49 protein-coding genes and 2 pseudogenes are annotated in these 52,813 nt (G+C 72.6%); 30 read left to right on the top strand and 21 right to left on the bottom strand.

Annotation, left to right across the window (positions count from 1 at the left end; translation table 11 throughout):
- The first annotated feature begins 222 nt into the window (after nucleotides 1–222).
- The gene (locus tag B9S58_RS36095; protein ID WP_258045244.1) at nucleotides 223–1,326 is read left to right on the top strand and encodes a methyltransferase domain-containing protein; all 1,104 of its coding nucleotides are present in this window, start codon (nucleotides 223–225) and stop codon (nucleotides 1,324–1,326) included.
- 192 nt (nucleotides 1,327–1,518) lie between these two features.
- Here the strand turns inward: B9S58_RS36095 and B9S58_RS36090 are convergent, their stop codons facing one another.
- The 6 genes and pseudogenes from B9S58_RS36090 to B9S58_RS36060 all read right to left on the bottom strand — a co-directional run bounded on the left by B9S58_RS36090 (nucleotide 1,519) and on the right by B9S58_RS36060 (nucleotide 6,183).
- Nucleotides 1,519–2,253, bottom strand: a complete 735-nt coding sequence (locus tag B9S58_RS36090) for a maleylpyruvate isomerase family mycothiol-dependent enzyme (protein WP_103536079.1) — start codon at nucleotides 2,251–2,253, stop codon at nucleotides 1,519–1,521.
- The gene (locus B9S58_RS36085; protein ID WP_103536078.1) at nucleotides 2,250–2,816 is read right to left on the bottom strand and encodes a carboxymuconolactone decarboxylase family protein; all 567 of its coding nucleotides are present in this window, start codon (nucleotides 2,814–2,816) and stop codon (nucleotides 2,250–2,252) included. Before B9S58_RS36085 ends, B9S58_RS36090 begins: the two co-directional genes overlap by 4 nt.
- 585 nt (nucleotides 2,817–3,401) lie before the next feature.
- Nucleotides 3,402–3,566, bottom strand: a pseudogene (locus tag B9S58_RS36080) (alanine--tRNA ligase-related protein); the annotation flags it as partial.
- A 10-nt stretch (nucleotides 3,567–3,576) separates the two neighbouring features.
- Entirely contained in the window at nucleotides 3,577–4,485 is a 909-nt protein-coding gene (locus tag B9S58_RS36075) for a GlxA family transcriptional regulator (RefSeq protein WP_103536076.1), read from the bottom strand.
- Between the two features lie 10 nt (nucleotides 4,486–4,495).
- Nucleotides 4,496–5,095, bottom strand: a complete 600-nt coding sequence (locus tag B9S58_RS36070) for an isochorismatase family protein (protein WP_103536075.1) — start codon at nucleotides 5,093–5,095, stop codon at nucleotides 4,496–4,498.
- A gap of 437 nt (nucleotides 5,096–5,532) precedes the next feature.
- The gene (locus B9S58_RS36060; protein ID WP_374935741.1) at nucleotides 5,533–6,183 is read right to left on the bottom strand and encodes a helix-turn-helix domain-containing protein; all 651 of its coding nucleotides are present in this window, start codon (nucleotides 6,181–6,183) and stop codon (nucleotides 5,533–5,535) included.
- Between the two features lie 122 nt (nucleotides 6,184–6,305).
- Here B9S58_RS36060 and B9S58_RS36055 point away from each other — a divergent pair, with 122 nt between their 5' ends.
- Nucleotides 6,306–7,091 (top strand): cyclopropane-fatty-acyl-phospholipid synthase family protein, encoded by a 786-nt coding sequence (locus B9S58_RS36055; protein WP_103536073.1) that lies wholly within the window; start codon nucleotides 6,306–6,308, stop codon nucleotides 7,089–7,091.
- A 19-nt stretch (nucleotides 7,092–7,110) separates the two neighbouring features.
- Here B9S58_RS36055 and B9S58_RS36050 read toward each other — a convergent pair whose 3' ends face one another.
- From B9S58_RS36050 to B9S58_RS36040, 3 genes are all read right to left on the bottom strand, one after another.
- On the bottom strand, nucleotides 7,111–7,701 hold the full coding sequence (locus tag B9S58_RS36050) for a DM13 domain-containing protein (RefSeq protein WP_258045243.1): 591 nt from the start codon (nucleotides 7,699–7,701) through the stop codon (nucleotides 7,111–7,113).
- Nucleotides 7,698–7,979 carry a hypothetical protein gene (locus B9S58_RS36045; RefSeq protein WP_103536072.1) on the bottom strand — a complete coding sequence of 94 codons (282 nt, stop codon included), beginning with the start codon at nucleotides 7,977–7,979 and terminating at the stop codon, nucleotides 7,698–7,700. Before B9S58_RS36045 ends, B9S58_RS36050 begins: the two co-directional genes overlap by 4 nt.
- Nucleotides 7,980–8,379: 400 nt before the next feature.
- Entirely contained in the window at nucleotides 8,380–9,483 is a 1,104-nt protein-coding gene (locus B9S58_RS36040) for a citrate synthase 2 (RefSeq protein WP_103536071.1), read from the bottom strand.
- Between the two features lie 410 nt (nucleotides 9,484–9,893).
- On the opposite strand from B9S58_RS36040, the gene pdxH reads away from it, so the two are divergent.
- Complete coding sequence (gene pdxH / locus B9S58_RS36035) at nucleotides 9,894–10,538, top strand: pyridoxamine 5'-phosphate oxidase (protein ID WP_103536070.1); 645 nt, start codon at nucleotides 9,894–9,896, stop codon at nucleotides 10,536–10,538.
- A 1,088-nt stretch (nucleotides 10,539–11,626) separates the two neighbouring features.
- The gene (locus tag B9S58_RS36025; RefSeq protein ID WP_103536069.1) at nucleotides 11,627–13,063 is read left to right on the top strand and encodes a PAS domain-containing protein; all 1,437 of its coding nucleotides are present in this window, start codon (nucleotides 11,627–11,629) and stop codon (nucleotides 13,061–13,063) included.
- Nucleotides 13,064–13,266: 203 nt separating this feature from the next.
- On the opposite strand, the gene B9S58_RS36020 is transcribed toward B9S58_RS36025, so the two are convergent.
- Nucleotides 13,267–14,391 carry a hypothetical protein gene (locus B9S58_RS36020; protein WP_258045245.1) on the bottom strand — a complete coding sequence of 375 codons (1,125 nt, stop codon included), beginning with the start codon at nucleotides 14,389–14,391 and terminating at the stop codon, nucleotides 13,267–13,269.
- Between B9S58_RS36020 and B9S58_RS36015 the strand changes: the two genes are divergently transcribed.
- Complete coding sequence (locus B9S58_RS36015; RefSeq protein WP_103536068.1) at nucleotides 14,305–14,973, top strand: response regulator transcription factor; 669 nt, start codon at nucleotides 14,305–14,307, stop codon at nucleotides 14,971–14,973. The two genes, B9S58_RS36020 and B9S58_RS36015, sit on opposite strands and share 87 nt — an antisense overlap.
- Nucleotides 14,970–16,112 (top strand): annotated as a pseudogene (locus B9S58_RS36010) (sensor histidine kinase). Before B9S58_RS36015 ends, B9S58_RS36010 begins: the two are co-directional and overlap by 4 nt.
- Nucleotides 16,113–16,121: 9 nt before the next feature.
- Here B9S58_RS36010 and B9S58_RS36005 read toward each other — a convergent pair.
- Entirely contained in the window at nucleotides 16,122–16,877 is a 756-nt protein-coding gene (locus B9S58_RS36005) for an SIS domain-containing protein (RefSeq protein WP_103536067.1), read from the bottom strand.
- A 247-nt stretch (nucleotides 16,878–17,124) separates the two neighbouring features.
- Between B9S58_RS36005 and B9S58_RS36000 the strand changes: the two genes are divergently transcribed.
- Together B9S58_RS36000 and B9S58_RS35995 are read left to right on the top strand one after the other, a co-directional pair.
- Entirely contained in the window at nucleotides 17,125–17,817 is a 693-nt protein-coding gene (locus B9S58_RS36000; RefSeq protein ID WP_103536066.1) for a metal-dependent transcriptional regulator, read from the top strand.
- Between the two features lie 599 nt (nucleotides 17,818–18,416).
- A complete protein-coding gene (locus B9S58_RS35995; RefSeq protein ID WP_103536065.1) occupies nucleotides 18,417–19,301 on the top strand; it encodes an alpha/beta fold hydrolase in 885 nt (294 codons plus the stop codon).
- Between the two features lie 48 nt (nucleotides 19,302–19,349).
- Here B9S58_RS35995 and B9S58_RS35990 read toward each other — a convergent pair whose 3' ends face one another.
- From B9S58_RS35990 to B9S58_RS35980, 3 genes are all read right to left on the bottom strand, one after another.
- The gene (locus B9S58_RS35990; RefSeq protein ID WP_103536064.1) at nucleotides 19,350–20,990 is read right to left on the bottom strand and encodes a transporter; all 1,641 of its coding nucleotides are present in this window, start codon (nucleotides 20,988–20,990) and stop codon (nucleotides 19,350–19,352) included.
- Entirely contained in the window at nucleotides 20,987–21,814 is an 828-nt protein-coding gene (locus tag B9S58_RS35985) for an ABC transporter ATP-binding protein (protein WP_103536063.1), read from the bottom strand. The genes B9S58_RS35990 and B9S58_RS35985 overlap by 4 nt, the downstream gene beginning before the upstream one ends.
- Before the next feature lie 62 nt (nucleotides 21,815–21,876).
- Nucleotides 21,877–22,563 (bottom strand): bifunctional DNA primase/polymerase, encoded by a 687-nt coding sequence (locus B9S58_RS35980; protein WP_103536062.1) that lies wholly within the window; start codon nucleotides 22,561–22,563, stop codon nucleotides 21,877–21,879.
- Between the two features lie 289 nt (nucleotides 22,564–22,852).
- Here B9S58_RS35980 and B9S58_RS35975 point away from each other — a divergent pair, with 289 nt between their 5' ends.
- Both B9S58_RS35975 and B9S58_RS35970 read left to right on the top strand, forming a co-directional pair.
- Complete coding sequence (locus tag B9S58_RS35975) at nucleotides 22,853–24,235, top strand: transcriptional regulator (protein WP_103536061.1); 1,383 nt, start codon at nucleotides 22,853–22,855, stop codon at nucleotides 24,233–24,235.
- A gap of 191 nt (nucleotides 24,236–24,426) precedes the next feature.
- Nucleotides 24,427–25,989: a hypothetical protein gene (locus B9S58_RS35970; RefSeq protein WP_103536060.1), complete on the top strand. Its 1,563-nt coding sequence runs from the start codon at nucleotides 24,427–24,429 to the stop codon at nucleotides 25,987–25,989.
- Between the two features lie 48 nt (nucleotides 25,990–26,037).
- On the opposite strand, the gene B9S58_RS35965 is transcribed toward B9S58_RS35970, so the two are convergent.
- Nucleotides 26,038–27,309, bottom strand: a complete 1,272-nt coding sequence (locus tag B9S58_RS35965; protein ID WP_103536059.1) for an ABC transporter substrate-binding protein — start codon at nucleotides 27,307–27,309, stop codon at nucleotides 26,038–26,040.
- A 174-nt stretch (nucleotides 27,310–27,483) separates the two neighbouring features.
- On the opposite strand from B9S58_RS35965, the gene B9S58_RS35960 reads away from it, so the two are divergent.
- The gene (locus B9S58_RS35960) at nucleotides 27,484–27,930 is read left to right on the top strand and encodes a hypothetical protein (RefSeq protein WP_103536058.1); all 447 of its coding nucleotides are present in this window, start codon (nucleotides 27,484–27,486) and stop codon (nucleotides 27,928–27,930) included.
- Nucleotides 27,931–27,958: 28 nt separating this feature from the next.
- Nucleotides 27,959–28,861, top strand: a complete 903-nt coding sequence (gene purU, locus B9S58_RS35955) for a formyltetrahydrofolate deformylase (RefSeq protein ID WP_103536057.1) — start codon at nucleotides 27,959–27,961, stop codon at nucleotides 28,859–28,861.
- A 78-nt stretch (nucleotides 28,862–28,939) separates the two neighbouring features.
- Here purU and B9S58_RS35950 read toward each other — a convergent pair whose 3' ends face one another.
- Nucleotides 28,940–30,331, bottom strand: a complete 1,392-nt coding sequence (locus B9S58_RS35950) for a zf-HC2 domain-containing protein (RefSeq protein WP_103536056.1) — start codon at nucleotides 30,329–30,331, stop codon at nucleotides 28,940–28,942.
- Complete coding sequence (locus B9S58_RS35945) at nucleotides 30,328–30,921, bottom strand: RNA polymerase sigma factor (RefSeq protein ID WP_103536055.1); 594 nt, start codon at nucleotides 30,919–30,921, stop codon at nucleotides 30,328–30,330. Before B9S58_RS35945 ends, B9S58_RS35950 begins: the two co-directional genes overlap by 4 nt.
- Nucleotides 30,922–31,250: 329 nt before the next feature.
- Between B9S58_RS35945 and B9S58_RS35940 the strand changes: the two genes are divergently transcribed.
- Together B9S58_RS35940 and B9S58_RS35935 are read left to right on the top strand one after the other, a co-directional pair.
- The gene (locus tag B9S58_RS35940; RefSeq protein ID WP_103536054.1) at nucleotides 31,251–31,625 is read left to right on the top strand and encodes an STAS domain-containing protein; all 375 of its coding nucleotides are present in this window, start codon (nucleotides 31,251–31,253) and stop codon (nucleotides 31,623–31,625) included.
- Between the two features lie 84 nt (nucleotides 31,626–31,709).
- On the top strand, nucleotides 31,710–32,231 hold the full coding sequence (locus B9S58_RS35935; RefSeq protein WP_103536053.1) for an EF-hand domain-containing protein: 522 nt from the start codon (nucleotides 31,710–31,712) through the stop codon (nucleotides 32,229–32,231).
- A gap of 99 nt (nucleotides 32,232–32,330) precedes the next feature.
- Here B9S58_RS35935 and B9S58_RS35930 read toward each other — a convergent pair whose 3' ends face one another.
- Entirely contained in the window at nucleotides 32,331–33,902 is a 1,572-nt protein-coding gene (locus B9S58_RS35930; protein WP_103536052.1) for a class I adenylate-forming enzyme family protein, read from the bottom strand.
- Between the two features lie 167 nt (nucleotides 33,903–34,069).
- Between B9S58_RS35930 and B9S58_RS35925 the strand changes: the two genes are divergently transcribed.
- The 4 genes from B9S58_RS35925 to B9S58_RS35905 all read left to right on the top strand — a co-directional run bounded on the left by B9S58_RS35925 (nucleotide 34,070) and on the right by B9S58_RS35905 (nucleotide 38,346).
- Entirely contained in the window at nucleotides 34,070–35,263 is a 1,194-nt protein-coding gene (locus B9S58_RS35925; protein WP_103536051.1) for an amidohydrolase family protein, read from the top strand.
- Nucleotides 35,264–35,274: 11 nt separating this feature from the next.
- Nucleotides 35,275–36,429 carry an acyl-CoA dehydrogenase family protein gene (locus B9S58_RS35920; RefSeq protein WP_103536050.1) on the top strand — a complete coding sequence of 385 codons (1,155 nt, stop codon included), beginning with the start codon at nucleotides 35,275–35,277 and terminating at the stop codon, nucleotides 36,427–36,429.
- Nucleotides 36,430–36,436: 7 nt separating this feature from the next.
- Complete coding sequence (locus B9S58_RS35915) at nucleotides 36,437–37,432, top strand: acyl-CoA dehydrogenase family protein (RefSeq protein ID WP_103536049.1); 996 nt, start codon at nucleotides 36,437–36,439, stop codon at nucleotides 37,430–37,432.
- 407 nt (nucleotides 37,433–37,839) lie between these two features.
- Nucleotides 37,840–38,346: an ATP-binding protein gene (locus B9S58_RS35905; protein WP_103536047.1), complete on the top strand. Its 507-nt coding sequence runs from the start codon at nucleotides 37,840–37,842 to the stop codon at nucleotides 38,344–38,346.
- Between the two features lie 30 nt (nucleotides 38,347–38,376).
- Here B9S58_RS35905 and B9S58_RS35900 read toward each other — a convergent pair whose 3' ends face one another.
- Nucleotides 38,377–39,303 (bottom strand): cyclase family protein, encoded by a 927-nt coding sequence (locus B9S58_RS35900; protein WP_103536081.1) that lies wholly within the window; start codon nucleotides 39,301–39,303, stop codon nucleotides 38,377–38,379.
- 84 nt (nucleotides 39,304–39,387) lie between these two features.
- Here B9S58_RS35900 and B9S58_RS35895 point away from each other — a divergent pair, with 84 nt between their 5' ends.
- The 3 genes from B9S58_RS35895 to B9S58_RS35885 are packed head-to-tail and all read left to right on the top strand — an operon-like array spanning nucleotide 39,388 to nucleotide 42,515.
- On the top strand, nucleotides 39,388–40,302 hold the full coding sequence (locus B9S58_RS35895; protein WP_103536046.1) for an SDR family oxidoreductase: 915 nt from the start codon (nucleotides 39,388–39,390) through the stop codon (nucleotides 40,300–40,302).
- A gap of 42 nt (nucleotides 40,303–40,344) precedes the next feature.
- The gene (locus B9S58_RS35890) at nucleotides 40,345–41,469 is read left to right on the top strand and encodes an acyl-CoA dehydrogenase family protein (RefSeq protein WP_103536045.1); all 1,125 of its coding nucleotides are present in this window, start codon (nucleotides 40,345–40,347) and stop codon (nucleotides 41,467–41,469) included.
- Entirely contained in the window at nucleotides 41,466–42,515 is a 1,050-nt protein-coding gene (locus tag B9S58_RS35885) for a Zn-dependent alcohol dehydrogenase (protein ID WP_103536044.1), read from the top strand. Before B9S58_RS35890 ends, B9S58_RS35885 begins: the two co-directional genes overlap by 4 nt.
- 107 nt (nucleotides 42,516–42,622) lie before the next feature.
- Here the strand turns inward: B9S58_RS35885 and B9S58_RS35880 are convergent, their stop codons facing one another.
- Nucleotides 42,623–43,615 (bottom strand): GlxA family transcriptional regulator, encoded by a 993-nt coding sequence (locus B9S58_RS35880; RefSeq protein WP_103536043.1) that lies wholly within the window; start codon nucleotides 43,613–43,615, stop codon nucleotides 42,623–42,625.
- A gap of 72 nt (nucleotides 43,616–43,687) precedes the next feature.
- Between B9S58_RS35880 and B9S58_RS35875 the strand changes: the two genes are divergently transcribed.
- The 3 genes from B9S58_RS35875 to cutA all read left to right on the top strand — a co-directional run bounded on the left by B9S58_RS35875 (nucleotide 43,688) and on the right by cutA (nucleotide 46,004).
- Nucleotides 43,688–45,073 carry an MFS transporter gene (locus B9S58_RS35875; RefSeq protein WP_103536042.1) on the top strand — a complete coding sequence of 462 codons (1,386 nt, stop codon included), beginning with the start codon at nucleotides 43,688–43,690 and terminating at the stop codon, nucleotides 45,071–45,073.
- Nucleotides 45,070–45,546 carry a DUF2809 domain-containing protein gene (locus B9S58_RS35870; RefSeq protein WP_103536041.1) on the top strand — a complete coding sequence of 159 codons (477 nt, stop codon included), beginning with the start codon at nucleotides 45,070–45,072 and terminating at the stop codon, nucleotides 45,544–45,546. The genes B9S58_RS35875 and B9S58_RS35870 overlap by 4 nt, the downstream gene beginning before the upstream one ends.
- 134 nt (nucleotides 45,547–45,680) lie before the next feature.
- The gene (gene cutA, locus B9S58_RS35865) at nucleotides 45,681–46,004 is read left to right on the top strand and encodes a divalent-cation tolerance protein CutA (RefSeq protein WP_181009572.1); all 324 of its coding nucleotides are present in this window, start codon (nucleotides 45,681–45,683) and stop codon (nucleotides 46,002–46,004) included.
- Here the strand turns inward: cutA and B9S58_RS35860 are convergent.
- Nucleotides 46,001–47,305 carry a helix-turn-helix transcriptional regulator gene (locus B9S58_RS35860; protein WP_103536039.1) on the bottom strand — a complete coding sequence of 435 codons (1,305 nt, stop codon included), beginning with the start codon at nucleotides 47,303–47,305 and terminating at the stop codon, nucleotides 46,001–46,003. The genes cutA and B9S58_RS35860 overlap by 4 nt on opposite strands.
- Before the next feature lie 217 nt (nucleotides 47,306–47,522).
- Here B9S58_RS35860 and B9S58_RS35855 point away from each other — a divergent pair, with 217 nt between their 5' ends.
- The 6 genes from B9S58_RS35855 to B9S58_RS35830 form a co-directional block, all read left to right on the top strand.
- Nucleotides 47,523–49,022 carry a hypothetical protein gene (locus B9S58_RS35855; protein WP_103536038.1) on the top strand — a complete coding sequence of 500 codons (1,500 nt, stop codon included), beginning with the start codon at nucleotides 47,523–47,525 and terminating at the stop codon, nucleotides 49,020–49,022.
- Nucleotides 49,019–49,924 carry an NAD(P)-binding domain-containing protein gene (locus B9S58_RS35850; RefSeq protein WP_103536037.1) on the top strand — a complete coding sequence of 302 codons (906 nt, stop codon included), beginning with the start codon at nucleotides 49,019–49,021 and terminating at the stop codon, nucleotides 49,922–49,924. Before B9S58_RS35855 ends, B9S58_RS35850 begins: the two co-directional genes overlap by 4 nt.
- The gene (locus tag B9S58_RS35845) at nucleotides 49,921–51,060 is read left to right on the top strand and encodes a hypothetical protein (protein WP_103536036.1); all 1,140 of its coding nucleotides are present in this window, start codon (nucleotides 49,921–49,923) and stop codon (nucleotides 51,058–51,060) included. Before B9S58_RS35850 ends, B9S58_RS35845 begins: the two co-directional genes overlap by 4 nt.
- Before the next feature lie 107 nt (nucleotides 51,061–51,167).
- Complete coding sequence (locus B9S58_RS35840; protein ID WP_103536035.1) at nucleotides 51,168–51,665, top strand: hypothetical protein; 498 nt, start codon at nucleotides 51,168–51,170, stop codon at nucleotides 51,663–51,665.
- Between the two features lie 86 nt (nucleotides 51,666–51,751).
- Entirely contained in the window at nucleotides 51,752–52,405 is a 654-nt protein-coding gene (locus B9S58_RS35835; RefSeq protein WP_103536034.1) for a bifunctional 2-polyprenyl-6-hydroxyphenol methylase/3-demethylubiquinol 3-O-methyltransferase UbiG, read from the top strand.
- 123 nt (nucleotides 52,406–52,528) lie between these two features.
- On the top strand, nucleotides 52,529–52,813 hold a 285-nt coding region (locus tag B9S58_RS35830; RefSeq protein ID WP_181009571.1), incomplete at its 3' end, for a DUF2809 domain-containing protein.

Below are 52,813 nucleotides of genomic sequence, written 5' to 3'. Positions count from 1 at the left end.
GCGTCGGCCTCTTCCCGCCGTACGGGATCTACCGGCTGCACCGCCGCCCCGCCGATCGAACCGTTCCACAGAGCAGAGGAGATGGACGATGACGATGAGCACCGACCCCGTGCAGGCCGAGGGCGGGAAGCATGGCGGTCCTCCGTCGGACAAGCCGTGGACTCCGCCGTCGGAGCCGAAGCCGTCTCCGGACGGCAGCCGTCCCACGTTCGTTCCGCAGCCGTGAGCACGGCACCCCAGGTGTCCACCTATCCGGCGCTGGTCCAGGAGTTGGCCGACCGTGGGCTGCTTGGTGCCCGTTGGCGGCGGGTGTTCGAGGCCGTGCCGCGCAGCCGGTTCGTTCCGGCGGCTGTGTGGCGGCAGTTGCCCGACCGGTGCGAGCCGGTGGTGGGGACGGATGCGTGGCTGGCGCTGGTCAACAGCGACGAACCGGTGGTCACGCAGCTCGACGGCGGGGCCGAGGGCGGGCCCGGTGTCGCGACGTCGTCGAACTCGATGCCCTCGATGGTCGCCCGCATGCTCGGCCTGCTCGAAGTCTCGGATGGCCAAAGGGTGTTGGAGATCGGCACCGGCACCGGGTACGTTGCCGCGCTGCTCTGCGAGCGGCTCGGTGACGATCTGGTCCACAGTGTGGAGCTGGATCCGGTCGTGGCCCGGCAGGCGGGGGAGGCTCTGGCGCAGGCCGGGTACCGGCCGCGTCTGCGGGTCGGGGACGGTGAGCGGCCGTGGCCCGGCCTGGGGCTGGTGGACCGGCTGATCGCCACGTGCGCGGTGCGGTACGTCCCGTACGGGCTGCTGCGGCAGGTCCGGCCCGGCGGGGTCGTCGTGGCCCCGCTGGCCCGGGAGTTCTGGTCGGGTGCGCTGGTCCAGCTCCGTGTCCAGGGCGACGGTACGGCGGTGGGGCCGTTCCGCGGCGGGGCCACGTACATGCCGATGCGCTCCCATCGCGTACCCGACCTCCACGACGTGCGGGGCAAGGGGCGGGCCCGCGCGGCGGGCCTGGATCCCGCCCGGCTCCTCGACCTCGGGTTCGCGTTGTACGCGGGGGCGCGGTTGCCCGGCGTGCGGCTCATCCACCAGGACACCGCCGAAGGTGTCCAGGTGTGGGTGACCCGTGAGGGCGGGGGTGCTGCGACGGCTGCCACGGGGGAGGGGGTGTGGCAGTACGGGCCCGGGTTTCTGTGGGAGGAGATCGAGCAGGTCTGGTGGGAGTACGAGTCGGTGGGGCGGCCCGACGCCGAGCAGTTCGGGCTGACCGTGACCGACCGGGGACAGCAGGTATGGCTCCGCGACCCGGCCGAGGCCGTCCGGCCCAGCAGGGCGTAGAGGACTGCGACGCTGTCCCCTTCGCGGATGCGGGCGGGGACGTGGTTTTCGGCCCATCGTGTTCCGCGCCGCGTCCGGCCCGCCCCGCCGGCGAGCGCCGCCGACGGCTGGAGAGCGTGGACTGAGCGTTGCGCCCCGGGCCCGTGGGCTCCGGTGGTCGTCGCCACCCGGAACGCCGGGTGGCGACGACCATCAGGTGCCGGAATGCCGGTCCGGCTCCATGGGGGTGGGCGCCGCCTCTTCGACCGCGCGCGTCGGCGGTGTGAAGGGGCCCCACGTGAACGCGGGCAGCCACGATGCCGGCGAGGTACTCCAGGACAGCTCAGCGATCTGACGGACCGTGCGTCGTCCCGTCAGAGCGCGGAAGACGTCCAGACTGCCGCCGCAGAGCGTGGCGGCCGGTTCACCCTCCCCAGCCGTCCACTCCCGGTCGGGTGTCCGGACGCGCAATGTCGGCAGACCGCGTTCGTGCAGCGACAGGGCGAAGCCCCCCACAGCGAGATCCAGCGCGTCGGCGAGGGCGGGGGAACCGTCGGGCGGGGGCAGGCCGAGTGCCGTACGGAGATCGAGCTCATGCGAGAGCACGTCCAGCGGAAGGATGCGGCGACGCAGCCAATCCGCGCGCGCCAGAACTCCCGGCAGATGCTCCTCCAGTGCAGCCCAGGTGACGACGAGTTCGTGGACAGGAATACCTGGAGGCGGGGGTGGCGGGTCACTGAGCTCGCCCGGATACTCGTCGACGGCCATCCGACAGACCAGGACGAGGTGGCTGACAAGATCACGCACGCTCCAGCCGGGACAGGCCGGCACGGGGAGCTCCGCGACCGACAGATCCGAGGTGACGAGCCGCGTGATGTTCTCCCGGCAGGCACGGTAGGCCAGGTGATGCGCCGGGTCCGGTACCGGACCGCGGGTCGTGTCGGTCATGCGGCAGTCTCCTGTATGCCGGTAGGGGTGCCGGCCCGGTAGGCGTCCGCCACGATCCGCCGAGTTGCCTGCGCGTAGTACTCGTCATCCTTGGGCAGCTCGGTCGCGAGGCCGCTGACGTAACGGTTGTACATGCAGAACGCCGCGGCGATCAGAACGGTGTCGTGCAGGTCCGTGTCGTCAGCGCCCTCGACGCGGGCCGCCACGATCGCTCGGTCGGATACCGGACGCGCGGCGCTCTGGACCTCTGCGGCCACGTCCAGCAGTGCGCGGAGACGCCCGCTGATCGGCGCGGTACCGGGGTCGGCCAGCACGTCCTGGACCAGTTCCCGGCCTCCCGCCAGTTGCGAGGCCGCGAAAGCCCCGTGCGAGGAGGCGCAGAACTCGGTGCCGTTGAGCCGCGAGACGTACGCCGCGATCAGCTCGCGTTCGCCCGGTTCGAGCGAGGACGGTGCCCTGAGCAGAGCGTTCGCCAGGTCGCCCAGCGGTCCGCCGGTGTCGGGCCGGTGGACCATCAAACCGATGATTCCGGGGTGATCGCTGTTCAGCGCGATGTGGGGCACGGCTCGTCCTTTTGGAGAAGGGGGAGACAGAAGTGCGGTGACCATCGCGGGGCCGCTGAACAAAGGGGCCTTCGCGATGCGAGGACGCTAGTGAACCCTCCGGTCGGTGGCAACCGTGCGCTGAGGCGAAGAAGTTCCCGCTGTCGCGGTCGAGCCTCCGACCGGCCATCAGCGCGGACCGACCGGCCCTTCCTCGATCATGTCGCTGAGCAGCGGCATCTGCTCCGCACGCACCGGGGAGGTCGGCGCCGCGCACGCCGGGAGCGTTCACCGGGCCGTGCGCCGGCCCGGGGGCGTCCGCGAACAGGTACTCAAAGGAGAGCACTTCGGAAGAAGCCACCCCGTGTGCGGTGCTGTGTAATAGGCCACCGGTCCCCGACCGTGGAGTGATCAGACATGGCCCAGGGGCCTCGATCACCAAGGCTGCTTGTCCGACCGGTGTCCCAGCGACGAACTCCGTCTCGTCGGCCCGCCACATGACCGGTTCGTGTTCGTCCCGCCAGGTCAGCCCTGCATGCCAGCCGGGCATGTTCACCCCTCGTAGAACTGCGGCCGTCTCCGGCCCGTTGCCGCCCTGGGCCGCGAGTCGAGACTGAGCGGGCCCCCGTAGTCGCCCAGCGACCAAGTGCCGAGCATTTCGAAGGCCGTCAGGTGGGTGGCGTCCCCGACCTCGTCCAGGTCCGTGGTGCGCGGGCAGCGCTGTACGTTCACCAGCCGCCGGCCCAGCGGGTGGGGGCGGCCCTCCAGGTGCCTGACGCAGTCAGGCCGTGCGGGCGCGGAGGCGGCGCAGCATGCGCGGGTCCTCGAAACCGACTGAGCGGGCGGCGGCGTCCATCGTCGCGCCGTGGCTGATGAAGTGTTCGGCGCGTTCGAGGCGGAGGGTCTGCTGGTAGCGCAGTGGGGTGAGCCCGGTGGCGCGGCTGAAGAGGCGGGTGAGGGTGCGTTCGCTCACGCCGACGGCCGAGGCCAGGGTGGGCAGCGGGAGGGGCTGATCGAAGCGGGCGTCGATGAGGTCCTGGGCGCGGTGCACGGTGTCGTCGAGGTGGGACCGGTGCCGGAGCATCTCGCTGGACTGCGGTTCATGGCCGTTGCGGCGAGCGTAGACGACCATTTCCCGGGCCACCTGGGCGGCGACGGCCGGGCCGTGCCGGGTCGCGACCAGGTGCAGGGCCAGATCGATGCCGCTGGCGATGCCGGCCGAGGTGATCACCCGGTCGTCGGCGGTGAACAGGACGTCGCGGACGACCACCGCCCTGGGGTGGCGCAGGGCCAGCTCGTCCTGCACGCCGTGGTGGGTGGTGCAGTGGCGGCCGTCGAGCAGGCCGGCCCGGCCGAGCGCCTCGGCTCCGGCGCAGACGCTGGCCACCGTCCCGCCCCTGGCGTGGTGGTCCCGGAGGACCTGCAGGGAGGCGGCGCCGATGGCAGGGGCGTCGGCCGGGGTGACTGTCCGCCAGCCGGGCACCACGATCAGATCCTCGGGCCCGAGATCGGGCCAGTCGACCCCGGCCACCAGCGGCAGCCCCTGGGCGGTGGAGACCTGTGGCTGCTCGGCGACGTAGGCGAGCGTGTAGGGGTGCCCGAAGTCGGCGGCCGTGGAGAAGACCTGCGCGGGTCCGGCCAGGTCCAGCACATGGACTCCGGGCACCAGGAAGAAGACGATGTGGCTCACGATTCGGTCATTATGTCTGAAGTCCTGCTGCGGCCTCCAGCTGGTCGACCGTCGCGATGGTGGCGAAGCGTCCGGCGAGGGCGTACTCGGTGCGCCTGATGACCTCTTCGGCAGGCAACGTGCGGGGGTCGGCCAGCAGCTCGGCGACGCTCTGGCCGGCGGGAGCGTCGCGGTGCGGGATGGGATTGGTCGCGGTCGCGTCGACGGCGAAGGTGACCTGGTAGCCGAGGTCGCTTGCGACGCGAGTGGTGGTCTCCACGCACTGCTCGGTGCGGATTCCGCAGACGATGAGCTCGCGGATGCCGCGCTCGGTGAGGAGTTGTTGCAGGTTGGTGGTGGTGAACGCGTTGTGTGAGGTCTTGTGGATCAGCAGTTCCCCATCCGCTCGCTCCAGCTCCTCCATCAGCCGGACATGGCCGAGGGCCGGGTCGAAGACACCGCCGGTGCCGGGCTCGGAGTGCAGTACCCACACCACCAGGTCCCCAGCCTGGCGGGAGAGCCGGACCAGTCGGTTCACCTGGTCGGCGATCTTCAGGTCGGAGGTGGTTTCCCACAGCGGACGGGCGCGGAAGGACTCCTGGACATCGATGACGATCAGTGCTCGGCTCATGTCCCCAAGCCTGAGCCGCGCGGGCGGGGCGGCAACAGGCTGCATCGGGTCCGTCGGCGGACCGATCCGGTCAGCAGTGGGTCGGTCGGGCAGTCTGAGCGACCGCAGCAGGGGCCGCGGGGAGCTGCGCGAGATCGGTGGCAGACGCCTGTGCCCTCTCGCCTCGCGCACGTAATTGATCACACAAATCCTCGCGCCTCTGGACAGTGCGCGTCAGGGGCATCCGCCAGCAGGTCATCGAATGCGGGGGTTTCGTGGGCGGGCGGCAGTGTGTGGTCGCGGGTGTTGGCCGGCGCCGGGTCGGCGACCAGCGGTTTACCGTGCCCATCCGTCAACTGCGAGCGTTTGTATGATCGGGCGAATCGTGTCTGCCCTGCTGCCGCCATTCAGTTCAGCGCCTACTGGCGGACGCTCTTGCCCGCCGGCGTGATGCCGTGTCAGCGGGTGGCCCCATCGGCCGGCGCTCGCACCGACTCCTGGCGGGCCCTCAGGTGGGCCCGCTCGCCCTGGTGGCCGAAGAGGACCAGCAGTTCCACGGTCCGGTCGTCGTCGGGGCCGAGCCAGTGCGGCACATGCGTGTCGAACTCGGCCGCCTCGCCCGGTTTCAGCACCAGCGTCCGTTCGCCCAGGATCAGCCGCAGTCGCCCGGCCAGTACGTACAGCCACTCGAAGCCCTCGTGGGTCCGCAGGGTCGGCTCGGTGTCCGGCCTCGGCGGGATCAGCAACTTGTCGGCCTGGACCCCGCCGGGGCGGCTCAGCGGTACGTAGGTGAGGCCGTCCCGGGTGACCGGGCGGATGTGGATGCGCGGGTCGCCCGTGCGGGGTGCGCCGACCAGTTCGTCCAGCGGCACCGCGTGGACCTCCGCCAGCGGCAGCAGCAGCTCCAGCGTGGGCTTGCGCGTGCCGCCCTCCAGGCGGGACAGGGCGCTCTCGTTGATCCCGGTCCGCTCGGCCAGCTCGGAGAGTGTCATTCCGTGCCTGCGTCGCAACTCCCGCAAGCGGGGGCCCACTGCGGCCAGTACGCCGTCCTTGCTGCCCCTGGGTGTGGGGCCGGGGGTGTGCCCTGCTGTGTCTCTCATGGCTGCCATGCCTGTCAGGTTGCCGAAACGGCATGGGGACTTGCACGGGCGGCAGGCCGCGACGCACCTCCCTACCCAGCGGGGTGCTCACCCGGAGCGGCCGCCGCCGAAGCGAAAGGGGACAGCCAGCCATGAGCACCGACACCACCGACACCACAGGTTCCACCGACACCACAGGTTCCACCGACACCACAGGTTCCACCGACACCACCGGTTCCACCGGTTCCACCGACACCACCGGTTCCACCGACACCACCGGTTCCACCGACACCACCGACTCCGCCGGTTTCTGGGAGAACCACTACGCCAACGTCGACGCGCAGTGGGGCACCAAGCCCAACGTCGTCCTCGCCGAGGTCGTCACCGCTCTGGCCCCCGAGCCGGGCGGCGGCGGCGGCCGGGCGCTGGACCTCGGCTGCGGGCACGGCGGAGACGCGCTCTGGCTCGCCTCACTCGGCTGGGACGTCACCGCCGTCGACGTCTCGGCGACCGCCCTGGAGCGGGTCGCCGCCGGAGCCGAGGCGGCCGGGCTGACCGACCGCGTCCACCCGAGCCGGCACGATCTGGCCCGGTCCTTCCCCGATGGGATCTTCGACCTGGTGGCCGCCAGCTACTTCCACACCCCTGTGGAGATCCCCCGCGAGCAGGTGCTCCGGCGCGCGGTCCGGGCCGTCGCCCCCGGCGGCCTCCTGGTGCTGGTCGAGCATGCCTCGCTCGCGCCCTGGTCCTGGCGGGACGGCCACGAGGAGGTGCGGTTCCCCGTCCCCGACGACGTACTCGCGTCCCTGCGGCTCGGCGACGGCTGGCGGACCGAGCGGTGCCACGCGCCCCGGCGGACCGCCACCGGGCCCGGTGGCGAGACGGCGACCGTGACCGACAACGCCATCGCCCTCCGCCGCGCCGAGACCCGGGACTGAGCCGCCCGCCGGGCCGGGCTCAGGCAGGGGCGAGTTCGGCTGCCCCGAAGGAGACGCTGAACCGGGCACACCAGATGCTCACGCTGGTGAACTTGTCGAGGTCGATGCCGGCCGGCAGGGCGTAGTTCTGGTCGCCCTTGTTGCCCTTGAGCTTGCCGAGGCTCTCGTACGCGCCGTCGTCGAACACGCTCCAGCCCTTCCTGCCCTCCTTGACCGGAGCGTCGGTGATCCAGACCTGCAGATCCGGGCCGTTGCTGGTGTCCAGGCCCTCCAGGCGCAGAGTGCGCGAGCCGTCGGGCAGGCGGACCACCTTGACCGTGCCGGTCGTGCGGTGCTCGTGGCTGATCAGCTCACCGGCTGCCAGTGTCTTCGGTTCCGGCGGCGCCGGGGGCCGGGAGGCGCCGGGGGAAGGCGGCGCGGTCTCCGGCGGGGCGGTGGGGACGGCCAGTTCCTCGCGTACGGTCTTGTCCTGCCACAGCTTCCAGGGCTGGAACCAGTACAGCCCCGTGCTCACGGCCAGCGTGGCGGCGATCAGCGTGACGGCGATCGCCGGCCCGCGCGATCGGCGTCGCTTCGGAGTGTCTGCCTGCTGCGGATCGTGCGTAGTCATGTTCCTGCCTCTTCGGTCTGCCGGGTGTCGGGCACGGGCCGTAGCCCGGTGTGCACCGGGACGGGGAGGACGCCCTCGCGCCACTGGACCCGGTAGACCCGCCCGAACAGGGCCCACCAGGGTCTTCGTATGCCGATGACGGTTCCCGGGTTGCCGCCTTCGCGGTAGTGGGACACCTCGTCACCGACCCGTGACGCGAGGGGAGCGGCCGTCCCCGACACCGGGGTGAGGGCCGGCGGGAAGGTGCTGCGGCAGGGGCGGCCGGCGTCGCTGGACACGGGTGAGGGACATGGCACTCACCCTACGAAGACGAAGTGGGCACAACGGGCTTCAGGTTCTTACGGAACGGGAACGTCGACGGCTGGACTGCCGTACGCAATGTACTGGGCTGCTGCTGCTGCTGCTGCTGCTGCTTCGAAGTCGCCCTGCCCCCGGCATGTGCTCGGGCGGGGTGACGGCGAGACCTCCGTCGCCGGCCCCGGGGGCGCGCCGACCGGGAGCACCGCCGCCGCCATGCCCCGGACCGCTGCGGTGCCCCGTTCGGATCCAGGTCCGTCACCTCGAAGTCCAGGTGCGGCACGGGTTCCCGTCCCGGGAGGCGGCGGTGGAAGGCCGCCGGCTCCGCCGCGCCCGGCCCACCCCGCGCGCCGTGACCGCCCACGGTCCGAGACGATGTCGTCAGCCCGAGACGATGTCCTCGTACCCGCCGATCTCGCGCGGATCCCGCGTACCCGGGCCGATGTACGTCGCCGACGGGCGGACCAGGCGGCCCGTGCGCTTCTGCTCCAGGATGTGCGCCGACCAGCCCGCCGTACGGGCGCACGTGAACATCGACGTGAACATGTGCGCCGGAACCTCCGCGAAGTCCAGGACGATCGCCGCCCAGAACTCCACGTTCGTCGCCAGGACACGGTCCGGACGCCGCGCGTGCAGCTCCTCCAGCGCGGCCTTCTCCAGCGCCTCCGCCACCTCGAAGCGCGGGGCGGCCAGCTCGCGGGCCGTGCGGCGCAGGACGCGGGCGCGCGGGTCCTCGGCGCGGTAGACGCGGTGGCCGAAGCCCATCAGGCGCTCGCCCCGGTCCAGCGCCTGCTTCACGTAGGCGGTCGCGTCGCCCGTGCGCTCGATCTCCTCGATCATGCCGAGGACCCGGGACGGGGCGCCGCCGTGCAGCGGGCCCGACATCGCGCCCACCGCGCCGGACAGGGCCGCCGCGACGTCCGCCCCGGTCGAGGCGATGACCCGGGCGGTGAACGTGGAGGCGTTCATGCCGTGCTCGGCCGCCGACGTCCAGTACGCGTCGACCGCCTTCACGTGCTTCGGGTCCGGCTCGCCGCGCCAGCGGATCATGAACCGCTCCACCACCGACTGCGCCTTGTCGATCTCGCTCTGCGGCACCATCGGCAGCCCCTGACCGCGCGCCGACTGGGCGACGTACGACAGCGCCATCACGGCCGCCCGCGCCAGGTCGTCCCTGGCGGTCGCCTCATCGATGTCCAGCAGCGGCTTCAGGCCCCAGACGGGTGCCAGCATCGCGAGCGCGGACTGTACGTCGACCCGGATGTCACCGGAGTGCACGGGGATCGGGAACGGTTCGGCGGGCGGCAGCCCGGGGCTGAACGCCCCGTCCACCAGCAGGCCCCACACGTTCCCGAACGAGACGTGGCCGACGAGATCCTCGATGTCGACCCCGCGGTAACGGAGCGAACCGCCTTCCTTGTCCGGTTCGGCGATCTCCGTTTCGAACGCGACGACTCCCTCAAGACCGGGTACGAAGTCGGACATCAGGCGGCTCCCTCAGTTCGGCGGGCGGCGGGCGGGCGGCAGGCCCGGGTCGGCGGCCGTGGCGTACGGAGTGTTCATGTACCCGAAGGCGCGTGCGTGTACCCGGGAGACCTCCGCTGCACGAAGGCCAGAGGCCTGCCCCAAGATATTGGCGGGTTCGCATGGAACGGGGAAGCGTGACATCCGGCACAGGGCCCCATTTCGACGGCACGTGGTTACGGCCCCTCCCTGCCGGGCACACTCGGCCACTGCGGCAGGATGGGCCCGTGCCCACACCAGATCACTCCGTGCCGACTCCGGATCACGCTGTGCCCGCACCGGGTCATGCCACCCATCAGGCTCCTTCCGCCGGGCTCTCCCGTAACTCCGCAGGGTCCTCCCGTACCGATTCCACCACCGATCCGGCGGCCATGCGCGAGCAGTACCGCTCCGAGGACTTCACCGAGCGTGACCTCAGCCCCGACCCGATGGACCAGTTCGCCCGCTGGTTCCGGCAGGTCGCCGCCGGCGGGGTGCTGCACGAGCCCAACGCGATGATCGTCTCCACCGCCACCCCGGACGGCCGCCCGTCCTCGCGCACCGTGCTGCTCAAGCAGTACGACGACCGCGGCTTCGTCTTCTTCACGAACTACGACTCCCACAAGGGGCGTGAGCTGGCCGCCAACCCGTACGTCTCGTTGCTCTTCCCCTGGCACCCGATGGCCCGCCAGGTCATCGTCACCGGCACCGCCTCCCGTACCTCCCGCGAGGAGATCGCCGGCTACTTCCGTACCCGCCCGCACGGCTCCCAGCTCGGTGCGTGGGCCAGCGCCCAGTCCACCGTCGTCGGCTCCCGCGAGGAGCTGATCACGCGGTACGAGGAGCTGGCCACGCGCTATCCGGAAGGCGAGAAGGTGCCGGTCCCGCCGCACTGGGGCGGCTTCCGGGTGGTGCCCGGGACGATCGAGTTCTGGCAGGGGCACGCGAACCGGCTGCACGACCGGCTGCGGTACGTCAGGGAGGGTGAGGGCGAGGGGACGTCCGGCGGGTGGCGGGTGGAGCGGCTCTGCCCGTAGGCGGCCGGCACCCGCGTCGACAACGCAGAAACCCGCAGGCTCTGGATCCTCCGTGCACAGAGGAGCCGGCCGGACTTACCGGCGAGCCTGCGGGTCGGTGACTGCTTGGGATTGGCCGGCGTCCGGCCATGCACTGCAAAAGAGTGCGACGACGGGCGTCAGCCCGCGGTCACCTCACGAGTCCGAGAAGAAATCACTTCCGGAACACCTCCTTTCCTGTGTGCTCCACAGCCTAGGAGCGTCCCGGATCGTGGTTCAAGCGATTTATTCGGTGCCGTCCTTCCCGCCGGTACGAGTGAGGCCCAGCGCGCCCCGGACCTTCCGCAGGTCCACGAACGTTAAGCCGGTGGCCTCCCGTCCCTCCTGCGCCGGGGTGGCGTCGCCGTCCTGGACGACGAGCGGGCCGCCCGGGTACCGGCTGCCGAGCGGTCCGTTCGGCACCGCCGCGCCGCGCCGCGCCGTCGGGGACCCCGGACCCGTCCAGCGTCGCCGGGGCCGCCGTCGCCCGGAAGCCGCCCGCGTACACGGGAACGGCCCTGTCCCGGCGGCCCGCCCCGTGCCGGTACGCGGCGAAGGCGTCGTCGCCCTGGCCGCAGGCCAGGAGATACCGGGCGCCGTTCCGCTCGGGGAGCAGGAACGCGGAGGGCAGGTCGAGGCTCCGGACCTTGCGGTACGTGACGGTGCCGGACCGGGTCGGGAGCAGCCCCAGCAGGGCGATCGAGGTGCGGTCGCGTTGGCTGACCAGGGCGTACGAGCGTCCGCCGCGGTGGATACGCAGCCGGCCGTGGCCCCGGTCGGAGGTGACGGCCAGGTCCGCCTTCCGGCCCGGGACAGCCGCAGTCCGTGCACCAGGTCGACGTTGTTGAAGAGGCCCGGGGGCGTCCTCGGGGCCGGTCGCGGCGCGTTCGCGGCGTGGCGCGAATCCATCGGTAAGCCGTCGGACAGCCGGCGGGAAGCCAGCGGTGGGAGAAACGATTTCGGCGAAGTCGATGTGTGCTGGGTCACGTTCGAGTTGAATGGTCTGACGTGCAGCAGTACACGCGGCGACGCGTGGGAAAACGGCCGACACGTTCTGCGGGGGGTGCGGAGTGGGTGTTTCCAGGAGCAGCGGGACCACCGACGAGCTCGGGCCGGACGAGGATTCCGGCGGCGGGCCGCCGGGGTGCTCCGCGGACCCCGGGCCCCCGGCGGGCGAGGGCGGGATCACTGGGGAGCCTCCCGGGTCCGAGCTGCTGGCGGCGCTGCTCGACGGCATGGACGCGGCGCTCTGCGCGTTCGACGCCGACGGCACGGTCACCCACTGGAACCGCGAGGCCGAACGGGTCCTCGGCTGGTCGGCGGACGAGGCCGTGGGCCGTAGCGGTTTCGCGGGCTGGGCGGTGCGCCGGGCCGACGCGGACGAGGTGCGGGCGCGGCTCATGTCCGCCATGGACGCGCCGGGGCGGCAGGTGCACGAGTTCGCGCTGCTGCGCAAGGACGGCGGCCGGGTGCTGGTGCGGACCCAGTCCGCCGGGGTGCGCGGCGCGGGCGGGAAGCCGGCCGGAGTCTACTGCGCGTTCACCGAGGTGCACGCCCGGATCGACCTGGAGCGGGCCATCGCGCTGAGCGAGGCGCTGCTGGAGGACGCGTCCTGGGGGGTGGTCCTCGTCGATGTCGACCTGCGCCCGACGGTCGTCAACGCCTACGCCTCCCGTGCGCTCGGCGGCGGCCGCACCATGCTCCTCGGCCGCCCGTTCGGCGAGCTGGTGATCCAGGGCGTCGAGGAGCTGGAGGCGGCCCTGCACCATGTGCTCGCCGAGGGCGCCCCGAGCGCCCCGGCCGACCTGTGGGTGACCCTGCGGACGGCGGAGGGCGAGCGCCGCCGGTGCTGGCGCAGTGGATTCCTGCGGCTGGCCTCGCCGCTGACGGAGGAGCCGGTTCCGCTCGGGGTGGGCTGGCTGTTCCGGGACGTCACCGCCGACCGGCTCGCGGAGCAGGAGGCCGACCGGCTGCGGTTCCGGACGAACCAGCTCCACCGGGCCGCCCGTACGGCCTCCGAGTGCGAGGACCCGATGGAGGCGGCGACCTCCCTGCTGGACTTCGCGCTCGCCGGATTCGCCGACCACGTCCTGGTCGACCTGGTGGCGGGCGGGCCAACGGAGGGCGAGCGCCTGGTGCGTGCCGCCGCGACCCCCTCGGACGGGCCCGGCCCGTGTCTGCCGGTCGCGGGCGGCTCGATCCCCGTCCGCTACGGCCCCGGGCACCCGGCCCTCCAGGCCGTCGAGCGCACCGGCTCGGTCCGGACGAGCGGGGGCGCCGGGGGCTCCGGAGGGGCGGCCTGGGCGACCGAGTGCCGCTGGCCCGGGGACGCGGCCCACGCCCTGTGCACCGTGCTCCGCAGCCGGGGCCGGACGCTGGGCGCGCTGACGTTCCTCCGCGCGGCGAACCGGGCCGCCTTCGAGCGCCCCGACACGGCATACGCGGAGACGGTCGCGGCCCGGGTCGCGGGAGCGGTCGACCTGGCCCAGGTGACGGCGGGGGCGTAGAAGACCGGACCCGCCGGGGCGACGGCGTTCTGCCGGCGGGCGGTCCGCCGCCGGGCGAGGCGCCGTTGGGCGAGGTGCCGTTGGGCGGGCATCCGCTGGGGCACGGGGCGGGCCCGACGCCCGGCCCCCCCACCTCGCGTGCGGCGCGCTTCCGGCCACCCGCCGGGCCACGGCGGCAAGGGTGTGCCGGGCCCGACGGGGTCTTACCGGCGGCGTCGGCGGCTGCCCGTGAGGCCGGCCCCGTCGGGGGTACGGGCCGCCGTGCGGGCGGTCTTCTCGTGGCCCGCGTCCCCGACGACCTCCGCGAGCGCCGCGTAGTAAGCCGTCGGCCGGGACTCGAAGTCCGCCCAGGTGGCCGGCTCGTCCGCGTCGGCGTCCGGGCCGCGCAGCAGGTCGACCGAGGCCTGGGCGAACCGCTCCGCCAGGCCCTCCCGCTCGGCCTCGGCCAGCACGAGGCGCAGCTCGGTCACCGCCGCCAGGACGTTGTCGCGCTCGTACGGACCCGTCCGCAGCATCTCCCGGACCCCGGCCGCGGGTTCGGCGGTGACCAGTAGCGGCTCCAGCCGCGCGGCCAGTTCCTCGCCCACACGTCCGGCGTCCCGCGCGTCCGGACCGGCGTCCACCAGGACCCGCAGTGCGGCGAGCAGCGCGGTGGTGCGCGGCTCGGGGCCGCGCGCGTCGAACCGTACGGTCACCTCCCGGCCCACCGCGTCCGCCGTCCGCCGGGCCGCGGCCGTCGTCCACTCGGCCATGTCCCGTCCCATGCCCAGGAATTGCGCGAGGGCCCACGTTCCGGCGTGGAGCACGTCCCGCACCGTGCGGACGCCGCCCTCCTCCAACTCCTGGGACCGCGGCCGCTTCTCGGCCAGACCCCGCATCCGGCTCACCGGGATCCGGGCCAGCTCGCCGTCCACCAGCTCCTGGTGCAGCGGAGCCCAGGCCGTCCGCACCGCCTCCAGGGCCCGGCGGTGGTCCCGCGCCACCGCGTCGGCGGCCTCCATGAGCCTCGTCGCCCGGCGCAGCACCCCGGGCCGCACCCCGCGTGCCCGGCGCAGCGAGCGGATGTTCCCGCCGACGAGGCCGGCGGTCGTCAGGAGCAGCCCGGCCGCGACGTACGCGTCGGAACGCTCGATCTCAGGGGCGAGGGGGAGCGGGGCGAGGATGCCGACGACGGTGAAGTAGCGGTCGTCGATCCACACCTGCCGGCCCGGGGCGGTGATGCCCAGGCGCTCCGCCGACACATGGCCGAGGACGACGGAGGGGTAGCGGCCGGTCGCCGCGTTCAGCCAGCTGCCGCTGCTGACCTCGCCGCGCAGGACGCGGAGCAGGCCGGCCGTCGTCGCCCTGACCGCGATCCCACCCGTAATCTGCCGGGGCTGCACGGCGACGAGGTGTGCCGCCGGGTCGTCGCCCTGCGCCTGCTGACCCGGATCCTGATGCTCACCGCCGCGGGGACGGTACGGGACCGGGTGGCCGGCCTCGGACTCGGCGCCGACGACTACCTGACCAAGCCGTTCGCGTACGACGAACTCCTCGCCCGGGTCCTGGCCCTCGGCCGCCGCGCCCGCCCCGCCCTGCCGCCGGTCCTGGAACGGGCCGGACTGCGGCTGGACACCGCCCGCCGCCAAGTCTGCCGCGACGGTCGTTTCCTTTCTCTCTCCCGCAAGGAGTTCGCCGTGCTGGAAACCCTGCTGCGGGCCGAGGGCGCGGTCGCCAGCGGTGACGACCTGATCGAGGAGGTGTGGGAGCAGGACACCAGCTACCGCACCAACGCGGTCCGCGTCACCCTCTCCAAACTCCGCGCCAAACTCGGCGCGCCCCCGGTGATCGAGACGGTCCCGGGCGCCGGCTACCGCATCGGGGACGGCAGCCCCGACGGCCCCGCGGCGGGCACCGGGAGCACCCGGTGAACAGTGAGCGCACCCGTCTCGCCGCGCTGTACGGCGGACTGCTGGTCATGGCCGGCGTCCTGCTCGTGGCCATCGTCTATCTGCTGGTCAGCGAGGGCGTGTACGCCAGCATCGTCACCGCCGTCGCCCCGGCGGTCCCCGCCCCCGGGCTGGACTCCGCCGCCACCACCCCTACTCTGCCGTCGTCGGACTGGGCGCGGACCGCGGTACTCGAACCCGGCCAGATCGCGGTCGCGCAGAAGGTCGGCACCGCCGCCGGGGACGCCGCGCTCAGCCAGCTGCTGACCGTCTCCGGGGTCTCCCTCGCCGTCTACTCCGCGCTCTCCGTCGCCCTCGCCTGGTGGATGGCGGGCCGGGTGCTGCGGCCGGTCGGCGTCATCACGGCCCGCGCCCGCCGGCTCTCCGGCTCCAACCTGCACGAACGCCTCGCGCTGAAGGCCCCGCCCGGCGAGCTGAAGGAGCTGGCCGACACCTTCGACGGGATGCTCGACCGGATCCAGGAACTGGTCGCAGCCCGGCAGCGGTTCGCCGCCAACGCCGCCCACGAACTGCGTACCCCGCTCGCCGTTGCAGCGGGCCGCCGCCGAGATCGGGCTCGCCGACGACCCGCCGCCCGAGAAGGTCGCCTGGATCCGGGACAAGCTCATCGACACCGCCGCGAGCAGCGAGCGGCTCATCGAGGTGCTGCTGCTCCTCGCGGTCTCCGACGAGGGCCTGCGGCGGCGGGAGCGGGTCGCCCTGGACGAGACCACCACCACCGTCACCGAGGCGCTGGCCGCCGAGGCGGCGGAACGGGACATCGCCGTGGAGGTGGCGGCCCGGCCGGTGACGGTCGAGGGCGACGCGGTCCTGCTCGACCACCTCGTGCACAACCTGGTCGCCAACGCGCTGCGCCACAACCACCCCGGCGGGACGGTACGGGTCCGGGTCGGGCCGGAGGGTCTGGAGGTCGCCAACACCGGGCCCGTGGTGGACCCGGCGACCGTGCCGCTGCTGTTCGAGCCGTTCCGCCGCGCGCGGGCCTCGGGCTCTCCATCGTGGCGTCGGTGGCGCGGGCGCACGGCGGGGACGCCGGCGCGAGCGCCAACCCCGGCGGCGGGCTGACGGCCCGGGTCGTGCTCCCGGCGTGCCCCACCTGAAGCCCGGACTCAGTGGCGGTAGAAGATCCGGTCCCGGTACTCCGTCATGACCCGGCCGTTCCACTCGTGGCCGCCGTCGACGTTCCCCGAGCGCAGCATCGGCGGCTCGACGCCCCGGGCCACCAGCTGCTCGACGGCGGCCGCCAGCATCGCCTGCATGATCGCGCTGGTCACCACCGTCGAGGCGGGGGCGAAGGGGGCCTCGACGCCGGGGGCCGTCAGCTCCGCGTCGCCGATCGCGATCTTGCTGTCGAGGACGATGTCGCAGTGGTCCCGCAGGAAGCCGCCCGAGGCGTGCCGGGAGCGGGTGTTCTCCGCGTACGCGACCGAGGTGAGGCCGATGACCTTCAGCCCGAGGGCGCGGGCGTTCTGCGCCATCTCGACCGGCAGGGCGTTGCGCCCGGACAGCGAGACGATCACCAGGAGGTCCCCGGCGGTGGCGGGGCTGGAGTCCAGGACGGCCGAGGCGAGCCCGTCAACCCGCTCCAGCGCCGAGCCGAGCGTGGCGGGCATGACGTCCACGCCGACCGCACCGGGCACGGTGAGCAGATTCATCAGCGCGAGGCCGCCCGCACGGTAGACGACGTCCTGGGCGGCCAGCGAGGAGTGGCCCGCGCCGAAGGCGAAGAGCCGGCCGCCCGACTCGACGGTGTCCGCGACGGCCTTCCCGGCGGCGGCGATGCTGTCCGACTCCTCGTCCCGCACCCGCGTCAGCAGGCCGATGGCCGCATCGAAGAACTGACCGGCCAGCTTGCTGTCGCTCATCGGGGAGAGCCCTTTCGGCGGGGGACGGGACGGGTGGTGCGGGAGGGCTTCGGGCAGGCGGGGAACGCCCGTGCCGCCGATCACGTTGCGGTCTGGACCAGTGGCCTGTCAATAGCGCCCCTCGACCCTGCCCGTTCGCACTTCCACCGGGTCTTGCACTGAGGCGGCACGGTTGTCGGCGCTATGCGTCAGAATTGGTGCAGGGCCATCGCACGACGTTTTCTAGTCACAGCATCGAGGGGCACGTATGTCCGGACTGATCGACACCACGGAGATGTATCTCCGCACCATCCTCGAACTGGAAGAGGAAGGCGTGGTCCCCATGCGCGCCCGCATCGCTGAACGGCTGGACCAGAGCGGTCCGACCGTCAGCCAGACGGTGGCCCGCATGGAGCGCGACGGACTGGTCCAGGTCGCGGGGGACCGCCACCTGGAGCTGACCGAGGAGGGCCGCCGCCTCGCCACCCGCGTCATGCGCAAGCACCGGCTCGCCGAGTGTCTGCTCGTGGATGTGATCGGTCTGGAGTGGGAGCAGGTCCACGCCGAGGCCTGCCGCTGGGAGCACGTGATGAGCGAGGCGGTGGAGCGGCGGGTGCTGGAGCTGCTGCGCCACCCGACGGAGTCGCCGTACGGGAATCCCATCCCGGGCCTGGAGGAGCTGGGCGAGAAGGCCGAGGCCGACCCGTTCCTGGACGCCTCCATGGTGAGCCTGGCCGACCTGGACCCGGGCACCGAGGGCAAGACCGTGGTGGTGCGGCGGATCGGGGAGCCGATCCAGACCGACGCCCAGCTGATGTACACGCTGCGCAGAGCCGGGGTGCAGCCCGGGTCCGTCGTCAGCGTGACCGAGTCGCCCGGCGGGGTGCTGGTCGGCTCCAGCGGGGAAGCGGCCGAGCTCGACTCCGAGGTCGCCTCGCACGTCTTCGTCGCCAAGCGCTGACACGGTTGCCGCCCGGCGCCGGGCGGCAACCGGCCCGGTGCCGGTCACGGCAACACAACCGTGATGTGCGCTTTCCGATTTCCGTCCGGAATCGCAGCGGCCGGACGCGTCACATGCCAGGCTGAGGCCAGGCAGAGGACCTGAGGGTGTCGGCCGGCCATGGCCCGCACGGTCGGGGAGGGAGCAGGGAATGCGCCCGTCGTACCACCACGCGCGCCGCACGGTGCCCGTCGCGCTTCGGAATGCCCTGGTCCCGGCCGCTGCGGGGCGGTTCGCGGCGTCGCCTGCCATCGTTGTCGGGGCACCCCCCGGGGGTCGTCCCCGGACAGGGGGTGGCCCCGGCGTCCGAAGGCGCCGGGGCCGTTCCTCCCCTGTGCTGACCTGGAGCCCCGAGCTCTCAAGGTCAGTTCCCGCGGGCCCCTGTCCCCGAGCGGCCCGCCTCCCGCTGAAGATCTCCCCAGGCCGGCCGACGCCAATCCTTGATGGGTGTCACTCGAACGTGGGGTCTTGGGTGACGGAACCCTGTTATCGAATAATAGTTCGATAGCCTGGCGGGGTAGCCACACGGTGATCGAGGACCAGAAGGGGGTGCCAGGACTATGGTGCAGCGCATCGATGTGACCGGAACCGACGGCGTACGCCTCGCGGCATGGGAGTTCGCCGACCCGCCCAAGGAGCGCGCGGAAGCGGACGGCGCTCCCGGGGTCTTACTGCTGCACGGGCTGATGGGCCGGGCCTCGCACTGGGCCCCGACCGCCCGCTGGCTCGCCGAGCGGCACCGCGCGGTCGGCCTCGACCAACGGGGCCACGGCCGGAGCGACAAGCCCGCCGACGGCCCGTACACCCGTGACGCCTACGTCTCCGACGCCGAGGCCGCGATCGAACAGCTCGGGCTCGGACCCGTCACCGTCGTCGGCCACGCCATGGGAGCGCTCACAGGCTGGCAGCTCGCCGCCAAGCGCCCCGACCTCGTCCGCGCCCTCGTCGTCTGCGACATGCGGGCCTCCGCCCTCGGGGCGGCCTCCCAGCGCGAGTGGAGCGACTGGTTCGACTCCTGGCCGCTGCCCTTCGCCACCCTCGCCGACGTACGGAAGTGGTTCGGCGAGGACGACCCCTGGGTGGAGCGGCCGAACCCCTCCCGCGGCGAGTTCTACGCCGAGGTGATGGCCGAGCGGGAGGACGGCTGGCGCCCCGTCTTCTCCCGCCGCCAGATGCTCCGCTCCCGCGCCACCTGGGTCTTCGACGCCCACTGGGAGGAGCTGGCCCAGGTCCGGTGCCCCGCGCTGGTGCTGCGCGGCCTCGACGGGGAGCTGGGCCGCGCCGAGGCCCAGGAGATGGTCCGGGTCCTGCCCCGCGGCCAGTACGCGGAAGTGGCGGACGCGGGCCACCTCGTCCACTACGACCAGCCGGAGGGCTGGCGGGCCGCGGTGGAACCCTTCCTGGAACAGTTCGCCGAGGACGACCGCGAACCGGTCTCCCGGTAGCCCCGGCGGACCGGACCGGACCGGACCGGCGGACCGGCCCGCCGGCGCTCAGCCCTTGCTGACCGCCGTCAGGATCTCCGGCAGCCGGTTCGCCGTGCGCACCGCGGCGAACCGCAGCCCCGCCCACCCGACGATCGCCCCGTAGACGAGCCCTCCCGGCACCATGAGCCACAGCGCGCCGTGGTGGTCCGAGAGGTGCATCCAGATGGTCGGCACGATCACCGGCGCCGACAGCAGCGCGGCGGCCAGCATGCCGCCGAGGATCGAGATCCAGGCCAGACCGCCCTGCCCCGGCACCACGTTCTTGAACGCGCCCTCCTGCGGAATCGAGTACGGGAACAGCGCCGAGGCCACCGCCCCCGTCGCCAGCATCGAGCCCAGCAGTGCGAACGACAGGCCCAGCGCCCCCGGCAGCGACCGCCAGTCACCGATCATCGCTGCCGTCACCAGACACAACGCGAGCGTGAACGGCAGCGTGATCACCAGCAGGACCATCGCCCGCGCCCGCAGCTCGACGAACGCGTCCCGGGGGGAGGAGATCGTCAGCGCCACCATCCAGAACGCCGAGGTGTCCTGGCCGAACTGGTTGTACATCTGCATACCGAGCATGCCGGCGGCGAAGCACGCGAGGTAGACCGAGCCGGTGCCCTGGACCGCGTTGAGCAGCGGGACGATCGCCCCGACCGCCAGCGCCGTCACCCAGGCCGCCTTGGTCTTCGGGTCCCGTGCCACGTACCGCAGACCGCGCTGCATCACCGTCGCCGTACGCCCCTCCGGCAGCAGCGCCGACAGACCGCCCCGCCCGGACTCCTCACGGGCCGGCTCCGCCGCCGCCAGGGTCGAACCGTCCGGCGCGGTCATCAGCTTCACCAGGCTCCGCTGCCACATCCACATCAGCGCCACCAGGGCCGCCACGGTGATCAGTACCTGGAGGACCGCGACCCCGTACGAACCGTCCGAGGCCGTCCCCACCGCCCCCACGGCGGAGGCGCCGGGCAGCCAGCGGACCACGCCCGCCGCCGGGTCCAGCGCGGACAGCCCGCCGGACTGCCCGAGGCGCTGCGCCCCGAAGTTGACGAACTGGATGCCCATCGCGATCACCAGCCCGCTGAGCACCGCGAGGTCGCGGCCCTTGCGGGAGTTCAGCAGCCGTACGTTGGCCGTGGCCACCGCCCGGGACAGTGCCACGCAGAGCAGCATCGTCAGCGGGACCGCGAGCACCGCGAACACGATCCCCGCCGCCCCGTGCGCCGACGCGAGGACCGAGCCGACCACCAGGCACAGGGTGAACAGCGGGCCGATGCCGATCATCGAGGACACCAGCAGGGCCCGGACCAGCGGCTCGGGCCGCAGCGGCAGCATCACCAGTCGGGTCGGATCGAGGGTGTCGTCACCGCTGGGGAAGAACAGCGGAAGCACCGCCCAGCCGAGCGCCACGACACCCGTGAGCAGCACCACGACGGTGGCCGCGTGGTCGTTGCCGCGCAGCAGGACCAGACCGGTCACCTGGCCCGCGGCGAGCAGCAGGGTGAGGACGAGGGAGACGACGAACGCCGTCCTGCGCCCGGACGACTGCCGCAGCCCGTTGCGCAGGAGCGTCAGCTTGAGCCTGACGAAGACCGGGGTCAGGCCAGTCGTCTTCGGCGCCGCCGGGGCGGTCGCGGTGACGGGGGCGTCCAGCACGCTCATCGGGCGCCGCCCAGCCAGTCGAGGGAGTCGCCCGCGTCCCGGCCGCCCGCGCCGACCAGTTCGAGGAAGGCGCTCTGGAGCGAGGGGGCGTCGCCGCGCACCTCGGCCAGCGTGCCCCGCGCCTTGATCCGGCCCGCAGCCATCACGGCGACCCAGTCGCACAGCGACTCGACCAGCTCCATCACATGGCTGGAGAAGACCACGGTCGCCCCGGACCGGGTGTAGCGCTCCAGGACCCCGCGGATGGTCTGCGCCGAGACCGGGTCGACGCCCTCGAACGGCTCGTCCAGGAACAGCACTTCGGGGTTGTGGAGCAGGGCCGCCGCGAGCCCGATCTTCTTCCGCATGCCGGTGGAGTAGTCGACGACCAGCTTGTGCTGGGCACCCGCGAGGTCCAGCACGTCCAACAGTTGCGTGGCCCGCTTGTCGACCTCGTCGCCCGGCAGACCGCGCAGCCGGCCGTTGTAAGCGAGCAGTTCACGCCCCGAGAGCCGCTCGAAGAGCCGCAGCCCCTCCGGCAGCACGCCGATCCGGGACTTCACCCCGACCGGATCCGTCCACACGTCGTGGCCGGCGACCTCGATCTTCCCCATGTCGGGCCTCAGCAGCCCGGTGACCATCGAGAGCGTCGTCGTCTTGCCCGCCCCGTTGGGCCCCACCAGACCGATGAACTTCCCCGCCGGCAGCTCCAGATCGATCCCCGCGACGGCGACCTGCTCCCCGAACCGCTTCCACAACCCCTGTACGCGGACGGCGGGCGGTGCCTCGTGGGCACCACCCGTCGCCGTGTCTGTTTCCGTACGCGCATCTGCCCGGTCCGGCATGGCACAGCCTTTCGATATCCCCACGTGGTGGGGACCACCCTACGAAAGGCCCCAGACACCCCCTAGGAGGCCCGGGCGCGGGCGTCGGCCGCCTCACGGGCACAGGCGTACGCCAGCGGGCTGATCAGCTCGTCCACCTCGGGCAGCCAGCGGTTGCTGTGGGTGGGCCTCCGGGCCCATTGCACGGCCCCCCGGGCACCCACCCGGGTGGGCGGGGCGGCGATGTAGTGGCCCTCGCCCCGGCCGGTCAGGTCGATCGCCTCGGCGTTCCAGCCGAGCGCGCGCACCAGTTCGGCGGTCTTGGCGGCGGCCCCCGGCAGCACGAAGAACAGCATCCGGCGGTCGGGCGTGCAGGTGACCGGGCCCAGCGTCAGGTCCATCCGCTCCATCCGGGCCAGCGCCAGGAAGCCCGCGGACTCCGGGACCTCCAGCGCGTCGAAGGTCCGGCCGGTCGGCAGCAGCACCGAGGCGCGGGGCTGCCTGCTCCACATGCGCCGGGCCGCCGCCCCGCTGCCGGTCGCCTGACCCGCCCAGTCGGGCCGGTCCGCGTGGGCCCCGGGCAGGGCGCAGCCGGCCTCGCCGCACGAGCACCGCTCACCGCCGCCCACCGCCTCCAGCCAGGTGCCGGGGAACACGTCCCAGTGGCGCTCTTCCGCGTACCGCACCGCGGCGTCGAGCAGATGCTCGCCCCGCTGCTGAGGGACTTGTGCGGCTTCCGTGACTCCGATGGGCTCTTCCACGTCCAGCACAACTCCCGCCGTCACCAGGGGTTACGGCCTCCCCTGAACCGGGGCCGGTGCATCGATCCTGCACGCGGGGCGCATCGGTGCACGAGCGGGGGCGCGCGTGAGGCGTCGCACCGAAGGGCGGGTAACCACCTCCAGGACCGCCGCTCAGGACCGCGCCCGGGCCTCCGCGACGGCGCAACGCGCCATGTCCGTACCGAATGCCGATGGAATATGCGCATTTCTTGAGTATGTGCCGGGCAGTGATCCCTTCCACCGATCACTGCACATAACCGATGTTTCAGGGGGACATATGGCTGCAAGGCCTCTCGTAGCCCGTCAGCCCAACGAACGGCTCCAGTCGCTCATCCAGGAAGCCGCCAGTTCCAACGCGGGCCTCGCGCGCCGCGTGAACATGGTCGGGGTCGAGCGGGGTCTCGATCTGCGCTACGACAAGACCTCCGTGGCCCGTTGGCTGCGCGGACAGCAGCCCCGGGGCCGGGCCCCGGGCATCATCGCCGAGGCGCTGGGCCGCAAGCTCGGACGTACGGTCACGATCGACGAGATCGGCATGGCCAACGGCAAGAACCTGGCCTCCGGCGTCGGCCTCCAGTACGCGCCGACCGCCGCCGGGGCCGTCGAACAGGTCTGCGAGCTGTGGCGCAGCGACGTGGGCCGCCGCGATCTGCTCACCGGGTCGGCGGTCGCCGCGTCCGCGCTGGTCGAGCCCAGCCGGGACTGGCTGATCTCGGGCCCGGACGCGCAGGTCGAGCGGACGGCGGGGGCCCGGGTCGGGATGTCCGACGTCGAGGCGGTGCGGGCGATGACCGCCGCGCTGACCGACCTCGACCACCGCTTCGGCAGCGGCCATGTGCGGCCGGTGCTCGTGCACTACCTCAACAGCGTGGTCTCCGGGCTGCTTTCGGGTGCGTACCGCGAACAGGTCGGGCGCCGGCTGTTCGGCGCGGTGGCCCGGCTCACCGAGCTCGGCGGCTACATGGCGGTCGACACCGGCCAGCCCGGCCTCGCCCAGCGCTACTACATCCAGGCGCTGCGGCTCGCACAGGCGGCGGGCGACCGGGCGTACGGCGGCTACGTGCTCGCCGCGTCGATGAGCCATCTCGCCGCCCAGCTCGGCAACCCCCGCGAGATCGCCCAACTGGCCCGCGCCGCGCAGGAAGGGGCCCGGGGTCAGGTCACCCCCCGCGCCCAGGCGATGTTCTACGCGGCGGAGGCCCGGGGGCACGCGCTGCTCGGGGACGCCCGGACCTGCCACGCGGTGGCGGGGCGGGCGGTCGCCGCGCTGGAGCAGGCCGACCCGGACACCGGCGACGACCCGGTCTGGATCGCGCACTTCGACGCGGGCTACCTCGCGGACGAACTGGCCCACTGCCACCGGGACCTGGGGCAGGCGCACGAGGCCGCCCGGCGGGCCAAGGAGGCGCTGGCCGCGCTGCCGGAGACCCGGGCCCGGCGCCGGGGCATCGCGCTGGTGCTCCTGGCCTCGGCCCAGGTGCAGCAGCGCGAGGTGGAGCGGGCGTGCCACACGGGGACCCGGGCGATGGAGCTGCTGTCGACGGTGCGCTCCAGTCGGGGCGCCGAATACCTCGACGACCTCCAGCAGCGGCTCACGCCCTACGGCGAGGAGCCCGCGGTGCGGGAGTTCGGCGAGCGGCTGGAGCTCCAGGCGGCGTGAGGGCGGGCGGTCACCGATGCGGTCCGGGCCGCGCTCCCGGCGGTCCGGACACCCCCTAACAGCGTCGCGGGGACGCGGGATGTTACCCGCCCTGTGAAGGGGGCGTGAGAGGTACCACGCGCTTGGCGAAGGCGGGTGACCACCCGATAGCGTGAGCCGACGATTCCGTAGGTTCACACGTAGGAGTCCCGGTGACGCAGAGCGGACAGGGCGGACAGGGCGGCGAGCAGCAGCTCCCCGCCGCACGACCCGCGCACGAGGGTGTCGTGCTGCCCGCCGACGGCGGAGCCCCCTGGGCCACGGGGGCGCCCGCGGCCGGACAGGCCGGTCAGGGCGAGCAGGGGGCGCCCGCGGGCGGTCAGCCCTGGGGGCAGCAGTGGGGGCCGCAGTCCGCCGGGCCGCCGCAGCCGGACCAGCAGGCGCAGGGGCAGTACGGTTACCCGCCGGCGCAGCCCCTGCCGCCCGCGCAGCAGCCGCCGGGCCCGGAGGCGTACCAGCAGCCCGGGGCGTATCAGCAGCCTCAGCAGTCCCAGCGGCCCGGGGGATACGAGCCGCAGTACCCCCAGCACCAGCAGCAGCCGCCTCAGCCGCCGCAACACCAGCCCCAGCCCCAGCCGTACGCGCAGCCGCTGCCGCCGGAGGCCGGGCCGGTCGGTCAGGGCGGGCCGGGTGCTCAGGGAGTTCCCGGCGGGGACGCGGACGCCACGCAGTTCATCGCGCCCGTCCAGAGCGGCCCCGGCCCCGTGGGGCCCGTGCCGGGCGGCGGGGACGCCGACGCGACCCAGTACATACCCCCGGTGCCCGGAGGGGCGCCGTACGGGATCAGGCCCGGGGAGCCGGGGGACCGGCAGCCGCCCGCGGAGTTCGACAACCTGTTCCGTACGGAGGAACCGGCGGGCGCCACGCAGCAGATGCCGCAGTTCGACGCGGGGCGGCAGCAGCCCCCGCCGTACCAGCAGACCCCGCCGTACCAGCAGCAGGGCTACCAGGCCCAGCAGCAGCCCCAGGGCGGCCAGTTGCCGCCGCAGGACCCCGGGGGGCGCCAGTCCGGCCTCCAGGGCCTCCAGGGCCGCGCGGAGCAGGACGGGCCGCTCCCGCAGCAGAGCGGCGGGGCTCCGCGCCGGCGCTCCGCGCACGTCCCGCTGATCGCCGCGGTCGTCGCCGGCTGCGCGGTCGTCGGGCTCGGCGCCGGCTGGCTGATGAGCGGTGGCGACGATTCCGTCAAGGACGACAAGCAGCCGGTCGCGGCGCAGAGCTCACCGGTCGTCGAGCCCACCGCCAAGGCGGCGCCCGACCCGGCGAAGCCGCAGGCCGAGGCGCTGGACAAGCTGCTGGCCGACAGCAACAACAGCCGGGACACGGTGATCAGCGCGGTCGAGAAGATCAAATCCTGCAAGGACCTGGACCGGGCCGACACCGACCTCAGGGACGCCGCCCAGCAGCGCCGCGACCTGGTGACCCGGCTCGAAGGGCTGGCCGTGGACGAGCTCCCGCAGAACGCGAAGCTGACCGCCTCGCTGAACCGGGCGTGGAAGGCCTCGGCGGCGGCCGACGAGCACTACGCGACCTGGGCGCGGCAGGCCAAGAAGAACAAGTCCGTCTGCAAGGGCGGCCGGGCCCGGTCGACGAACGAGACGGCCAAGGGCAACGAACAGAGCGGGGTGGCCACCCGGGCCAAGCGCGAGGCGTCCAAGCTCTGGAACGCGATCGCGGTGGAACACGGCCTCACCGAGCACGCGTACACCGAGCTCTGACAGCCGGATCCGATACCGGCGGCGGACGCCCCGAGGCCTACGACAGGCTCAACCGCGCGGGGCGTCCGTCAGGGCTTCCGAGACGTCCACGAAGCCCTTCTTCTGGGCGGTGAGACGGCCCTCGCGGACCACCTGGAACGTCACCTTCGTGTTGACGATGCGCGGGTAACTCAACGTGCCGACCAGGTCCTTGAAGCGCCAGCGGAGCGTCGGGGTCAGACCGCCGGTGTCGACCTCGACGCCCCGGTTGAGGGCGGCCACGACCCGCCCGGAGGTGATGTCCTCGTCGCCGATCGCCCGGACGACCGCCCGCAGCGCCGTGTACGCGATCCACGTCGTCTGCACGGCGGTGTCGTCCGGGTCGATGCGGTTGTCCCCGAAGGCGTACTTCTCGATCACCTCGCGCATCTCCTTCCAGCGCGTGTTCTTCGCGTCCGGGTACCAGCCGGTGACGTAGGCGCCTTCGAAGGGGCTGTTCGGGCCGCCCGTACGGTCGATGAGCGGCTGGTTGACGCTGCCCAGCACGGAGGAGATCCTGACCTGCTCACCGTCCGGCTCCAGGCGGCGGAAGGAGTCGAAGAACGTCTCCGTACGGGTGCCGAGCACCGCCGTCACACAGCCGCCGTCGGACCGCTCCAGCGCCTGCGAGGCCTGCTCGTCGTAGGACGTGGCGTCCAGCGGGGCCAGGATGTCGGTGGAGGCGGGCCGGTCGGCGGCCATCAGCCCGTTGTTCAGGAGCGGCGGCATGCCGTCGCCGCCGATCGAGTCGGGCCGCACCAGCGAGACCCGCTCGCAGCTGTCGCCCAACTGCTGCCCGTGACCGGCCAGCAGCGCCGGCTGGCCGCCGTTGACGGGGTACGAGAGATAGCTGCTGAACTCCTCGATCGAGGCGCCGTAGCCGCCGATGTACGGGACGCTGCCCGCCTCCAGCGCGGGCATGAAGCTCTGCCCGTGGCGGCTGTACGAACCGACGACGGCGGCCACCTCCTTGTCGACCGCCTCCCGCGCGCACCGCTCGGCGCCGATCGGGGTGTCGGCCTCGTCGCAGACGACCACCCGCAGCTCGCGCCCGTCGATGCCGCCGGTGTCGTTGACCCAGCGGGCGTACGTCTGCGCCATCGCCGGCACCCCGGCCATACTCACCGCGTTGATGTCCTCCGACCGGTCGGGAGCCCAGGTCATCACGGTGACGGGCTCCCTGGATCCCCCCGAGGCCCCAGGGAGCACACCGCAGCCGGACAGCAGTACTGCCCCCGCCGCCGCCGCGCTGATGACGCCCGGGAAGGGGCGGGGAAAGGTGGGGCGTCGCCGTCCGGTCATGTACCAGGACCCTTCCGGGCCCCGGGTAACGACGCGGTGTGCTGTTCTCAACGCACAGTGACGTCCAGGTGAATTTCGGGGGCCCGTGCGGGGACGGTGTGAAGGAACGTACGATCGACGACCGTGCAGCAAGGTTCGGAGAACTCTTCCCGTCGCGGCCGCCGCTCCTCCACCATGGGCGGCATGCCGCTCACTGACATGCCGTGGTGGCGCTGGCGCACCAACGTGCGCTCGGCGCTGCACATGCTCTCCGACGCCGCCTTCCACCACGAGTGCTGGCTCGCCGGCCGGGAAGGGTACGGGGACGTCACCGACGCCGTGTACCGCCTGGTCGAGGACACCTGGCTCGACAACTGGTCCGCCGAGAAGTACGTCGGCACCATATTCAGGGACTCCGCCGAGGCCGCCGCCGTGGACGCCGCCGCCCTTCGGGTGCTGCGGATCATGCACCAGGTCGGCGCGGACGCCCCCGTCTCCGCCTATCTGGAGCACCCCGGCTGGCCCGAGGCCGTCCACGCGGCCCGCGAGGCCCATGTGATGCTCGCCACCAACGACGCGGAGGATCCGGACATACCGCCGCACTCGCTGGACGTCATCCGCATCATGACCAGGGCCGCCTAGCGACCGGCGGGTGTGGCACGCTACGAGGATGACCGCGCCGCAGCCCGCCCCCGCCTCCGCCGCCGCCCCGGACGCCGCCGCGACCGAGCAGTACGTCCTCACGCTCTCCTGCCCCGACAAACAGGGCATCGTGCACGCCGTGTCGAGCTATCTCTTCATGACCGGCTGCAACATCGAGGACAGTCAGCAGTTCGGGGACCACGACACGGGCCTGTTCTTCATGCGCGTCCACTTCTCGGCCGACGCCACCGTGATGGTGGACAAGCTGCGTGCCAGCTTCGCCGCGATCGGGGAGGCCTTCCGGATGGAGTGGCAGATCCACCGGTCCGCGGAGCGCATGCGGATCGTGCTGATGGTCAGCAAGTTCGGCCACTGCCTCAACGACCTGCTCTTCCGCTCCCGCACCGGCGCGCTGCCGGTCGAGATCGCGGCCGTCGTCTCCAACCACACGGACTTCGCCGACCTCGTCGCCTCGTACGGCATCCCCTTCCGGCACCTCCCGGTGACGAAGGACAACAAGCCGGAGGCCGAGGCGCGGCTCCTGGAGCTGGTCCGCGAGGAGGACGTCGAGCTGGTCGTCCTCGCCCGCTACATGCAGGTCCTCTCCGACGACCTGTGCAAGCAGCTGAGCGGCCGGATCATCAACATCCACCACTCGTTCCTGCCGAGCTTCAAGGGCGCCAAGCCCTACCACCAGGCGCACGCGCGCGGCGTGAAGCTGATCGGCGCGACCGCGCACTACGTCACCGCCGACCTCGACGAGGGCCCGATCATCGAGCAGGAGGTCGAGCGCGTCGGTCACGACGTGACGCCCGACCAGCTCGTCGCCATCGGCCGGGACGTGGAGTGCCAGGCGCTGGCGCGCGCGGTGAAGTGGCACGCGGAGCGGCGCATCCTGCTCAACGGCCGTCGTACAGTGATCTTCGCGTAGCCGAAAGGCCTTGGGCGGCCGCCCCCTGATGGCCGGCCGCCCTCTGATGGCCGGCCACCCTCTGATGGCCGGCCGGTCCTACAGCCGGCTGAGTGCGGCCGCCGCGAACAGCACGTCGCGGATGGCCTCGCGGTCGCCCTCCTGGCCCGCGGCCGCTTCCACCGGCGAGATGTGGCCCGCGACGAGCCGGCAGAACTCGACCCCGTCCAGGGCCACCTGTGCCACCGTGCGGTCGGGCGAGCCGACGGCGGCCGGCGAGTCCAGCGCGATGTACCAGTCGCCTCCGCCGTTGCCCTCGATCTCCAGATGGACCGAGCGGCCCGGCGCACCGGCCGCGACCAGGTCCTTCGCCGGTCCGGCCAGCCCGGCACGGCGGCGTCCCGCCAGGGCGGCCGGGAGCATCCGGGCCGCCAGGTCGATCATCCGGTGCAGATGGGCCGCCGACGGGGCCTGGTACGGGTAGTCGACGGCGTCGGCGATGTCCCCGCCGTGTACCCAGCACTCGAAGGCGCGGTCCAGCAGTGCGTCCTGGAGCGGCAGGGCGAAGGCCCGGTAGAAGACGGAGGTCTCGGCGACGTTCCGCCCGGCGAAGGACGCCGTACGGATCAGCTCGTGGTTCTGGGCCCGCCAGGGCTCGCGGACGGCCCGGGTGGGCGGCGCGACCGTCGCCGACCAGTACGACTCGGTGCGCTCGGTGGGGTCCAGCGGCACCTCGCCGCCGCCGAGCGGGTCGTCGAGGCCGAGGGCGGCGGACAGCAGCCCGTCGACCGCCATCAGGTGGCCGAGCACGCCGGCGACCGTGGTCCTGCGGCTGACCTCGCGCTCCTCCTCGAACCACCGCAGGCGCACCGGCGCGTGCCACTCGGAGTCCCCGATGTCGCGGAGCAGCGCGTCGAGCCGGGCGGTCTCGGCGTCGTACGGGGCGGCCCACTCCGGTACCGGGATCCGGGCCGGGCGGCGGCCCAGGCAGCCGTCGATCACCCGGGACCGCAGCGTCGGGTCGAGGTCCAGGGAGCCGTCGGTTTGCAGCAGCCCCACCGCGCCCCGCAGCCGCAGGGCCTCGTCCGCGCACGGCGCGCACTCGGTGAGGTGGTCCTCCACGGCGGCGGTCTCCCCGGCCGAGCAGGCGGCCAGCGCCCAGGCGCCGAGCAGGGACTTGAGTACCCGGTGGGGGAGGACCGGGGCGGAGGCCATGAGCGGCTCCGGGGCGGGGTCCGGTGCGGGCTCGGGTGCGGGCCCGGGGCGACCGTGCGCCGGGGCGGGTGCCTCCGGTACGTCGCCCGACGCGGACTGCGGCTGCGACTGCTCCGGCACGGCCTCGTCGGGGGCGGTCCCGCCGGGCGGCGGCAGGGGAGGCAGCGCCACCGACTCCAGGCCGAGGTCGTCCGCCGCCCCGCGCGGGCCCGGTATCCGGTGGGCACCGCGCACTTCCTCCTCGCCGCCCTCGTTCGCGCGTCCGTCGCCGTTCACCGGGCCCGTCCGTAACCGGGCGGCGAGGACCCTTCGGGCGGGCGGGCGTTCGCCGTGGAGAGCAGCTGCAGCCCCAGCCGCAGCCGGCGGCGTGCCTCGTCCTCGGTGACTCCGAGATCGGCGGCGGTCTGCCGGTAGTCCCGGCGCTGGACGTACGCCAGTTCCAGGGCCTGCCGCAGCGGTACGGGCATCGAGGAGACGATGTAGTCGGCGCGGGCGGCGGCCGTGGCGCCGCGCACCCGCCGCTCCAGCTCCTCCGGGTCGGGCGCCGTGCCCTCGCCGTGCTCCGCCTCGTACGAGGAGGTCGCGGCGCGGCGCAGCCGCTGGACGGACCGGCGGTGGGTGAGGTGGGCCACCCAGGAGCGCATCGAGCCCTGCTTCGGGTCGTACGCCTCGGGGTCCTCCCAGACCTGGGCGAAGACCTCGCGGGTCACCAGGTCGGCGGCGTCCTCGTCGTCGAGCATCCGGTGCGCCTGGCTGTGGACCAGGGCCGCGAACCGGTCGTAGAGCTCTCCGAGCGCCGCCGCCTCGCCGCGGGCCAGCCTCTGCTGCATCCGGCGGTCCCAGCGGGGTGCCGTGTCCTTCGCCATGAACCCCCCAGCCCCGGCCCTGTCGCCCAGCTCCGTGATCCGCCCTGTGCCCGTGCGGACCGAATGTAGTCCGCCGGGTGTGCGGCGCACGCGCCTTTGTGGCAACTCTCTTCCCGCGGCGCGTGGCCGACGACGGTAGTCGATTCTCGGCCCGGATGCCTCCTCGGCCGCGCTGATCAGCGAAAACGGGCCGAAGTTCTTCTTTCCGCCGGAAACGTCCTGGGCCTCGGTGGGTGCGTCGGTGTTTCATGGGGGTGCGGTTGGGCAGCCGCGTCGAGGAACGGAAACTTCCGGACTGCCGGGAGCCCCGGAACGAGAGGTCCAGTCGCGTGACGCTCAAGGTGGACGAGGCGGAGCAGGGCTTCTGGACCGTGCTGCGCGTCAGCGGTGAACTCGATCTGGCGACTTCACCCGTCGTGCGCCAGTCCGTACACGAGGCGGTGGCGGAGGGGCAGCACGATGTGGTGCTCGATCTGTCCGAGGTGTTCTTCTGCGACTCCAGCGGCGTCGGCGTGCTGATCGCCTCGCGCCGGCTGATGAAGTCCTGCGGCGGCCGGCTGCGGCTGATCCTCCCGGCCCGGGGAGCGGAGGACGGTTCGCATGTCAACAAGGTGCTCGGGGCGCTCGGGGTGCGCCGGCTCTTCGAGGTCTACCCGGACGTGCTGACCGCGACCGACGAGGAGTGCAGGCCGCTGAGCGCCTGAAGCGGTGGGCTCCGATGCGAGGTTGTCACACAGGAGGAGCTGCGCGGTGACACGTGAGCGCTGCGGGCGTCGTACGCTCCCCGCATGGACAGCGCAGAGTACGAGCGAAAGATCGCGCACCGATTCGCCGCCTTCGACCAGGACGGCAACGGCTACATCGATCGTGCCGATTTCAATGCCGCAGCCGCCCGTCTGCTCACCGAGTTCGGTACGACGGCCCGCTGTGACAAGGGGCAGGCGCTCTACACCGGGGCCGAGGCCTTCTGGCAGGGCATGGCGGGGATCGCCGATGTGGACGGGGACCAGCGGGTCACCCGTGAGGAGTTCGCGGGCGGGGCGGTGAAGCGGCTCCGGGACAATCCCGAGCGGTTCGCCGAGATCGCCCGGCCGTTCCTGCGGGCCGTCATCGCGGTCGCGGACGGCGGGAACGACGGCAGAGCGCCGGTGGCGGAGGTCGAGCGGGCGCTCCGGGTCCTCGGGGCGAGTGCCGAGATCGCGGGCATCGCCGCCCAGAGCCTGGACACGGACCGGGACGGGCGGGTCGCGGAGAGCGATGTGGTGGCGGCGTTCGCCGTGTACTTCACGGTGATCGAGCCGGACGCGTAGGAGTCCCGGGCGTTGCGGGGGCGGAAACCGGCCCGCTACGGGGGCGGTGCGCCGCTCCCGTGACGCGGCTCCCGTCATGCCGCTCCCGTCTTTCCTGTCTCACCCGCCGAACCGTTCCCGCAGCTTGTATTTGAGTACCTTGCGCAGCGTCTCGTTGCGGGGCAGGGCGTCGACCACCTCCAGCTGCTCGGGCACCTTGTGGACGGACAGGCCCGCTTCCCGCAGATGGGCGGAGAGCGCGGCCAGGGTCAGGGGCGGGGCGCCCGGGGGTTGTTCGACCACCGCGCAGACGCGTTCGCCGCGCTCCGGGTCGGGCAGCCCGATGACCGCCGCGTCGGCGACGGCGGGGTGGGTGTGGAGCAGGTCCTCGATCTCCTTGGCGGAGATGTTCTCGCCCTTGCGGATGATGATGTCCTTCAGCCGCCCGGTGAGCGTGAGATGCCCGCTCTCCTGGACCCGGCCCAGGTCCCCGGTGATCAGGAACCCCGCGGCGTCGAACGCCGCGGCGGAGGCTTCCGTGTCCAGGTAGCCCCGGCAGACCGCTTCCCCGCGCAGCCGCACCTCGCCCTCCACGCCGTACGGGAGCGGCTCGCCCCGTTCGTCGGTGATCCGGATCTCCATCCCCTCCGGCGGCCGCCCCTCGGTCAGGGCCAGGTTCTCCACCGTGTCGTCCGGGGTGCCCATGGTGATCATCGGGACCTCGGTCATGCCGTAGCCGTGGGTGAGCTGGACCCCCATCTCCCGGACCACCGCGTGGTGGACCTCCGGCGGCTTCGGCGCACCGCCGCCCGCGAGGAGGCGGAGGGACGGGATGAGCGGCCGGTCAGGGGCCTTGCGCTGCTCGGCCAGGAACATCGCGTAGAACGCGGTCGAGCCGCCGGCCACGGTCACCCCGTGTCGCCGGTACTCCGCCAGCGCGTCCGGCAGCGCGAACTGCTCGAACATCACCGCCGGGAACCCGTACAGCAGCAGCATCACCGTGTAGTCGGGCCCGGCGACATGGGCGTACGGGAACGCCATCGAGCCCACGTCCCGCACCGAGAGCTTCAGCGCGTGGGCGAGGCAGGAGCCGCCCGCGATCAGGGAGCGGTCGGTGTGCAGGACACCCTTGGGGTCGGAGGTGGTGCCGGAGGTCCAGTAGATCCAGCGGACCTCTGTGCCGGACGACGGCGCGGGCGGCGGCGGCAGCACGGACGGGTCGCCGTCGGGGAGGACGTCGTACGCCTCGAAGACCTGCGGCGGGCCGGGGAGTTCCGCGGTGATCCGCTCGGCCATCGTGGTGTGGTCGAAGCCGCGCCACACGCCGGGCACGGCGAAGAACGCGGCCCCCGACTCCCGCAGCGCGAACCGCACCTCGCGGTCCCGGTAGAACGGGATGACCGGCGTCTGTACGGCCCCGAGCCGGGACAGGGCGAAGGAGAGCAGGGCCGTCTCCGGCCGGGTCGGCAGCTGCCAGGCCACCACGCTGCCTGCCCGCACGCCCATTCCGTACAGCCCGGCGGCGACCCGCTCGGCGCGGTCCCGCAGCTCGCCGAAGGTCAGGGTCCGGTCCTCCTGGAGCAGGACCGGCAGGCCGGGGGTGAGGGCGGCACGGCGTTCGATCAGCTCCCAGAAGGTGCGCGAGGCGCCCAGGGCGTGGGCGGATGCGGTCACGTCGTTCACGGCGGTCACAGCGGTCCCTCCGAACTGACGAGCAGTCAGATAATGCGGAGAGCGTAGGGCTGCGCGCCTTGTCGGTCCAGGGGTGCGGGGCTAGCCTGAGTTCCGCAAGCGAATCTGACGGGTCATCAGAAACCCGCATCCGGGACCACGCCGGGTGCGCCGGAGGGGACGACACCATGACGGAACTGCCTCGGATCGTCAGCGTCGACGACCATGTGATCGAGCCCGCACACCTCTTCTCCACCTGGCTGCCCGCGAAGTACCGCGAGCGCGGGCCGCAGCCGCTCACCGCGGGCATCGGGGAGCTGGCGTACACCGGCGGGAAGTACGTCATCACCATGGACCCGGACGGGCCGGCCACCGACTGGTGGATCTACGAGGACCTGAAGTTCCCGTACAAGCGGAACATCGCCGCCGTCGGCTTCGACCGCGACGACATGACGCTGGAAGGCATCACACGGGCCGAGATGCGGCCCGGCTGCTGGGATCCGGCCGAACGCCTCAAGGACATGGACCTCAACCACGTCGAGGCGTCCCTCTGCTTCCCGACCTTCCCGCGCTTCTGCGGGCAGACCTTCGCCGAGGCGCACGACAAGGACGTCGCCCTCGCCTGCGTACGCGCCTACAACGACTGGATGGTCGAGGAGTGGTGCGGCGACAGCGGCGGCCGGCTGATCCCGCTCTGCATCGTTCCGCTCTGGGACATCGACCTGGCCGTCGCGGAGATCAGGCGGAACGCGGCGCGCGGGGTGCGCGCGGTCACCTTCTCCGAGATCCCCACCCATCTGGGCCTCCCGTCCATCCACACCGGCTACTGGGACCCGTTCTTCGCGGTCTGCCAGGAGACCGGCACGGTCGTCAACATGCACATCGGGTCCAGCTCCCAGATGCCCGCCGCCTCCCCGGACGCACCCCCCGCCGTGCAGGCCTCGCTCTCCTTCAACAACGCGATGGCCTCGATGATGGACTTCCTCTTCAGCGGGGTGCTGGTGAAGTTCCCGGCGCTGAAACTGGCCTACAGCGAGGGCCAGATGGGGTGGATCCCGTACGCCCTGGAGCGTGCCGACGACGTCTGGGAGGAGCACCGGGCCTGGGGCGGGGTGCGCGATCTGATCCCCGAGCCGCCGTCCACGTACTACTACCGCCAGATGTTCTGCTGCTTCTTCCGCGACAAGCACGGCATCGCGTCGCTGGACGTCGTCGGCCGCGACAACGCCACCTTCGAGACCGACTACCCGCACGTGGATTCGACCTTCCCGCACACCAAGGAGGTCGCCCTCGACCACGTCAAGGGACTGGACGAGGAGACCATCCACAAACTGATGCGCGGAAACGCGATCCGGATGCTCGGCCTGGACCTGGACGAGTAGGCGGCGGCGTCGTGGATCTCGCGTACACGGAAGCCGAGGAGGAGTTCCGGCGGCGGCTGCGGGAGTGGCTGGCCGCCGTGCTCCCCGGCCTGCCCCCGAAGCCCTCGCCCGACGACTGGCCCGCGCGCCGGGCGTACGACACCGCCTGGCAGCGGATGCTGTACGACGCCGGGTACGCGGGCCTGCACTGGCCGGTGGACGCGGGCGGGCGGGGCGCGACCCCGACCCAGCACCTGATCTACCTGGAGGAGACGGAGAAGGCCGGCGCCCCCTACGTCGGGGCGAACTTCGTGGGACTGCTGCACGCCGGGCCGACGGTCGCCGCCGAGGGCACGGCGGAGCAGCGGGCCCGCTGGCTGCCGCCGGTGCTGCGCGGCGACGAGATCTGGTGCCAGGGGTTCAGCGAGCCGGACGCGGGCTCCGACCTGGCCGCGCTGCGGACGCGGGCCGTGCGCGACGGTGACACCTACGTGATCAGCGGCAGCAAGATCTGGACCTCGCACGCCGAGGTCGCCGACTGGTGCGAACTGCTGGTGCGTACGGATCCGGCCGCGCCCAAGCACCGGGGGATCAGCTGGCTGGCGATGCCGATGGACGCACCCGGCATCACGGTCCGGCCGCTGCGGACGCTCGCCGGGTCCACGGAGTTCGCGGAGGTGTTCCTCGACGAGGTCCGGGTGCCCGTCTCCCATCGCGTGGGGGCGGAGAACGACGGCTGGCGGGTCACCATGGTCACCCTCTCCTACGAACGAGGTACGGCCTTCGTCGGCGAGGTCGTCGCCTGCCGCCGCACCCTGGACGCGCTCGCCGACGAGGCCCGGCGCAACGGGAAGTGGGACGACGCGGTGCTGCGCCGGCGCCTCGGCGGACTCAACGCCGAATTCCGGGCCCTGTGGCGGCTCACGCAGTGGAACGTGGCGGAGTCGGAGCGTACGGGCGGGGTCCCCGGCACCGGCGGCTCGGTCTTCAAGCTGCGTTACTCCGGGGCCCGCCAGGAGCTGTACGAGGCGGCGGCTCAGGTGCTGGGGGCGGACGCGTTCGACACCGACCGGGAATGGGTCCTGGACCGGCTCTCCTCCCTCTCCTACACGATCGCCGCGGGCACCTCCCAGATCCAGCGGAACATCGTCGCCGAGCGCATCCTCGGCCTGCCGAAGGGGCGCTGAGGCCACCGTGGACTTCCAGCTCTCGGACGACCAGCGGGCCCTGCGGTCCGGCATGCGCGACCTGCTCGGGGCGGTGTTCGACCGGGACCGGCTGCGGTCGGCGGTGGACCGGGGCGGGGCCCTGGACCGGGCCCTGTGGCGGGAACTGGGCGCGGCCGGGTTCTTCGCGCTGCGGCTGCCGGAGGAGGCGGGCGGGGTGGGCCTCGGCCTGCCCGAGGCGGTGCTGCTCTTCGAGGAGGCGGGCCGGGCCCTGCTGCCGGGCCCCCTGGTCGCCACCCACCTCGCGGCGGGCCTGGTGAAGGGCGCCGCCGAGGGCGAGGCGGTGGTGACGGCCGTGGACGGGGAGCTGCCGGTGGCGCACCTGGCGGAGGCGGACGCGGTGCTGGTGGGCGCCGAGGCGCTCGCCGGGGAGGCGCTGCGCGCCTTCGTCGCCGCCGCCCGGCCCGTACGTTCGGTGGATCCGCTCACGCCGCTGCACCAGGTGGCGGGGCTCGCGGCGGCCACGGAGGCGTACCCCGGCGCACTCCGCCACGAGGGGGCGCTTCTCACTGCTGCCGAACAGCTCGGCAGCGCCGCCCGTACCACCGAGACGGCCGTTCAACACGCCGGGGACCGCAAGCAGTTCGGATCGCCCATCGGATCGTTCCAGGCGGTCAAACATCTCTGCGCCGACATGCTCGCCCGCACCGAGCCGGCCCGCGCCGCCGTGTACGCGGCCGCCGTGACCGGCGACCCGGTGGAGATCGCCGCGGCCAAACTGCTCGCCGACGAGGCGGCCGTACGCAACGCCCGCGACTGCCTTCAGATCCACGGCGGGATGGGCTTCACCTGGGAGGCAGATGTTCACCTCCACCTGAAACGGGCCTGGCTCCGGTCCGCGAGCCGGCTCGACCGGGCCGGGGCGGAGGAGCTCCTGGCCGCCGGTCTGGGGGCCGCGCGGCCGCTGCCCGGCGGCTCGGCGGCGTCCGGCCGGGGGGTCCCGGAAGCAGGGGGTGGAGGGTGACTCAGCGCAGCCGCGCGGTATCGGTACCGGCTTGTGCGCTTTGCGTGATTCGTCACCGGGTGGAGTCGGGGCCCGGCTCGGGTACGCTCCGTGGGATGCGAGTGGTTCTGGAACCGGGCGATCCGGGGGCGGCCTGTGCGGCGGCCCCGGTCCGGGGCGAGGGCTCTCGCCGGAGATGTGCCGGGCCTGCCCGAAGAGCGTTTCTCGTGGTCTCTGCGCGCTCCTGTTCGACTCCCCGCAGCGTGCGTCGCGCAGTATGCACCACGCGTACTCCTTCGCGCTGGAATATGCCCGAAGCGCTTGTTGCGGTGACTGTACGTCAACCATGCTGTCGCGTAAGGGAATCACGTTCCGTGACCCTGAGGAGGCGCGAGGCGATGTGTCCGCCGGTTCGGATGGTGTGAGCGGTGCAGGTGCTTCAGGTTCAGCTGGAGGTCGGTCCGGATCCCGCAGAGGTGGGGCGGGCCCGTAGGTGGGCGCGGTCGCGTCTGGCCGGTTCCGGGATAGAGGATGACGAGCCGCTCGCCGAGACGCTCATCCTGCTGATCTCGGAGCTGGTCACCAACGCCGTGGTCCACACGGGCTGTCCGGCTGTGCTGCGGATGCTCTTCGGCGGGGCCGGGGCCGGGGCTTCCGGCGCGGCCGGGACCGTCCGGGTCGAGGTCGCGGACGCCAGCGACTGCCCGCCGCTCCAGCGGCACGCGGAGGGCGACGACACGGGCGGCCGTGGCCTGGAGCTGGTGGACGGCCTCGCGGACCGCTGGGGCTGGCTGCCGGAGGGCGCCGGGAAGCAGATCTGGTGCGAGGTCGACCGGGGCGGCCCGGTGCGGGTCCGGGAGACGCCCTCGGTCGTCGCCGGCCAGGGCGGCGAGGTGTGCGAACCGCCCTCCTGCCTCTTCACCAACCTGGCCTGAGGTCGGCCCCCCTCCCTTCCCGTACGCCGTTCACAGGACCGCGACCGGGGCGACCGGTGAGCCGGTGGCCCCGGCGAACGGCTCCGGCGTCGCGCTGAGCAGAAAGGCGTGCCGGCCCTCCTCCACGCAGGCCTCGGACAGCGCCTCCAGGTTCCAGTTCTGGCCCTGGAGCAGGCCCATCTCGACCAGGTGCAGCGCGTGCACCGGCATCCACAGGTCCTCGATCTCCGGCGGGAAGATCTCGAAAGTCAGGGTGTCGTTGGCGACGGCGGCCACATCCCGGGCGTGGAACCACTCGGGCGTGCGCACCGAAAGCCCCGGCGACGGATAGCCGTACGTGCTCCGGTCCCCGTCCAGCGCCACCCGCACCTGCCCGGTCCGTACGAGCACGATGTCCCCGGCCCGTACGGTCACCTCCCCGAACTCCTCCGCCGCCGCCAGGTCCTCCGGCGTCACGGCGTGGCCCCCGGGCAGCCGGTCCACCCCCCGGGCGCGGGCCACGTCCAGCAGCACCCCGCGCGAGACGAGGTGCTCCACGCCGGCGATCGAGGAGAACCGGGCCCCGTCGTGGGCGGTGATCGTGTCCGCCGGACGGCCGTTGTAGATCTTCCCGCTGTGCGAGACATGGGGCAGGGCGTCCCAGTGCGTCGCGGCCTGGAGCCCCATCGTGACGGAGTCGTCGCTGGTGGCGACCGTGCCGGGGCCGAAGATCTCCTGGTTGATCTGGACCATCGTGTGCAGCGGGTTGATCCGGCCCGGGATGAGCCCGCTCTGTACCCCGTCTTGCTGGAGCGGCAGGGCGAGCGGTATCCGGCGGCCGGTTCGCACGGTCGCGACGGCCTCCCGGACGACGGCGTCGGTGATCAGGTTGAGCGTCCCGAGTTCGTCGGCCCCGCCCCAGCGGCCCCAGTTGTTGACGCGCTTCGCGATCTCGTGGAACCCGGCCGGCAGGGACATGGGGACCTCCAGGGTCTTGTGCCGGAGCATCCGGCTGCCCATAAAATCTAACGGTCCGTCAGAAACCACGGGAAGGGGCCGGGCATGGGGAACTTCTTGGCAGGCAGGGTGGTCGCCGTGACGGGGGCCGGCCGGGGCATCGGGCGGGCGGTCGCGCTCGCCGCGGCGGCCCAGGGAGCGCGGGTCGTCGTCAACGACTACGGGGTCTCCGTCGAGGGCTCCGAACCGACCAGCGAGATCGCCCGGTCCGTCGTCAAGGAGATCGGGGCGGCGGGCGGCGAGGCGGTCGCGGTCGCCGACGACATCTCCACGATGGCGGGCGGGCAGCGGATCGTGGACACCGCGCTGACGGAGTACGGCCGGCTCGACGGGGTGGTCTGCGTGGCCGGGATCCTCCGCGAGCGGATGCTGTTCAACATGTCCGAGGAGGAGTGGGACCCCGTCCTCGCCACCCACCTCAAGGGCACGTTCACGGTCTTCCGGGCCGCCTCGGCGGTGATGCGCAAGCAGGACGGCGGCGGCACGCTGATCGGCTTCACCAGCGGCAACCACCAGGGCAGCGTCTCCCAGGCCAACTACAGCGCGGCGAAGGGCGGGATCATCTCGCTGGTGCGCAGCGCGGCGCTGGGCCTGCACAAGTACGGCGTCACGGCGAACGCGGTCGCGCCCGTCGCCCGGACCCGGATGTCGGCCGGGGTGCCGATGGAGCTGACGGAGATCGGCGAGCCGGAGGATGTGGCGGCGCTGGTCGTCTACCTGCTGAGCGATCGGGCGCGGGCGGAGCGGATCACCGGGCAGGTGTACACGATCGCGGGCCCGAAGATCGCGGTCTGGGCCCAGCCGAGGGAGTTGCGGGCGGCGTACGGGGAGGGGCCCTGGACCCCGGAACGGATCGCGGACTTCCTGCCCGGGACGGTGGGGGCCGATCCGATGCCGATGCTGGCGCGGCTGGAGGAGATGGCGGCGGCGGCCAGGTCGGGCGACCGGCCGAACCACTGACCGCCCCCGGGGGCGGAGCCCCCGGAACAATCAGGAGGCAGCATGGACTTCCGTACCGAGGCGCGCACCTGGCTGCGAAGCCACCTCGCCGACACCCCCGCCCCCCACCCCCGCGCGTGGGAACGCGAGCTGGGGCAGGCGGGGTGGATCGGAATCGGCTGGCCCGGCAAGGACGGCGAGCGTTACGGCAACCGCCGGGCCACCCTCACCGAGCAGGTCGTCTGGGCCGAGGAGTACGCCCGCTCCGGAGCTCCCGCCCGGATGGGGCACATCGGGGAGAACCTCCTGGCCCCGACGCTGATCACGTACGGCACCGAGGAGCAGAGGAACCGCCACCTGCCCCCCGTCGCACGCGGAGAGACCCTGTGGTGCCAGGGGTACAGCGAACCGGGCGCGGGCTCCGACCTCGCCGGGGTGCGGACCGCCGCCGTACCGGACGGGGCCGGCGGGTACGCCGTGACCGGGCAGAAGATCTGGACCTCGCTCGCCCTGGACGCCGACTGGTGCTTCGTCCTCGCCCGCACCGACCCCGGCTCCACCCGCCACCACGGGCTGTCGTTCCTGCTGGTGGAGATGGACCAGCCGGGCCGGATCGAGGTGCGGCCGATCCGGCAGCTGACGGGGACCAGCGAGTTCAACGAGGTCTTCCTCGACGGGGCGCGGGCCACCGAGGCCGTCGGCGGTGAGGGCAACGGCTGGCAGGTCGCCATGGGCCTCCTCGCCCTGGAGCGAGGGGTGTCCACCCTCGCCCAGCAGACCGGGTTCGCGGCGGAGCTGGCGAAGGTCCTCGCCGCCGCCGTGGCGAGCGGGGCCGCCGAGGACCCGGTCATCAGGGCCCGGCTCGTCCGGCAGTGGGCGGAGCTGGACACCATGCGCCGGCACGCCCTGCGCACCCTCGGTTCCACCGGCGACCCGGGCGCGCCCAGCGTGGCGAAGCTGCTGTGGGGCGGCTGGCACCAGCGGCTCGGCGAACTGGCCGTGCAGGTCGCGGGCGAGGCGGGAGCCGTCGGCCCGGAGCCCTGGTCGGCGGAACATCCGTACCTACTGGACGACGCGCAGCACCTGTTCCTCTTCAGCCGGGCCGACACCATCTACGGCGGCTCCGACGAGATCCAGCGGAACATCATCGCCGAGCGGGTGCTCGGCCTACCGAGGGAGCCGAGATGAGAGGCGTCGTCTTCGACGGCACACGGACCGAGGTCGTGGACGACCTGGAGATACGCGATCCGGGTCCCGGGGAGGTGCTGGTGGCGGTCGCCGCCGCCGGACTCTGCCACAGCGATCTGTCGGTGATCGACGGCACGATCCCCTTCCCGGTCCCCGTCGTGCTCGGCCACGAGGGCGCGGGCGTGGTGGAAGCGGTCGGGCCGGGCGTCGGCCACGTAGGGCCCGGTGATCACGTCGCGCTGTCCACCCTCGCCAACTGCGGGGCCTGCGCCCAGTGCGACCGGGGCAGACCGACCATGTGCCGCAAGGCGATCGGGCGTCCGGGGCGGCCGTTCTCGCGGGACGGGAAGCCGCTGTTCCAGTTTGCCTCCAACTCCGCGTTCGCGGAACGTACGGTGGTGCGCGCCGTCCAGGCCGTCAAGATCCCCGCCGACCTGCCCCTCACCTCGGCGGCCCTGATCGGCTGCGGGGTCCTGACCGGCGTCGGAGCGGTCCTCAACCGGGCGAAGGTCGACCGGGGCGACACCGTCGTGGTCATCGGCACCGGGGGCATCGGCCTCAACGTGCTCCAGGGGGCCCGGCTGGCCGGTGCGCTCACCGTCGTCGCCGTCGACAGCAACCCGGCGAAGGAGGCGGTGGCCCGGCAGTTCGGCGCCACGCACTTCCTGACGAGCACGGAAGGGGTGCGGGACATCCTGCCCGACGGGGCCGACCACGCCTTCGAGTGCGTCGGCCGCACCGAGCTGATCCGCCAGGCGGTCGACCTGCTCGACCGGCACGGCCAGGCAGTGCTGCTGGGCGTACCGGCGGCGAGCGCCGAGGCGTCGTTCCTGGTCTCCTCGATGTACCTGGACAAGTCGATCCTCGGCTGCCGCTACGGCTCCTCGCGGCCGCAGCGGGACATCGCCCTGTACGCGGACCTCTACCGGGAGGGCCGGCTGCTGCTGGACGAGCTGGTGACGGAGACGTACCCGGTGGAGGACTTCGCCAAGGCGGCCGACGACGCGCACCACGGGCGGGTGGCCCGGGGGGTCCTGGTCTTCTGAGCCGGCCACGGGGCAGGGGCGGGAGCGGGCCCCGGCGGCGTGGGTGACGTTCGCGTCGAGCTGTTCGCGGGTCACGGCGTCGCTCCGGGGCACTGGAGCCCCGGGCCTCAGGACACGGTGTCCGCCGAGGGCCGGAACGTACGCCGGTAGACCGTCGGCGGCACGCCCAGGGCCGCCTGGAGGTGCTGACGCAGCGAGGTCGCCGTGCCGAAGCCCGCGTCCCTGGCCACCTGGTCGATCGACAGGTCCGTCGACTCCAGCAGATGCCGGGCCCGCTCCACCCGCTGCTGGGTGAGCCACTGGCCGGGGCTGATCCCGACCTCCTCGCGGAAGCGGCGCGTGAACGTCCGTACGCTCATCGCCTCGTGCTCCGCCATGTCCCGCAACAGGATCGGCCGGTCGAGACGGGCCAGCGCCCAGGCGCGGGCGCCGGTGGTGGTCGCGAACTGCGGCTCGGGGACGGGGCGGTGGATGTACTGCGCCTGCCCGCCGTCCCGGTGCGGGGGCACGACCGTGCGGCGGGCGATCTCGTTCGCGACGGCCGTTCCGTGGTCGCGCCGCACCAGGTGCAGGCAGAGGTCGATCCCGGCGGCGACCCCGGCGGAGGTGAGGACGTCGCCGTCGTCGATGAACAGGACGTCCGGGTCGACGCGGACCTGCGGGAAGGTCCGCTGGAAGTGGTCGGCGGATGACCAGTGCGTGGTGGCGGGGCGGCCGTCGAGGTATCCGGCGGCAGCCAGGACGTAACTGCCGGTGCAGATGGAGACCATCCGGGTGCCGGGCCGGACCAGGGCGAGCGCGGCGGCCAGCTCCTCGGTGAGCCGGCCCTCCTCGAAGACCGGGCCCAGCTCGTAGGGGGCGGGGACGACCACCGTGTCGGCGGTGGCGAGCGCCTCCGGGCCGTGCTCCACGAGGACGGAGAAGTCCGCGTCGGTCCGCACCGGGCCCGGCGGGCGGACCGAGCAGGTCACCACGTCGTACAGCTTCCCGCCCCTGCCGCCCGTCTCCGTGCCGAGGGCACGGCCGAAGATCCGCTGCGGAATGCCCAGCTCGAAGGGGAGCAGCCCGTCGAGGGCCAGAACGACGACGCGGTGTGGCACGACGGCCTCCTCGGGATCACAGGGAAATCCTGTAGTGGTATAGACCACGAGCTGGTACAGGTTAGCGACGTGATGGAGAGGCCGACAGAGCGCGCGTCCATTCCCGACGCCGCGCGCGACACCCGTACGACCCCGCCCCCGAACCCGGTCCCGGCCCTCCCGGTCCTTCCCCCGCTCGACCCGGGCGGACGGGGCGGACCGGGCGGTCCCGCCGGGGCGGGCCTGGGCGTCGGGTCCTCCTTCGGTGCCGCCCCCGGTCCCGCGGGGCTCTGGAACCGTAACTTCCGCTACTTCTTTGTGGCCCGTACGGTCGCCCTCTTCGGCGACGGCATGATCCCGGTGGCCCTGACCGCCGGGCTGCTGGGCGCGGGGCGGCCCGCCTCCTCGGTCGGCTTCGCGCTCGCCGCCTGGATGGGGCCGCTGGCGGTGTTCGTCCTGTTCGGCGGGGTGCTCGCCGACCGGTTCACCCCGCGCCGCATGATGATCATCGCTGACGCGCTGCGCCTGATCGGCGCCTCGGTGCTGGCCGTGACCTTCGCGACCGGCAACCCGCCGCTGTGGGCGGTGTACGTCCTCAGCTCGGTGGCCGGCGTCGGCGCGGCGCTCTTCCAGCCCGGGGTCGCCTCGACTGTGCCGCGCGTCTCCACCGACGTCCAGCGCGCCAACGCCGTCCTGCGGGTCGCCGAGGCGCTGATGGCCATGGCCGGGCCCGCCTTCGCCGGGGCGCTCGTCGGCCTCGCCAGTGCCGGGGCCGTCTACGCGGCGAACGCGGCGACCTTCGCGGTCTCCGGTGCCTGCCTCTTCCTGATGCGGCTGGCCCCGGCCCCGCACGAAGACGCGGTACGCGGCACGTTCGCCGCCGAACTGGTCGGCGGGTGGCGGGAGTTCCGGGCCCGGTCCTGGCTGTGGGGCGTGATCGCGGTCTGGACGGTGTACGGCTTCGCGGTCCTCGGCCCGATGCTCCCGCTGACCGCCGTCCTGGTCACCGAGGCGCACGGCTCGGGGTCGTACGGGATGCTGATGGCGGTGAACGGGGCGGGCAGCGTCGTCGGCGGTCTCCTCGCCCTGCGGCTGCGCCCGTCGCACCCGCTGGCGGCGGGGGCGACCGCGTTGCCGCTGGTGGCGGTGAGCCTGGTGGTGCTGGCGCTCGGGATGCCGGTGCCGGTGCTGGCGGCCGGGCAGTTGCTGGCGGGCGGGTCGGCCGCGTTCTGGCTGGTGATGTGGTCCACGACGGTCCAGACACACGTCCCGCCGGAGGCCCTGAACCGCCTGCACGCCTACGATGTGGCGGGCTCGCTCCTGATGGTCGCGGCGGGCCGCGCCCTGGCGGGCCCGGTGGCCGAGGCGGTCGGGGCGCCGGAGCTGCTGGTGGCGGCGGCCGTGATCAACATAGGAGTGGTGGCGGTGTTGTTGGTGGCCCGGCCGATCCGGCAGCTCAAGAGGATCGGGCTCGTATGAGGCTTCGGGAGCGGTCCTCGCAGCCCACCGGCGGCGACTCCACGGTCCGTGCGTCAGGGGCCCGTGCGTCCGGGGGCCGTCCGCTCACGCCCCGCGCGTCCAGGGTTCGCGCGGTCGCGGCGGTGGCGGCCGTCGTCACCGTCACCGCGGGCCTCGCGGTGCGCGCCGGGGCGGACGGCGTCTTCGCCAAGTACGCGGGGAGTGCGCTCTACACGGTGCTGCTCTGCACCCTCGTCGCCTTCTGCGCGCCCCGCGCGCGGCCGGTGGTGGTGGCCTCCACGGCGCTCGGGCTGAGCTGGGCGGTGGAGTTCCTCCAGCTCACCGGCGTACCGGCGGAGCTGTCGGCGCACAGCACGGCGGCCCGGCTGGTGCTCGGCTCGACCTTCAACGCTCCGGACCTGCTCGGGTACGCGGTGGGCGCGGCGGCGGCCTGGGCCGTCCACGCGGGGGTCCGGCGGCTCGCTACGCGTTAGTCTCGAACATTCACGAGGTGGGCTGTCCGAAGCATGATCGAAACGCAAGAAACGCTCCTGACCTGGATGTGGCCCTACCCAATGATCCCGCGGCTGGCCGCCACCGGCTGACGCGGGTCGATACGCTCGGGACCATGACTGAATGTGTGCAGGTGTCGACAGCAACACCGACTCGTGAGCAGGCAGTTGCCCTTGCGGGCCCCGCAGTTCAGCAGCGGCTGGCGGCAGGGGCCCAGATCGTCGGTCCCGTGACGAGCGTGTTCTGGCACTTGGAGGAGTTCGGCACCGGCGAGGAGTGGCAGCTGCTGCTGAAGACGACCGCTGACCGGTACCCGGAGCTGGAGGCGTACCTCCTGGAGGCGCATCCGTGGGATAACCCGGAGGTCTGCGCCGTGCCCATCACGGCCGGCGCCGACCGGTGTCTGACGTGGATCCGGAAGTCGGTGGCCCGTCCCTAGGCGGCTGTGCCTTCCAGGAGTTCACGCACTGCGGGGAGGCTGGCGTGCGGGCGCAGGTGATTGATCAGCGGCACGAGACGCTGCGCCGGGCGTTGAGATGCGACCCCACGGGCAAGGGCGGCAGCGCGTCCGACGTGCCGCGCGGCCACATCGACCTCGTCGGCGGTGAGGTAGGCCTGAGCCAGCCAAGACAGATAGAGGGACTTGTCGCGCGCGTTGTCGTCGCTGTACTGGCCGAGCGCGCGGGTGAGGGCCGGGACGGCGCGGAGCGGTCGTCGAAGCTCCGTCCAGCAGCGGCCGGTCATGATGTCCAGCTCGATGTGGTCGACCCAGGCCGCCCAGTCGGGCTGGGGCTCGTCCTTCGGCGTGCTGTCGAGGGCATCGCGGGCCGCCTCCAGTGCACGCTCGGTGCCCCCGATCTGGCCGTTGACGGCACAGGCCCAGGCATGGCGCTCGTGCAGCAGCGCGCGGACGGTGGACGGGGTGCGCGCCGTGATCGTGGCACAGGAAGCCTCTGCGACGGCGACGGCGGCCTGTCGGTCGTCGGGCCCGATCTTGTAGGCGAGGAACGCGAGCGCGTTGCCGTAGAGGTCCGAGTCCCGGGCCTCCTGTGCGAGGTCGCGGCTTTCCTCGTACAGGTCCACGGCTTCCCGGGTACGGCCGCCGTCGAATGCGGACCATCCCGCCTGCTGTGCCTGCTCGGCAAGGAGCGCCGTCGCTCTCTGGCGGGCATCGTCGGTGAAAACGGCCGCGCGTAGAAGGGACTTGGTGCGTTGGACCTCCGCGAGGTACACGCGGTAGGTGTCACCGCCGCCGAGGTAGATGTCGAGGCGCCGGAGGCGGGCTGCCCGCGCGCGCAGCTCCTCGACGTAGGCCGGGGTGATTCGGCTCGGTGGCTCCGGGTGGTGCAGGGCGGGGAGCGCTGCGGCGAGGCCGGTGGCAGTGGCTGCCTGGAGGATGGTTCGACGTCGCATGTGCGGTCCGATCTCTTCACTGGAATGACCAGGAGAGTCCGCCTCCCAGGGACGGGGAGCCAAACCGAGCACGTGCCCCGGGACGCGTAAGGCGTCGGCGATCTGGGCGATCTTCTCGAAGGTCGTGATGCGCCCGCGGCCCTTTGCGAGTTCTCCCACGCGATTCGGCTTGATGTCGCACTCCGTGGCGATCTTGGAGTACGAGATGCCCGCGTGCTCGCGCGCGAGACGGAACACCGCCCCGAAGTCGTGACTTATCAGCGCGCGGTGCATCTTTTCCTGGTCAATGAGGTCGCGCGGTAGAGCTGTCGGCGGCTGGTAGGTCATGCGGCTCTCCTGCCTGCTCGTCCCACTGTGCACGGGGGACACCCACGGGGTGTACCCATCATGGGTACACCCGCGATGGGCAGGCGGGGCACTCGCAGTCAAGGGACTCTCGGACGTCAGGGCCCTGGGAGCGGTGACGCCCGCCTGCCCGGGGCGACGACTGACTAGGAGTCGCCGTGCGTGAAAGTACTCATCTCCGTATCGCGGAGTTGACGCGATGACTGAACTGACTGGAAAGGGCTTCTCTCCGGCGCGGGAGCAGACTCTCACCGGCGAGCACTGGCTGCTGGGGGCGGCTTCGTCGGTCCGGGCGGCATGGGCCGACTGGGCCGAAGGCGGCACCACGTTCCTGACGCCCGGCGTGCTGTTCGGCGCAGTCATCGTTCGGGCCGCCGTGGTGCACGCCGCGCTCCTCCTGGACGATCCGGTCAAGTGTGTGGAGCCGCTGCGGACACGCCTGGGCGGTGGGCCGGTTTTCTACGCCGAGCAGATGTTCGGCCGCGAGGGCGGCTACGTCGCCTTGGTTCCGGGGTCCGTGGCCATGGCGTGGAGCGTTCCCGGCTCGATGGCGCACAGCCGCAAGGCGGCGCTGGAGGTCCCGGCTCCGGGGAACGTCCGCCCCGATCAGGGTTCTGCTTGGTGGGTGCTGCCCCTGGAGGACTCCGGGGCGCTGTGCGACCCGCAGCCGCTCGCCACCCTGATCAGCCAGGGCCACGGCGTCCTTACCGGCACCCTGGGCGGCGCGCGAGGCACGTGGGACGAGATCCTGGAGGCGCAGCATCCGTACACCAAGAGCGCCGACTTGGTGGCGCGACGGGAGTACCAGCACCTGGAGTTCCTGCGGTGGCTGGGCCGGCCCCGGGTGTGTGAGGCCGCTGCGTTGCGCGCAGGCGTCTTGTTCACCAAGGCGGTGCCGGGGACGACGGTTGCGGAGGAGATCACCGCGCGCCCCTGGGACACGGCCGCCTTACTGGACTCGGTCCTGCTGTCGCTGAAGGAGCTGCACGGCGACCTGGGGGCGCGGTATCTGCGGGGAGCGTGGCCGATAAACGAGCGCAACATCGTGGATGTGTTCTTCCGGAAGTTCAAAGGCCCGGCCGTAGCCGGGTACGTCGCCGACCTCGGCCGGGACAGCGGGCTCCAGGAGGATGAGCGCCTGGCGGTCGTCGGCCTGGTCGAGAGCTCGGTACGCCAGCTGCTGCGGCTTACGGCCGCGCTCCCTGCCCGGCAGCGGACTGCTGTGTTCGGGGACCTCAAGCCCGAGCACGTCTATCTCAGCAGCCACCGGCTGACCTTCATCGACCCGGCGCTCCAGTGGGCGGCCGGACCGCAGCCCGACGTGGCGAAGCTCTGCGGCCGAACTCTGATGCTGGCCCTGTGTCACCACGAGCTGCGCGCCGAACAGCAGATCACGCAGGGGGTGTTGGACGCCCTGAGCCGACAATTCGCAGGCCTGGCCAAGACGGATCGGGCCGATCGGCTGCGCGAGGTCATGGTCCTGTGGCTGATGGACACCACGAACTACCTGACGTCGTGCCTGAGCGCACCGTCCGGCTTTCCCCTTTCGGCCCATCAGCGGACGCTGATGTCGAATGGGCGCCGGATCGCGACGGTCGTCGACCGGGTCAGCGGCCTCCTCATCGGGTCGATGGCGGGGCTCGGCCTGATCGACGCCATTTTCAACGAGGTCGAGCACACCACGCTGGACCTGCGGTGACCGGGCCGGTGGTGGGAGTCGTCGGCGCGGGCGCGGTCGGTCAGGCGCTGGCAACCGGCCTGGTACCGGCGGAGCTTGCCGAGCGGCTCGTCGTCGTGTCCCGGCGGGAGGAGCAGACACGCGGGTTGGTCGCCGATCTCCAGGACCTGGCCGTGTCCGCCCGGTCGCGCACTCAGGTCGAGGCCGGCGACACCGCGGATCTCCACGGGTGCGACGCCGTCGTGGTCACCCTGCGCACCGACTTCACGAACACCAACGCCCGGGACATACGCCGCGGCGGCGCTACGGCGAACGCACCCGCGATCGCTACCCTGGCCAAGGAACTGCACGGGTATCAGGGCGCCGTCCTCGTTGTCACCAACCCGGTGGACCTGATGGCCCGGCGCTTCGCCCGAGTGTCCGGGTGCGTTCGAGTCTACGGGATCGGATCGAACCTCGACTCGGCCCGGTACCGGCTACTCCTGGCCCAGTACGCCCAGGTCACCCCGGGACGGGTCGAGGGCCACGTGATCGGAGAGCACGGCGACCGTGCGGTGCCGTGCCTGTCCACCACAACCGTGGACGGCCACCCGGTGACAGCCCTTGCCCGCGCGATCGTGGAAGAACTCCAACAGCGGCCGGCGCTGATCCGGGCCGGGATCGGCCGCACGCGCTGCGGTCCCGCCGGTGCCGTGCTGTCGACACTCCGCAAAGTCCTCGGCCTGGTCGACGGCATCGAGGAGCTGTCCGTCCCGTACGGGGACGTGTGGCTCGGCATCCCGATGCACTTCACCGGGGGTGTGGCCGCCCAGTGCCTTCCCTCACTCACTCGTCACGAGCGTCTGTGCCTGGACTCTGCGGCCAGCAGCCTCCGCGACGCCTACACCCATCTGCCTGCCCCGACCGAGAGGAACCCCGCATGATCACCGCTACCCGGCTGGAGGCCGCTGCTGCAGCTGTCACCGTCATGAGCAACCGGGCGGAGGTGACGGACTGGTCGGCCCGGTACTTCGGCCAGTGGTGGAACTCGTCCCCGGTGGAGGCCGCCACGGTGTACGCGGGTGCTGTCCTCGTCGCGGACGTCGACCCGGAGGCGTACGCGGCGCTGACCCTACTGGTCCACGACGGGCGGCACACGGCAGAGGTCGAGTACGCGCGGCACCGGATGCTCGTCGCCCGGGACGGTGAGGACATCATCGCGACATCGCCGGACGAAGCGATCGCGTACCGCAGCAGCCCCGCTTCCGGCCGCCTCACGCTCACCGGTATCGGCGTGATGGAACTCTCTCTCGCAGCCGCGCGCCTGGCCCGCGAGGTCTTCCGGGGGCAACTCCTGCGCGACGGGTGGGCGGTGCTCCACTCCTCGGCGGTCGTACGCCCGGAGGACGGGGCGGCGCTTCTCGCGTTCGGCGGGAAGGGCGCAGGGAAGACCACGACGGCTCTGCTGCTTGCCTCGTCCGGTTGGCAGCTCCTGGCCAACGACCGGGTACTGGTCCGGCCCACCGGCACGCGCGGTGTGGAAGTGGTGCCGTGGCCGTCTGCCGCTGCTGTCGGCCTCGGCCTGCTGGCCTCGCTGGGGTGGGGTGCCGCTGCGCGTGGCCACGTCAAAAAGGGCGGAGCCTTCCACCCGACGCAGCACGACGCGGTGACGACGGCGCTCCTCGCCGGCGACTTCACGCCGCTGTGGGAAGACGAGAAGAGGCGGGAGAAGAAGGTCCAGGTATTCCCGGACCAGTTCACGAGCCTGTTCGGGGTCGAGCTGGCTACGGGGGGTCGCGCGGCTGGGCTCCTCTTCCCTCGGGTCGACGCCGAGTCCTCGCCCGATGTGGTCGGCGGTGCGGTGCAGGCGCTGGGGGACGACGACTTCATGAGCGGTCGCACGGAGGATCGCTACCCCGACATCTTCGAGCTGGCCGGGGGGGTGGACGGTGGCGGGCGGCGGAGCGCTCGGGATGAGGTGTCGGCCCGGCTCGCCGTACTGCCTCACCAGACGGTCCGGCTGAGCCACGACGTGCCGGCGAGTGTTGCCGCGCTCCGGAAGGCCGCAGAAGCGATCTGACGCCCGACGCCAGGCCCGAACAGACTCCCGCCCTCGGTCGCGCTGCGGTCGCCGCGCGGCCGGGGTGCGGGCTCCATCGCACCACCCGACGATCGACGGAGGACAGGATGACCATCGCAGCTCAGCCGCCCACCCTCGCCCGTACCAGTGACCCGGAGCAGATCCTCAACGCCGTGGCGCCGCACATCGAGCACCTGACGGTGAACGTCATGGACGGCGGCCCCCTGTGGGAGCGGGAGATCGCCCTGCTCCTCCGGGACAACACCATGGTCCGCAACATGGCGGAGCGGATCCTCGGCCAGGCCGTGGCGTACACCGTGTGCGCCATGGAGAACCCGGACGCCCACCTGGGTGTCGGGAAGCTCGTCGACATCGGTGTGCACCAGCTCATCCTCGACACCCCCGTCTACTGGGCGATGTGCAAGGTCCACAACGCCGGGTTGTACAAGCACCACGCCCCGTTCATTCAGCGCCGGTCTGACGGCCTGTGCCTGCGTACCGCGGACTTCCTCGCGGCCGACGGCTGGGACGTCGACGCCGAGATGTGGGCGATCGACGGGGCGAACTGCTCCCCGTGCGACAGCAAGGTTCCCGACAGCCACTGACCCATGGATCCTGCCCCTACGCTGGCCCCTGCACTCCTCCCGCGCGGAGGGCAGGGGCCTTCCCCGTCAACACCGAGAGAGGCACTGTGCCCGCACGACACGACATCGCAGCCGAGACGGAGCTGTGGGACACCTACGCCGGCTCCGCGTTCAAGGACGACTTGGAGCCCGCCTTCTGCTGGACGCAGTATGCCGGGCACGGTCCCGGGCCGGAGGTCCTCGGCGATCCGGCGACGGCGCTGGAGATCGGTTGCGGTACCGGCCGGGCTCTCGCTCTCCTCGCAGGGCGCGGGATCAAGGCGACGGGCATCGACCTGTCCCCGGTCATGGTGAAGAAGGTGACGGACCGATGGGTCGGCACCGGGGCCGACTTCGTCTGTGGCGAGGTGCTGGAGATGCTTGCCGCCGACACCGCAACCTATGACGCGGTCTACTCGATCTTCGGTGCGGCGTGGTTCACCGACCCGGCCCGCCTGTTCCCGCTCGTCGCGGAGCAGCTCCGGCCAGGCGGGGTGTTCGCGTTCTCACACCCGCCCGCGATCCCCGGGGCGTACGGGCCGCAGGGCATGTACAAGGGCGGGTTCGCCGGGAAAGCGATGTTCACCTACCGGTACAGCTACACGCCGCGGCGCTGGACGGGCTTCCTTGAGCGGGCGGGCTTCCGCGACGTCGACGCCCGGGTCCTTGACGCCCCGGAGTCCGGGCACATCGGGACGCTCCTGGTGACCGCACGTCGCTGACCCGGCCGGGAGCGGTCCTCGCAGCCCACCGGCGGCGACTCCACGGTCCGTGCGTCAGGGGCCCGTGCGTCCGGGGGCCGTCCGCTCACGCCCCGCGCGTCCAGGGTTCGCGCGGTCGCGGCGGTGGCGGCCGTCGTCACCGTCACCGCGGGCCTCGCGGTGCGCGCCGGGGCGGACGGCGTCTTCGCCAAGTACGCGGGGAGTGCGCTCTACACGGTGCTGCTCTGCACCCTCGTCGCCTTCTGCGCGCCCCGCGCGCGGCCGGTGGTGGTGGCCTCCACGGCGCTCGGGCTGAGCTGGGCGGTGGAGTTCCTCCAGCTCACCGGCGTACCGGCGGAGCTGTCGGCGCACAGCACGGCGGCCCGGCTGGTGCTCGGCTCGACCTTCAACGCTCCGGACCTGCTCGGG

Source organism: Streptomyces sp. SM11 (genome assembly GCF_002910905.1).
Classification (GTDB): domain Bacteria; phylum Actinomycetota; class Actinomycetes; order Streptomycetales; family Streptomycetaceae; genus Streptomyces.
The sequence above is the reverse complement of the archived record's forward strand: the minus strand, read 5'-3'. Positions and strand labels throughout refer to the sequence as shown.

What these genes read in the sequence shown, in the direction of transcription:
- purU (WP_103536057.1), top strand. Translation starts at nt 27,959, where the DNA reads ATGACCGCGCCGCAGCCCGCCCCCGCCTCCGCCGCCGCCCCGGACGCC.
- B9S58_RS36055 (WP_103536073.1), top strand. Translation starts at nt 6,306, where the DNA reads ATGAGCACCGACACCACCGACACCACAGGTTCCACCGACACCACAGGT.
- B9S58_RS36050 (WP_258045243.1), bottom strand. Translation starts at nt 7,701, where the DNA reads ATGACTACGCACGATCCGCAGCAGGCAGACACTCCGAAGCGACGCCGA.
- pdxH (WP_103536070.1), top strand. Translation starts at nt 9,894, where the DNA reads ATGCGCGAGCAGTACCGCTCCGAGGACTTCACCGAGCGTGACCTCAGC.
- B9S58_RS35840 (WP_103536035.1), top strand. Translation starts at nt 51,168, where the DNA reads ATGACCATCGCAGCTCAGCCGCCCACCCTCGCCCGTACCAGTGACCCG.
- B9S58_RS35925 (WP_103536051.1), top strand. Translation starts at nt 34,070, where the DNA reads ATGACGGAACTGCCTCGGATCGTCAGCGTCGACGACCATGTGATCGAG.
- B9S58_RS35960 (WP_103536058.1), top strand. Translation starts at nt 27,484, where the DNA reads ATGGGCGGCATGCCGCTCACTGACATGCCGTGGTGGCGCTGGCGCACC.
- cutA (WP_181009572.1), top strand. Translation starts at nt 45,681, where the DNA reads ATGACTGAATGTGTGCAGGTGTCGACAGCAACACCGACTCGTGAGCAG.
- B9S58_RS35945 (WP_103536055.1), bottom strand. Translation starts at nt 30,921, where the DNA reads ATGGCGAAGGACACGGCACCCCGCTGGGACCGCCGGATGCAGCAGAGG.
- B9S58_RS35985 (WP_103536063.1), bottom strand. Translation starts at nt 21,814, where the DNA reads ATGCCGGACCGGGCAGATGCGCGTACGGAAACAGACACGGCGACGGGT.
- B9S58_RS35995 (WP_103536065.1), top strand. Translation starts at nt 18,417, where the DNA reads ATGGTGCAGCGCATCGATGTGACCGGAACCGACGGCGTACGCCTCGCG.
- B9S58_RS35900 (WP_103536081.1), bottom strand. Translation starts at nt 39,303, where the DNA reads ATGTCCCTGCCGGCCGGGTTCCACGAGATCGCGAAGCGCGTCAACAAC.
- B9S58_RS35935 (WP_103536053.1), top strand. Translation starts at nt 31,710, where the DNA reads ATGGACAGCGCAGAGTACGAGCGAAAGATCGCGCACCGATTCGCCGCC.
- B9S58_RS36000 (WP_103536066.1), top strand. Translation starts at nt 17,125, where the DNA reads ATGTCCGGACTGATCGACACCACGGAGATGTATCTCCGCACCATCCTC.
- B9S58_RS35990 (WP_103536064.1), bottom strand. Translation starts at nt 20,990, where the DNA reads ATGAGCGTGCTGGACGCCCCCGTCACCGCGACCGCCCCGGCGGCGCCG.
- B9S58_RS36090 (WP_103536079.1), bottom strand. Translation starts at nt 2,253, where the DNA reads ATGACCGACACGACCCGCGGTCCGGTACCGGACCCGGCGCATCACCTG.
- B9S58_RS35895 (WP_103536046.1), top strand. Translation starts at nt 39,388, where the DNA reads ATGGGGAACTTCTTGGCAGGCAGGGTGGTCGCCGTGACGGGGGCCGGC.
- B9S58_RS35855 (WP_103536038.1), top strand. Translation starts at nt 47,523, where the DNA reads ATGACTGAACTGACTGGAAAGGGCTTCTCTCCGGCGCGGGAGCAGACT.
- B9S58_RS35845 (WP_103536036.1), top strand. Translation starts at nt 49,921, where the DNA reads ATGATCACCGCTACCCGGCTGGAGGCCGCTGCTGCAGCTGTCACCGTC.
- B9S58_RS36040 (WP_103536071.1), bottom strand. Translation starts at nt 9,483, where the DNA reads ATGTCCGACTTCGTACCCGGTCTTGAGGGAGTCGTCGCGTTCGAAACG.
- B9S58_RS35885 (WP_103536044.1), top strand. Translation starts at nt 41,466, where the DNA reads ATGAGAGGCGTCGTCTTCGACGGCACACGGACCGAGGTCGTGGACGAC.
- B9S58_RS36005 (WP_103536067.1), bottom strand. Translation starts at nt 16,877, where the DNA reads ATGAGCGACAGCAAGCTGGCCGGTCAGTTCTTCGATGCGGCCATCGGC.
- B9S58_RS35860 (WP_103536039.1), bottom strand. Translation starts at nt 47,305, where the DNA reads ATGACCTACCAGCCGCCGACAGCTCTACCGCGCGACCTCATTGACCAG.
- B9S58_RS36070 (WP_103536075.1), bottom strand. Translation starts at nt 5,095, where the DNA reads ATGAGCCGAGCACTGATCGTCATCGATGTCCAGGAGTCCTTCCGCGCC.
- B9S58_RS35870 (WP_103536041.1), top strand. Translation starts at nt 45,070, where the DNA reads ATGAGGCTTCGGGAGCGGTCCTCGCAGCCCACCGGCGGCGACTCCACG.
- B9S58_RS36015 (WP_103536068.1), top strand. Translation starts at nt 14,305, where the DNA reads ATGGCCGAGGACGACGGAGGGGTAGCGGCCGGTCGCCGCGTTCAGCCA.
- B9S58_RS36060 (WP_374935741.1), bottom strand. Translation starts at nt 6,183, where the DNA reads ATGGCAGCCATGAGAGACACAGCAGGGCACACCCCCGGCCCCACACCC.
- B9S58_RS35890 (WP_103536045.1), top strand. Translation starts at nt 40,345, where the DNA reads ATGGACTTCCGTACCGAGGCGCGCACCTGGCTGCGAAGCCACCTCGCC.
- B9S58_RS35965 (WP_103536059.1), bottom strand. Translation starts at nt 27,309, where the DNA reads ATGACCGGACGGCGACGCCCCACCTTTCCCCGCCCCTTCCCGGGCGTC.
- B9S58_RS35975 (WP_103536061.1), top strand. Translation starts at nt 22,853, where the DNA reads ATGGCTGCAAGGCCTCTCGTAGCCCGTCAGCCCAACGAACGGCTCCAG.
- B9S58_RS35875 (WP_103536042.1), top strand. Translation starts at nt 43,688, where the DNA reads ATGGAGAGGCCGACAGAGCGCGCGTCCATTCCCGACGCCGCGCGCGAC.